Annotated in this window: 51 protein-coding genes (2 of these 51 cut by a window edge); 17 read left to right on the plus strand and 34 right to left on the minus strand. The window is 63.6% G+C overall.

Translation table 11 applies throughout. The features are described from left to right. The 11 genes from treZ to BM019_RS14640 form a co-directional block, all read right to left on the minus strand. On the minus strand, positions 1–1494 hold the 5' portion of the coding sequence (gene treZ, locus BM019_RS14590; RefSeq protein WP_092418688.1) for a malto-oligosyltrehalose trehalohydrolase. It extends 303 nt beyond the left edge of the window; 1494 of the gene's 1797 nt are visible here — the first part of the coding sequence; the start codon lies at positions 1492–1494; its stop codon lies off the left edge, out of view. Between the two features lie 13 nt (positions 1495–1507). Beyond that, positions 1508–3076 (minus strand): glycogen synthase GlgA, encoded by a 1569-nt coding sequence (gene glgA / locus BM019_RS14595; RefSeq protein WP_009043705.1) that lies wholly within the window; start codon positions 3074–3076, stop codon positions 1508–1510. Positions 3077–3562: 486 nt separating this feature from the next. Beyond that, positions 3563–4516 carry a D-2-hydroxyacid dehydrogenase family protein gene (locus tag BM019_RS14600; protein WP_062825774.1) on the minus strand — a complete coding sequence of 318 codons (954 nt, stop codon included), beginning with the start codon at positions 4514–4516 and terminating at the stop codon, positions 3563–3565. A 21-nt stretch (positions 4517–4537) separates the two neighbouring features. Continuing rightward, positions 4538–5563: an alpha/beta fold hydrolase gene (locus tag BM019_RS14605; protein ID WP_092418689.1), complete on the minus strand. Its 1026-nt coding sequence runs from the start codon at positions 5561–5563 to the stop codon at positions 4538–4540. Positions 5564–5697: 134 nt separating this feature from the next. Further along, entirely contained in the window at positions 5698–6135 is a 438-nt protein-coding gene (locus BM019_RS14610) for a YqaA family protein (RefSeq protein ID WP_092418690.1), read from the minus strand. After that, on the minus strand, positions 6132–6581 hold the full coding sequence (locus BM019_RS14615) for a DUF411 domain-containing protein (RefSeq protein ID WP_053261030.1): 450 nt from the start codon (positions 6579–6581) through the stop codon (positions 6132–6134). Before BM019_RS14615 ends, BM019_RS14610 begins: the two co-directional genes overlap by 4 nt. Before the next feature lie 205 nt (positions 6582–6786). Next, entirely contained in the window at positions 6787–7701 is a 915-nt protein-coding gene (gene copD / locus BM019_RS14620) for a copper homeostasis membrane protein CopD (RefSeq protein ID WP_092418691.1), read from the minus strand. Positions 7702–7704: 3 nt separating this feature from the next. Then, positions 7705–8088, minus strand: coding sequence for a copper homeostasis periplasmic binding protein CopC (copC, locus tag BM019_RS14625; RefSeq protein ID WP_092418692.1), 384 nt, complete (start codon positions 8086–8088; stop codon positions 7705–7707). Between the two features lie 57 nt (positions 8089–8145). After that, positions 8146–9075: a copper resistance protein B gene (locus BM019_RS14630; protein WP_092418693.1), complete on the minus strand. Its 930-nt coding sequence runs from the start codon at positions 9073–9075 to the stop codon at positions 8146–8148. Beyond that, entirely contained in the window at positions 9072–10898 is a 1827-nt protein-coding gene (locus BM019_RS14635; protein ID WP_092418694.1) for a copper resistance system multicopper oxidase, read from the minus strand. Before BM019_RS14635 ends, BM019_RS14630 begins: the two co-directional genes overlap by 4 nt. Before the next feature lie 122 nt (positions 10899–11020). Further along, positions 11021–11476, minus strand: a complete 456-nt coding sequence (locus tag BM019_RS14640) for an SRPBCC family protein (protein ID WP_009043714.1) — start codon at positions 11474–11476, stop codon at positions 11021–11023. A gap of 530 nt (positions 11477–12006) precedes the next feature. Here BM019_RS14640 and BM019_RS14645 point away from each other — a divergent pair. Further along, a complete protein-coding gene (locus tag BM019_RS14645; protein WP_009043715.1) occupies positions 12007–12537 on the plus strand; it encodes a hypothetical protein in 531 nt (176 codons plus the stop codon). A 61-nt stretch (positions 12538–12598) separates the two neighbouring features. Here the strand turns inward: BM019_RS14645 and BM019_RS14650 are convergent, their stop codons facing one another. Continuing rightward, positions 12599–13594 carry an aldo/keto reductase gene (locus BM019_RS14650; RefSeq protein ID WP_092418695.1) on the minus strand — a complete coding sequence of 332 codons (996 nt, stop codon included), beginning with the start codon at positions 13592–13594 and terminating at the stop codon, positions 12599–12601. 119 nt (positions 13595–13713) lie between these two features. Between BM019_RS14650 and BM019_RS14655 the strand changes: the two genes are divergently transcribed. Then, a complete protein-coding gene (locus BM019_RS14655; RefSeq protein ID WP_085530949.1) occupies positions 13714–14631 on the plus strand; it encodes a LysR family transcriptional regulator in 918 nt (305 codons plus the stop codon). A 91-nt stretch (positions 14632–14722) separates the two neighbouring features. Here the strand turns inward: BM019_RS14655 and BM019_RS31190 are convergent, their stop codons facing one another. Next, positions 14723–14854: a hypothetical protein gene (locus BM019_RS31190; RefSeq protein WP_007928589.1), complete on the minus strand. Its 132-nt coding sequence runs from the start codon at positions 14852–14854 to the stop codon at positions 14723–14725. Between the two features lie 198 nt (positions 14855–15052). Between BM019_RS31190 and BM019_RS14660 the strand changes: the two genes are divergently transcribed. After that, the gene (locus BM019_RS14660) at positions 15053–15241 is read left to right on the plus strand and encodes a hypothetical protein (protein ID WP_007928588.1); all 189 of its coding nucleotides are present in this window, start codon (positions 15053–15055) and stop codon (positions 15239–15241) included. Between the two features lie 19 nt (positions 15242–15260). Here BM019_RS14660 and BM019_RS14665 read toward each other — a convergent pair whose 3' ends face one another. Next, on the minus strand, positions 15261–15641 hold the full coding sequence (locus BM019_RS14665; RefSeq protein ID WP_007928587.1) for a hypothetical protein: 381 nt from the start codon (positions 15639–15641) through the stop codon (positions 15261–15263). Positions 15642–15947: 306 nt separating this feature from the next. On the opposite strand from BM019_RS14665, the gene BM019_RS14670 reads away from it, so the two are divergent. After that, a complete protein-coding gene (locus tag BM019_RS14670; RefSeq protein WP_092418696.1) occupies positions 15948–18296 on the plus strand; it encodes a bifunctional acylase PvdQ in 2349 nt (782 codons plus the stop codon). Positions 18297–18348: 52 nt separating this feature from the next. Here the strand turns inward: BM019_RS14670 and BM019_RS14675 are convergent, their stop codons facing one another. Next, positions 18349–19350 carry a FecR family protein gene (locus tag BM019_RS14675; protein ID WP_009043720.1) on the minus strand — a complete coding sequence of 334 codons (1002 nt, stop codon included), beginning with the start codon at positions 19348–19350 and terminating at the stop codon, positions 18349–18351. Between the two features lie 390 nt (positions 19351–19740). On the opposite strand from BM019_RS14675, the gene BM019_RS14680 reads away from it, so the two are divergent. Further along, positions 19741–20778 carry an Ldh family oxidoreductase gene (locus BM019_RS14680; protein ID WP_092418697.1) on the plus strand — a complete coding sequence of 346 codons (1038 nt, stop codon included), beginning with the start codon at positions 19741–19743 and terminating at the stop codon, positions 20776–20778. A 96-nt stretch (positions 20779–20874) separates the two neighbouring features. Here BM019_RS14680 and BM019_RS14685 read toward each other — a convergent pair whose 3' ends face one another. Further along, positions 20875–21195, minus strand: coding sequence for an ElaB/YgaM/YqjD family protein (locus tag BM019_RS14685; protein ID WP_009043722.1), 321 nt, complete (start codon positions 21193–21195; stop codon positions 20875–20877). Positions 21196–21350: 155 nt separating this feature from the next. Here BM019_RS14685 and BM019_RS14690 point away from each other — a divergent pair, with 155 nt between their 5' ends. After that, entirely contained in the window at positions 21351–21605 is a 255-nt protein-coding gene (locus BM019_RS14690) for a hypothetical protein (protein WP_007928582.1), read from the plus strand. On the opposite strand, the gene BM019_RS14695 is transcribed toward BM019_RS14690, so the two are convergent. Beyond that, complete coding sequence (locus BM019_RS14695) at positions 21577–22512, minus strand: LysR family transcriptional regulator (protein WP_062825788.1); 936 nt, start codon at positions 22510–22512, stop codon at positions 21577–21579. The two genes, BM019_RS14690 and BM019_RS14695, sit on opposite strands and share 29 nt — an antisense overlap. Before the next feature lie 85 nt (positions 22513–22597). Between BM019_RS14695 and BM019_RS14700 the strand changes: the two genes are divergently transcribed. After that, positions 22598–23518 carry a carbon-nitrogen hydrolase family protein gene (locus BM019_RS14700; RefSeq protein ID WP_053261042.1) on the plus strand — a complete coding sequence of 307 codons (921 nt, stop codon included), beginning with the start codon at positions 22598–22600 and terminating at the stop codon, positions 23516–23518. On the opposite strand, the gene BM019_RS14705 is transcribed toward BM019_RS14700, so the two are convergent. The 7 genes from BM019_RS14705 to BM019_RS14735 all read right to left on the minus strand — a co-directional run bounded on the left by BM019_RS14705 (position 23511) and on the right by BM019_RS14735 (position 32632). Beyond that, a complete protein-coding gene (locus BM019_RS14705; protein ID WP_092418698.1) occupies positions 23511–24056 on the minus strand; it encodes a GNAT family N-acetyltransferase in 546 nt (181 codons plus the stop codon). The two genes, BM019_RS14700 and BM019_RS14705, sit on opposite strands and share 8 nt — an antisense overlap. A gap of 53 nt (positions 24057–24109) precedes the next feature. After that, positions 24110–24367 (minus strand): PAAR domain-containing protein, encoded by a 258-nt coding sequence (locus tag BM019_RS14710; RefSeq protein WP_092418699.1) that lies wholly within the window; start codon positions 24365–24367, stop codon positions 24110–24112. A 98-nt stretch (positions 24368–24465) separates the two neighbouring features. After that, complete coding sequence (locus tag BM019_RS14715; protein ID WP_092418700.1) at positions 24466–25404, minus strand: DUF6708 domain-containing protein; 939 nt, start codon at positions 25402–25404, stop codon at positions 24466–24468. 10 nt (positions 25405–25414) lie between these two features. Continuing rightward, positions 25415–28375, minus strand: a complete 2961-nt coding sequence (locus BM019_RS14720; protein WP_092418701.1) for a T6SS effector BTH_I2691 family protein — start codon at positions 28373–28375, stop codon at positions 25415–25417. After that, complete coding sequence (locus tag BM019_RS14725; RefSeq protein WP_175510653.1) at positions 28368–29330, minus strand: DUF4123 domain-containing protein; 963 nt, start codon at positions 29328–29330, stop codon at positions 28368–28370. Before BM019_RS14725 ends, BM019_RS14720 begins: the two co-directional genes overlap by 8 nt. Next, positions 29327–31447 (minus strand): type VI secretion system Vgr family protein, encoded by a 2121-nt coding sequence (tssI, locus tag BM019_RS14730; RefSeq protein ID WP_092418703.1) that lies wholly within the window; start codon positions 31445–31447, stop codon positions 29327–29329. Before tssI ends, BM019_RS14725 begins: the two co-directional genes overlap by 4 nt. A 288-nt stretch (positions 31448–31735) precedes the next feature. Then, a complete protein-coding gene (locus tag BM019_RS14735) occupies positions 31736–32632 on the minus strand; it encodes a LysR family transcriptional regulator (RefSeq protein ID WP_092418704.1) in 897 nt (298 codons plus the stop codon). Between the two features lie 113 nt (positions 32633–32745). Here BM019_RS14735 and BM019_RS14740 point away from each other — a divergent pair, with 113 nt between their 5' ends. Continuing rightward, the gene (locus tag BM019_RS14740) at positions 32746–34269 is read left to right on the plus strand and encodes an MFS transporter (protein ID WP_092418705.1); all 1524 of its coding nucleotides are present in this window, start codon (positions 32746–32748) and stop codon (positions 34267–34269) included. A gap of 6 nt (positions 34270–34275) precedes the next feature. Here the strand turns inward: BM019_RS14740 and BM019_RS14745 are convergent, their stop codons facing one another. Beyond that, positions 34276–35529, minus strand: coding sequence for a ferredoxin reductase family protein (locus tag BM019_RS14745; RefSeq protein WP_092418706.1), 1254 nt, complete (start codon positions 35527–35529; stop codon positions 34276–34278). 140 nt (positions 35530–35669) lie between these two features. After that, on the minus strand, positions 35670–36557 hold the full coding sequence (locus BM019_RS14750; protein WP_092418707.1) for a LysR family transcriptional regulator: 888 nt from the start codon (positions 36555–36557) through the stop codon (positions 35670–35672). A gap of 225 nt (positions 36558–36782) precedes the next feature. Here BM019_RS14750 and glsB point away from each other — a divergent pair, with 225 nt between their 5' ends. Continuing rightward, the gene (gene glsB, locus BM019_RS14755) at positions 36783–37691 is read left to right on the plus strand and encodes a glutaminase B (protein WP_092418708.1); all 909 of its coding nucleotides are present in this window, start codon (positions 36783–36785) and stop codon (positions 37689–37691) included. A gap of 360 nt (positions 37692–38051) precedes the next feature. Here glsB and BM019_RS14760 read toward each other — a convergent pair whose 3' ends face one another. Both BM019_RS14760 and BM019_RS14765 read right to left on the minus strand, forming a co-directional pair. Further along, a complete protein-coding gene (locus BM019_RS14760) occupies positions 38052–38525 on the minus strand; it encodes an LEA/WHy family protein (protein WP_092418709.1) in 474 nt (157 codons plus the stop codon). Between the two features lie 253 nt (positions 38526–38778). Then, positions 38779–40218: a nucleobase:cation symporter-2 family protein gene (locus tag BM019_RS14765; RefSeq protein ID WP_092418710.1), complete on the minus strand. Its 1440-nt coding sequence runs from the start codon at positions 40216–40218 to the stop codon at positions 38779–38781. Positions 40219–40611: 393 nt separating this feature from the next. On the opposite strand from BM019_RS14765, the gene BM019_RS14770 reads away from it, so the two are divergent. From BM019_RS14770 to chrA, 6 genes are all read left to right on the plus strand, one after another. After that, positions 40612–41328 carry a helix-turn-helix transcriptional regulator gene (locus BM019_RS14770; protein WP_062825795.1) on the plus strand — a complete coding sequence of 239 codons (717 nt, stop codon included), beginning with the start codon at positions 40612–40614 and terminating at the stop codon, positions 41326–41328. 54 nt (positions 41329–41382) lie between these two features. Further along, the gene (locus tag BM019_RS14775) at positions 41383–41724 is read left to right on the plus strand and encodes a nuclear transport factor 2 family protein (protein WP_085530937.1); all 342 of its coding nucleotides are present in this window, start codon (positions 41383–41385) and stop codon (positions 41722–41724) included. Positions 41725–41956: 232 nt separating this feature from the next. Further along, positions 41957–43069 (plus strand): cell division protein ZapE, encoded by a 1113-nt coding sequence (zapE, locus tag BM019_RS14780; protein WP_092418711.1) that lies wholly within the window; start codon positions 41957–41959, stop codon positions 43067–43069. Between the two features lie 32 nt (positions 43070–43101). Next, the gene (locus BM019_RS14785; RefSeq protein WP_062825797.1) at positions 43102–43707 is read left to right on the plus strand and encodes a DinB family protein; all 606 of its coding nucleotides are present in this window, start codon (positions 43102–43104) and stop codon (positions 43705–43707) included. Positions 43708–43801: 94 nt separating this feature from the next. Then, complete coding sequence (locus BM019_RS14790; RefSeq protein WP_009043737.1) at positions 43802–44293, plus strand: GNAT family N-acetyltransferase; 492 nt, start codon at positions 43802–43804, stop codon at positions 44291–44293. Positions 44294–44314: 21 nt separating this feature from the next. Continuing rightward, positions 44315–45517 carry a chromate efflux transporter gene (gene chrA, locus BM019_RS14795; RefSeq protein WP_092418712.1) on the plus strand — a complete coding sequence of 401 codons (1203 nt, stop codon included), beginning with the start codon at positions 44315–44317 and terminating at the stop codon, positions 45515–45517. An 11-nt stretch (positions 45518–45528) separates the two neighbouring features. Here chrA and BM019_RS14800 read toward each other — a convergent pair whose 3' ends face one another. From BM019_RS14800 to BM019_RS30800, 6 genes are all read right to left on the minus strand, one after another. After that, positions 45529–46947, minus strand: a complete 1419-nt coding sequence (locus BM019_RS14800; protein ID WP_009043739.1) for a heavy metal sensor histidine kinase — start codon at positions 46945–46947, stop codon at positions 45529–45531. Next, on the minus strand, positions 46944–47618 hold the full coding sequence (locus tag BM019_RS14805) for a heavy metal response regulator transcription factor (RefSeq protein WP_092418713.1): 675 nt from the start codon (positions 47616–47618) through the stop codon (positions 46944–46946). The genes BM019_RS14800 and BM019_RS14805 overlap by 4 nt, the downstream gene beginning before the upstream one ends. A gap of 487 nt (positions 47619–48105) precedes the next feature. Continuing rightward, entirely contained in the window at positions 48106–48327 is a 222-nt protein-coding gene (locus BM019_RS14810) for a hypothetical protein (protein WP_009043741.1), read from the minus strand. 185 nt (positions 48328–48512) lie between these two features. Further along, positions 48513–50759: a TonB-dependent siderophore receptor gene (locus tag BM019_RS14815; protein ID WP_092418714.1), complete on the minus strand. Its 2247-nt coding sequence runs from the start codon at positions 50757–50759 to the stop codon at positions 48513–48515. Positions 50760–50976: 217 nt separating this feature from the next. Then, on the minus strand, positions 50977–52719 hold the full coding sequence (locus BM019_RS14820; protein WP_092418715.1) for a phosphoethanolamine transferase CptA: 1743 nt from the start codon (positions 52717–52719) through the stop codon (positions 50977–50979). A 284-nt stretch (positions 52720–53003) separates the two neighbouring features. Further along, a complete protein-coding gene (locus BM019_RS30800; RefSeq protein ID WP_007922719.1) occupies positions 53004–53177 on the minus strand; it encodes a DUF6026 family protein in 174 nt (57 codons plus the stop codon). Between the two features lie 244 nt (positions 53178–53421). Between BM019_RS30800 and gnd the strand changes: the two genes are divergently transcribed. Then, positions 53422–54435 carry a phosphogluconate dehydrogenase (NAD(+)-dependent, decarboxylating) gene (gene gnd / locus BM019_RS14825; protein WP_225970778.1) on the plus strand — a complete coding sequence of 338 codons (1014 nt, stop codon included), beginning with the start codon at positions 53422–53424 and terminating at the stop codon, positions 54433–54435. After that, positions 54432–55864, plus strand: partial view of a glucose-6-phosphate dehydrogenase gene (zwf, locus tag BM019_RS14830; RefSeq protein WP_085530929.1) — the 5' portion only. 88 nt of this gene lie beyond the right edge of the window; the window shows 1433 of its 1521 coding nt (coding positions 1–1433); it begins with the start codon at positions 54432–54434; its stop codon lies beyond the right edge, outside the window. Before gnd ends, zwf begins: the two co-directional genes overlap by 4 nt.

Genomic DNA, 55864 nt, shown 5'->3' on the forward strand with positions numbered 1-55864 from the left:
CAACAGCTGGCGATACAGCGCCAGGGTCTGCTCGCCCTGGGCCGGGTCCGCCTGCGGCCTCGACGCGAGGAAGGTGTCCGGCGCATTCGGGTCGGGAATCTGCTCGCGTTTATGCGGATCGGCGAAGGCGCTGAAGGCGGCGAATTCGTCGCGCCGGCCCTCGCGCACCGCGTCCGCCAGTTCGCCGTGGTGGCTGGTGAAAAACAGGAAGGGCTGCGGCGCCGCCAGTTCGTCGCCCATGAACAGCAGCGGGATCATCGGCGACAGCAGCAACAGCACCGTGGCCGCCTGCAATGCCTGTGGCTCGGCCAGGCGCACCAGGCGCTCGCCGAAGGCACGGTTGCCGATCTGGTCGTGGTTCTGCAAAAACAGCACGAAGGCGCTGGGCGGCAAATGGCTGCTGGGTTCGCCGCGAGGGGTGCCGTGGCGGGTGACGTGGCCCTGATAGACGAACCCCTGGCTCAGGCAGCGCGCCAGTTTCTCGGTGGGGCGCTCGGCGAAGTCGGCGTAGTAGGCGTCGGTCTCTCCGGTGAGCAGCACATGCAGGGCGTTGTGGCCGTCGTCGTTCCACTGCGCGTCGAAGTGCTGCTCCAGCAGGCTGGCCTGGTTGTACTCGTTTTCCACGGTCAGCCAGACCTGCCGCGCCGGGTCGATCCGGCGGCGTACCCGCTGCGCCAGTTGTTGCAGGAAGTCGGGGTCGTCGATGGCATGCACGGCGTCCAGGCGCAAGCCGTCGAAGCGGTACTCCAGCAGCCACATCAGGGCATTGTCGATAAAGAAGTCGCGCACGGGCTGGCGGCGAAAGTCGATGGCCGCGCCCCAGGGCGTGTGCCGGTCTTCCCTGAAGAAGGCCTTGGCGTAGTGGTGCAGGTAATTGCCGTCGGGGCCGAAGTGGTTGTAGACCACGTCGAGTATCACCGCCATACCCAGGCCGTGGGCGCTGTCGATGAGTTGCCTGAGGTCGTCGGGCGAACCGTAGGAGGCTTCCGGCGCATAAGGCAGGACGCCGTCGTAGCCCCAATTGCGATCGCCGGGAAACTCCGCCAGGGGCATCAGCTCGATGGCGGTGATGCCCAGCTCGGCCAGGCGTGGCAGATGTTTTTCCACTGCGCGGTAACCGCCGAGCACGCCCACATGCAGCTCGTAGATCACCGCTTCGTGCCACGGCCGGCCTTGCCAGTGTGGGTGCCGCCAGCGATAGGCCCGGGGATCGACCACCAGGCTGGGGCCGTCGATGTCGCCGTCCTGGGCCCGGGACGCCGGGTCGGGGACGCGCAGGTCATCGTTGATCTTAAAGCGGTAGCGGGTGCCGGGCGGGCACTGGCCGATGAGCATGAACCAGCCGTTGGCCTGGGGCTGCATGGGCAGTGACACGCCGTCTTCGAGTTCGACGCTGACGTGTTGTGCGTCCGGCGCCCAGAGGGCAAAGCGGGTGCGCTCGGCATCGAGCGCAGTAGCGCCGTGGGGCCAGGTTTCCAGAGTCCTTGACGGCATCCAGGGTGCCCTCTCAGGGTTTGGCCGATTTTCCCAAGGCCTTGGCCACCAGCTGTTCATAGAGTTCGGCGTAGGGTTCCACCGCCTTGCACCAGTTGAAGGGCGCGGCCATGGCCCGGCAGCGCATGGCGTTGAGCAACTGCGGATAGGCGAACACCTTGAAGGCGCGGCCCAGGGCCTCTTGGTAGCTGGCCACGGTGGATTCGTCGAACAGAAAACCGGTGACGCCGTTCTCGATGGTGTCGGCCAGGCCGCCGGTATTGCGCGCCACCGGCAGCGAACCGAAGCGCTGGGCGTACATCTGGCTCAGGCCGCAGGGCTCGTAGCGCGAAGGCATCAGCAGGAAGTCGCTACCGGCGAACATGCGGCGGGCGTCGGTTTCGTTGAAACCGATGTTCACTCCGATGCGCCCGGGGAAACGCGCGGCCAGGGCGCGCATGGCCTGTTCTTCCTCCGGCTCGCCGCGGCCGATGATGGCGATCTGGCCGCCGGACTTGACGATGTACTCGGCCACGCCTTCGGTAAGGTCCAGGCCTTTCTGGTAGACCAGCCGCGAGACCACCGCGAACAGCGGGCCGCTGCTGGGGTCGAGGTCGAACATCCGCCGCACATGGGCGGCATTGGCGGCCTTGCCTTGCCAGTCGCCGATGGCGAAGGGGGTGGACAGGTGCGGGTCGGTGGCGGCGTCCCAGCTTTCGTCGATGCCGTTGGGGATGCCGCTGAGCTGGCCTTGCTGGGTCTTGCTGGCGAGGAAACCGTCAAGCCCGCAGCCGAAGGCCGGGGTGGTGATTTCCTGGGCATAGGTGGCGCTGACGGTGGTGATGTGGCTGGCGTAGGCCATGCCGGCCTTGAGGAACGACAGCTTGCCGTAGAACTCCATGCCTTCCTGTTGCAGGGCATGTTCGGGGATGCCCAGCTCCGGGCAGGAAGCCAGGCTGACCACGCCCTGGTACGCCAGGTTATGGATGGTGAACAGGGTTGGCGTGCGTTGCCCGCGCCAGTGCATATAGGCCGGCGCCAGCCCGGCGGGCCAGTCATGGGCGTGCACCAGGTCCGGGCACCAGTGGATCTGTGCCAGGTTGGCGGCGATGTCGGCGGCGGCCAGGCCCAGGCGGGCGAAGCGGATATGGTTGTCCGGCCAGTCGCGGCCGTTGTTGGCGCCGTAGGGCGAACCTTCGCGCTCATAGAGTTCGGGGCAGATCAGCACATAGATCACAAGGCCGTCGGGCATGTCCATGCGCCCGATCTTGCAGGCCGGCAGGGCCGCGTGGCCGCCCAGCTCGCCAATGATATGAATCGGGTTTTCGCTGTGCATCACCTGCCGGTAGCCGGGGATCAGCAGGCGTACATCGTGCAGGTGCGCCATGGCGCGGGGCAGGGCGGCCGACACGTCGCCCAGGCCGCCGGTCTTGACCAGGTCGGCGATTTCCGAAGTGACGAACAGGACCTTCTTGCGATTGGGGTTGTGGCGGATCAAGGGCAGTGACGTCTTGCCACCAGGGGCGAGAATCGATGTGGAGACCGTTTCACCGGCCAGCGGCAGAGGATGCTTTCCCTGGGTTTGCAATACGGCACTGGTCATCTGTTTCTCCCGTTTTATTGATCTGTTCCTGGCATCTGCCGGCGGTGTCAAAAGGCCAATCCGCTGGCCGGGCACAAAAACGTTGCGCATGCGAAAGCCGAACGCAGCCTCATGCGTCGACGCAAAGAGGGTGAAGGGGCCGTTGCAAGGATTGCACCAGTCGCGAAGGCCCTACCTTTAACCTGACCCAAGGCGTGAGCCAAAAGTTTCGACTTTATTTCCCTGGGAGTGACTGTCCGGTCACTTTTCGAATTCCAGTCTAGGACAGAAGTTAGAGCGCGGGCGTGACGATTAGGTTTTCTCGGGGCGAAGGTTGCGCTGCCCCGGAATAAAGCCGACGAAAGGCAGTCTCGCGCACCGGGCGGGGGCGAGGCTTTTTCGCCTTGGCGCGAAAACGGTGAGGGGCTGCAAGGGAGCGGTGCGGGGCGAACGCGCCAGCGCTCGATGATGGTGCAGGGCAGTGCTGGCGCAATGCCCTGGCGTGGTTCAGCCCAACTGGCGGATCGGCTGGCCGGCGGCCCAGGCCTGGATGTCTTCGATCATCTGGGCGAAGAACTGCCGGTAGTTCTGTTGGCTGACATAACCGACATGGGGCGTGGCCAGCACGTTGGGCAGGCGGCGCAACGGATGATCGAGGGGCAGCGGCTCCTGCTCGAACACATCCAGCGCCGCGCCGGCCAGGCGCCCGCGTTCGAGGGCGCTGATCAGCGCCGCTTCATCGACGATCGGCCCGCGGGCGGTGTTGACCAGCAGCGCCGAGGGCTTCATCCAGGCCAGTGCCTGGGCGTCCACCAGGCCGCGGCTGCGTTCGCTGAGCACCAGATGCACCGAGAGCACGTCGGCCTGTTCGAACAACTGTTGCTTGTTCACGTAGGTCACGCCGGCCGCCGCGGCCCGTTCGGCGGTGAGGTTCTGGCTCCAGGCGATCACCCGCATGCCGAACACCTGGCCGAACTGCGCCACCCGCTGGCCGATGCTGCCCAGGCCGAGAATGCCCAGGGTCTTGCCGTGCAGGTCGCCGCCCAGCCCCTGTTGCCAGAGGCCGGCGCGCAGCGCGCTGGCTTCGCTGAGCAGGTTGCGGGTCTGGGCCATGATCAGCGCCCAGGTCAGCTCCGGCGCCGCGTGCTTGTAACTGTCGGTGCCGCACACCTGGATGCCCAGGCGGGTCGCGGCGGCGAGGTCGATGGCGGCATTGCGCATGCCTCCGGTGAGCAACAGCTTGAGCCGCGGCAGGCTGCGCAGCAGGGCCGCGTCGAAACGGCTGCGCTCGCGCATCACGCAGATCACCTCGAACGGCGCCAGGCGCTCGCTCATGGCGGCGGTGTCGCTGGGGTAGTCATGGATAAAGCTGACCTGGCCGATGCCCGCCAGCACCGACCAGTCGACGACGTCACGGGCGACGTCCTGCCAATCATCGATTACCGCGATCTGCACACTCATGAAGGCTCCGGGGAAAACGCATCAATGTGACGCCAGCCAGCCCAGCAGGGCCTGGTGGAATTGCGCCGGTTGTTCCATCTGCGGGGCGTGGCCCAGGCCCGGGAACTCGATCAGGGTCGAGTGCGGGATAAGCCCGGCCACTTGCTTGCCCAGCACCTGGTAGTTGCCGATCCGCGCCTTGACCGTCGGCGGCGCGATATCGCTGCCGATCGCCGTGGTGTCGGAGGTGCCGATCAACAGCAGGGTCGGCATCTTCAGGTCCTTGAACTCGTAGTACACCGGCTGGGTGAAGATCATGTCGTAAATCAGCGCCGAGTTCCACGCCACCCGGGTGTGCCCGGGGCCCTTGTTGAGGCCGGCGAGCATGTCCACCCAGCGCTCGAATTCCGGCTGCCAGCGGCCGCCGTAATAAGTGCTGCGCTCATAGTCGCGGATGCCCTCGGCCGACAGCTTGAGCTCGCGGGCGTACCACTGGTCGACGCTGCGGTAGGGCACGCCGAGGGCCTTCCAGTCTTCCAGGCCGATCGGGTTGACCAGCGCCAGTTGCTGCACCTGCTCGGGGTATTGCAGGGCATAACGGGTGGCCAGCATGCCGCCGGTGGAATGGCCCAGCAGGCTGACCTGCCGGACGCCCAGCCGGTCCAGCAGTTGCCGGGTGTTCTGCGCCAGCTGCTGGAAGCTGTATTGATAGTGCTCGGGCTTGCTGGAGGTGCAGAAGCCGATCTGGTCCGCGGCTATGACCCGGTAGCCGGCGTCGCTCAGGGCCTTGATCGAGGTGTCCCAGGTCGCGCCGCAGAAATTCTTGCCGTGCATCAGCAGCACGCTGCGACCGTTGGGCGTGCCCTTGGCCGGAACATCCATATACCCCATCTGCAAGGCCTGGCCCTGGGACTCGAAGGCAAAGTGCTGCAGCGGGTAGGGATAGTCGAAGCCTTGCAGCTCGGGACCGTAGGCCGGGCCTTCGGCGGCAAGGGCGGGCAGGGCGGCGGTCAGCAACAGGCCGGGTAACCAGCAGGTGAGGCTCCAGCGGGTGGGGCTTAGGGACATACATGACCTCCGAGAGAAATGAGCCGATCCTGGCGCGGCGTGATTAGGGCGACATTAATAAGCAGAGGCCATCGCCAGGGCGAAACGTTCCCTTCGTGGTCATGCTTATAAGCCTGGAGGCGTGCCCCGTCAGCTCAGCCCACCCAGCCGAGGGTCATCCAGGCCAGCACGCCATAACGCGCACCCTTGGCCAGGGTGACGATCAGCAGGAAGCGCTTGAGCGGTTCGCCCATGATTCCGGCCACCAGGGTCAGCGGGTCGCCGATGATCGGCAGCCAGCTCAGCAGCAGGGACCAGTGGCCGTAGCGTTGGTAATGGCCGCGGGCCCGTTGCAGATGACGTGGGCCGACGGGGAACCAGCGGCGGTCCTTGTAGTGTTCCAGGCGCTGGCCCAGCCACCAGTTCACCAGGGACCCCAGGACATTGCCGAGGGTGGCGACGGCCAGCAGCAGCCAGACCGGGTGCTGGCCATTGAGCAGCAGGCCCACCAGCACGGCCTCGGATTGCAGCGGCAGCAGGGTGGCGGCGCCGAAGGCCGCCAGGAACAGGCCGAGGCAGGCGGTGAAGATCAATGGGCCGGGTAGTCCGCGACCACCACGTCCTTGCCGTCCCTGGTCAGGCCGATGACCTGGTAGGCATCGGCGGGCATGCCGTCCATTTCCATGCCGGGCGAGCCCATGGGCATGCCGGGGGCGGCGACGCCGAGCAGGTCATCGCGCTTGCTCAGGGCCAGCACCTGGTCCGCCGGTACATGGCCTTCGACGAATTTGCCGTTGATCACCGCGGTGTGGCACGACGCCAGGCGCGGGGCCACGCCCAGGCGCTGCTTGACTTCGCTCATATTGCTTTCGACGTGGTCGTTGACCTTGAAGCCGTTGGCTTGCAGGTGCTCGATCCATTTCTTGCAGCAGCCGCAGTTGGCGTCGCGGTGCACATCGATCGGGATCAGGTCGGCGGCCTGGGCCAGGGAGCCGACGAGCAGGGCAGACAGGGCTGCCAGGCGCAGAGTGTTGTTCATAGGGAGTCTCTTGATCATCAGGGCGCCTCGGGGGCGCGGTGTTGGACCGACAGGGTTGCGTATTTTGCTACTTTTCTCGAGCGCGGCGCAGCGCTTGTGTTTCAACGTTATACCAAGTGCTGGCCATTCGGGTTGTCTGGTCCTGCGCGTTGTCGTTCATTGCGGGCATGCCTCGTTCCTACAGAAGCATGCCCGCGATAGGCGTTCATTCGGGAGCCGGGCTCAGGATGCCAAGCGTGGCCACCAGGCCGACAATCAGCAGGGCCGCCGCCAGTTCCAGGAGCATGCTGCGACGCAAGGCGGGCAGGGCCGCTGCGGGTGAGCCATGGTGCAGCGCCTGTTCCAGCTGCGGGACCAGATGGAAACGGTTCAACGCGGCGAACACCAGCATGCTGGCGAACACCGCCACCTTCAGGCTGAGGAGCAGGCCATAGGTGCTGGCGCTCAACGTTGCCGGGTCCGGGCCGACGATCAGCAGGTAGTTGAGCACGCCGCTGATGGTCAGGACGATCACGATCAGCGTGCCCAGGCTGGCAAACCCCTTCAGGGCATCGAGCAGGTGGCCTGCCTGCGGTTCGTCTTCGCAGGCGTCACGACGCAGCAGCAGGGCGAAAGCCGCCAGGGCTCCCAACCAGGCGCCGGCACCCAGCAAATGCAGGATGTCGCTGCCCAGATGCAGGTAACGCCGGGCACCTTCGCTCATTGCCCCGTGGCCGCCCCAGGCCAGGCTGGCCAGGGCTGCCGCCGCGCACAGAATCAGGCCGTAGAGGGTGAACCTCGGCCAGCCACTGCTGAACAGAAGCAGCCCCCCCGCCAGCAGCAACGCCGCCAGGCGCAGCAGCCAGCTTTGGCCGACAGCGGTTTCCAGCATGAGCGCAGACAGCAGCGCCGGGTCCAGTTCGGCCAGGCTGGTCGCACCACTCATCGACAGCGCCAGCTGCAGCAGTGCGGCGCCCGACAGCAACGCGCCCAGCACCAGGGCGGTCGCCAGGGACCGGCGAAAACGCCAGCGGCTCTGCGCGCCACGCAGCCCGTAAAGGCTGAACAGCGCCAGGCCGAACAGCAGCGTCAGATCGAGGTACAGGGCAAAACGCAGGGCGACGTTGATGAGTTCGCCCATGGCTCAGTTGACTTCGAAGGTCAGGTTGCCGGTGATCGGATGGGTGTCGGCGGACACCGCCCGCCACTCGACTTTGTAGCTGCCCTTCGCGAGCGGGGCGGCGGGGCTGATGATCATGCTTTTCGGATCGCTGCCGCCGGCCACGCTGGCCTTGACCGGCATCGGTGCGTGGCTCATCCCGGGCATGCCGGTCATCAGCAGCCGAGCCCCGGAGAACTTGGTGGTAAGGGGTTCCGAGAATTGCAGTTCGATCTTCGCCGGCGCCGCGCCCTTGGCGCCTTCGGCCGGGGTCGAGGCCAGCAGCTTGGGGTGCGCCTGGACGACGCCGGCGAGGGTCAGGCCGGCACCGAAAGTGACGGCGATGGCGAGATGCTTGAGGTAGGACATGCAAGGCTCCAGGCGGCATTGGCCGCGTGATGTTTTTAGTTATCTATTGAAGGGAAGTCAGAACCACAGGCGCACACCGAGCACCAGGCGGGCTTCGCTGTTGTCTTCGCCTTCTTCTCGGGCGTAGTCCGCGGTCTTGCCGTAGCTGCGGCTCCAGCTCACGCCGACGTAGGGCGCGAACTGGCGGTGCAGCTCATAGCGCAGGCGCAGGCCGGCCTCCAGCGAGGAGAGTCCCGAGCCGATGCCCCGTTGCGGGTCGTTCTTGCCGTACAGGCTGACCTCCGCGTTGGGTTGCAGGATCAGGCGGTTGGTCAGCAGGATGTCGTATTCGGCCTGGAATTCCAGGGCGCTCTGGCCGCCTTCGCCGAGGTAGGCGGTGGCCTGGCTTTCGAAGTTGTACAGGGCCATGCCTTGCAGCCCGAGGGCGGCCCAGGTCTGTGGCGCGCCGGGCTTGAAGTCCTGGCGCACGCCACTGACCAGATCCCACCAGGGGCCGATGGCATGGCCCCAGAGCGCTTCGACCTGGGCGTTTTCGGTCCGGCCGTTAGTGCGCTCGCCCTCGCTGCGCAGCCACAGCCGGTCGATGTCACCGCCAATCCAGCCGTTCATTTCCCAGGCCAGGGCACTGCCGTCATCGGCGTCCTGGTATTCCAGGCGATCGACCAGCCACAGCGAGTTGATCGCCTTGTCGTGCACGCCGTGGCCGGCCACCGGCGGGAAGGCGGCGCGGCGGTCGGCATCGGTGAGTACCGGGATCGGCGTGCGGCTTTGGGTGGGCGCCGCGGATTCCATGGTCTGCAAGGGTTCGCCGTCCATGCCGGTCATCTGGCTGTGGTCCATGCCCGGCATCGGGTTGCCTGGCATGGAGGAGGCCGGCATGGACGAATGATCCATGCTGGAGTGATCCATGCTTTCGGCGGCCTGCAGGGTGCCGGCGCTGAGGCCGAGCAGGGTGGCGAACAGGGTCAAGGCATTTTTCGGCATCATGCGGCGCTCCCGGCTTCGTCCACGCGTACTTCGCGAAACATGCCCATCTCCATGTGGAACAGCAGGTGGCAGTGATAGGCCCAGCGCCCCAGGGCATCGGCGGTCACCCGGTAGCTGCGCTTGCTGCCCGGTGGCATGTCGATCGTGTGCTTGCGCACCAGGAAGCGCCCCTGTTCGTCTTCCAGGTCGCTCCACATGCCGTGCAGGTGGATGGGGTGGGTCATCATGGTGTCGTTGACCAGGGTGATGCGTACCCGCTCGCCATAGGTCAGGCGCAGGGGCTCGGCGTCGCTGAACTTGATGCCGTCGAACGACCAGGCGAATTTTTCCATGTGCCCGGTCAGGTGCAGCTCGAGGGTGCGGCTCGGTTCGCGCCCGTCGGGGTCTTCGAAGGTGCTGCGCAGGTCGGCGTAGGTCAGTACCCGACGGCCGTTGTCGCGCAGGCCGATACCCGGGTCGGCGAGTTTCGGCGTCGGGCTCATGGTCTGCATGTCCACCAGCGGGTTGCCGTCTTCCGAGGCCGGGTGGCTTTGCATGGCGCCACCCATGGCGCCGTGGTCCATGCCCGACATGCCAGCCATGCCGCTGTGGTCCATGCCAGCCATGTTGCCCTGATCCATCCCCTGCATCTGGCTGTGGTCCATGCCCTGCATCTGGCCATGATCCATGCCGGGCATGGCGCCCATGCCAGCCATGCTGCCGTGGTCCATGCCCATGTCGGCCATGCTGATCAGCGGCCGCGGGTCCAGAGGCGGCACGGGCGCGCTCAGCCCCGGACGCTGGCTCAGGGTGCCGCGGGCGTAGCCGCTGCGGTCCATGGCCTGGGCGAACAGGGTGTAGGCTTCCTGCGAGCCGGGCTCGACCAGCACGTCGTAGGTCTCCGCCACGGCGATGCGCAGTTCATCGACGCTGACCGGCTGCACATACTGGCCGTCGGCGGCGACCACGGTCATCTTCAGGCCGGGAATGCGCAGGTCGAAGTAGCTCATGGCCGAGCCGTTGATCAGGCGCAGGCGCAGCTTCTCGCCCGGTTTGAACAGCCCGGTCCAGTTGCCGCCCGGGCTCTGGCCGTTGATCAGGTAGGTGTAGGTATGACCGCTGACGTCCGCCAGGTCGGTGGGGGTCATTTTCATCTGCGCCCACATCTTGCGATCGGCGAGGGTGGCCGCCCAGCCGTCGCGGCTGACGTCCTCGATAAAGTCACCGACCGTGCGCTTGTGGAAGTTGTAGTAGCCGGGCTGCTTTTTCAGGATGTGCATCAGGCGCTCGGGCGCCTCGTCGCTCCAGTCGCTGAGCATCACCACGTAGTCGCGGTCGTACTGGAAGGGTTCCGGCTCGCGGGCCTCGATCACCAGTGGCCCGTAGACCCCGGCCTGTTCCTGCAAGCCCGAGTGGCTGTGGTACCAGTAGGTGCCGTTCTGCCGGACCTTGAAGCGGTATTCGTAGAGGCCGCCGGGGGCGATGCCGTGGAAGCTCAGGCCGGGCACGCCGTCCATGTTGGCCGGCAGGATCAGGCCGTGCCAGTGGATCGAGGTATCCTCCTTGAGGCGGTTGCGCACCCGGATGGTCACGGTGTCGCCCTCGCGCCAGCGCAGCAGCGGGCCGGGCAGGCCGCCGTTGATGGTCATCGCAGTGCGGGATGTGCCGCTGTAGTTGACCTGGGATTCACCGATGAACAGGTCGAACTGCTGGCCGCTGAGGGCGGGCAGCTGACCGTCCTCGCTGCGTGCCCAGAGCGGCTGTTGCCATAGCCCGGTGCCGGCCAGTACGCCACCGGCGGCCAGGCCCTTGATAAAACTGCGTCGTGTGGGTTTCACATGCATGCCCCAAGGCTCCCTCGATCCTGCTGGTCAGGTATGAGGCGACCTTAAGCGGCGCGGCCTGTCAGAAAACTGAGGTGAAGATTACAGATTTGTCAGCCAGCGCCGCGCCACCCGTTGCCGGATCAGTGGGCGATCTTTTCCAGGTTGCGCTTGAGGTTGACCATGGCCAGTTGGGACAAGTGCTCGATACGCGGGCGCAGGCTGAGCAGGTTGAGGTCGGAGCAGTAGTGCAGGGTGCGCTTGAACAGGGTTCCGTCCCCGTATTTGCACAACTGATAGTGGATCGAGCCGTCTGCTGGCGCAGAACTGAAGACGATCTTGAACTCCTTGGGAAATACCGCGACCAGTACCCGGCAGCTCATGTGGATCTGCAGGCCGAGCAGATCGATGGTTTTGCTGAAGCGATGCCCCGCCGGCAACGAGCCAGCGAGGCCGGTGTCGGCGCGCAGGGAAGCGGGATGCCACTCGTGCCAGCGATCCGGCTGAGTCACGTAGTAGTAGACGGTATCGATCGGCGCGTCGATGTAGAGCTCATGGAAGATGAGCTCGTCCAAAAGGTGCTGCTGACGTTGTTCCATGATGCACCTCCTTGCAGTAGGAGCATCAAATATAGTTGCCCGCGCGCCTGCCATGGAGGCGCGTAAATCGACCATTCAGCGGACTTCGCGGTGGCTCATCAAGAGGGTGATGCACGGCTTTTCCCGTTGTAAGGGGGAGGGCACCATGCACAGTTGGGGCGTCGCGCGGCAATGTCGTGGAAGATCCCCGCAAGATAGCGTCATGAATGCTTGGAAGATCATCTGATCGCAACTAACCATTCGGTACATTAATAGCTGTAAGTTGTCGCTTAGTTGTCACGGGTTGGATTGTTAAACAATTGTTTCAGCTAGAAAAACCGTGGCTTCCAGGCATTTGTATCGGAAATGTACAAAAATTGTAAAAAGCCGAAATATTTGTTGGAGAGGTGCTTTGGCGCGCCGATACTCACGGGCATCGTTTTCCCTCAATCAGGCTTTTCAGACGCTTATTAGTTGAACTTGCGCAACCCTCTAGTTGGCTGTGCAAGTGGATATAAGGCCATGGAAAAGCCCGTACACAGGAGTCTTTTATGACAATTGGATATGTCGGCGGCTGGACCAGCAAGGCCGGTCTGCTGGTGCAGGACACTGGCACCCGCGGCAAGCCGGTCAGCCAGAGCGTCAAGGTCAAGCAGATGCTCGCCCTGGTCGGCCAGAACCCGCTGGCGCTGAACGTGTTCAAGATGGACGAAATGAAGCTGCACAAGCAGATCAAGGGTTTCGATCCGGAGAATGTCAGCGCCAAGCAGCTGGGCAACATGAGCACCTTCCTCAAGCAGAAGGGGCTGATCAGCGACGTGACGGCGATGACCCTGCTCAACGCCGGCGACAAGTTCGACCGCTTCGGCGTGCAGGCCGATCCGGATGCCAAGTTCAATGCCCTGGAGTACTTCGCGATCCAGCTGGACAACATCCAGACCAACAACCTCAAGGGCAACAAGTACGCCAGCTACCTGATCCCCGAGTACAAGAAAGCCATCTATGTGCTGCAGAACCTGCAAAGCTACGGCAAGGGCAACGGCACCACGGTGACCGACAAGAATCACTCCGCCAAGGCGTGAGGCGACAAACAACGGCCCTCGACCGATCAACCGGTCGAGGGCCTTTTTTGTGGCGGGCTGTTTACCGGTCGAGCAAGGCCATCACTGCGTGCGGGTAACGCTCGCCGGCGGTGGCGTCGGGTGTGAAGATCCGTTCCAGGGCCTGCAGTTCGTCGGCGCCGAGGCGGACCTGCAGCGCGGCGACATTCTCCTCCAGGTACTTGCGTTGCTTGGTGCCCGGAATCGGGATCAGGTAGTCGCCCTGCGCCAGCACCCAGGCCAGGGCCAGTTGCCCGGCGGTGATGCCCTTGGCCGCCGCGAGTTGCTTGACCTGTTCCACCAGCAGCAGGTTCCTGGTGAAGTTCTCACCCTGGAAGCGCGGGCTGAAACGCCGGTAGTCGTCGGCGGCGAAATCCTCCGGGCTCTTCAGGGCGCCAGTGAGAAAGCCTCGCCCCAGCGGGCTGTAGGGCACAAAGGCGATGCCCAGGCGTTGGCAGGCCGCCAGGCAGCCGTTGTCTTCCTGGTCGCGGCTCCACAACGAATATTCGCTTTGCAGGGCGCTGATCGGATGCACCTTGTGGGCCCGCTCCAGCGTTGCCGCCGAGGCTTCGCTGAGCCCCAGGTAGCGGACCTTGCCGGCTCGCACCAGCTCGGCCATGGCGCCGACGGTTTCCTCGATGGCCACGTCCGGGTCGATGCGGTGCTGGTAATACAGGTCCAGGGTGTCCACACCCAGACGCTGCAAGGTGCCGTCGATCGCCTGGCGAATGTAGTCGGGGCGGCCGTTCACTCCGCGCGCCGCCGGGTCGCCGGGGTTGCGGACGATGCCGAACTTGCTGGCCAGGAATACCTGGTCGCGTTTGCCGCGGATCGCCTGGCCGATCAGGATTTCGTTGCTGTGGGGGCCGTACATGTCGGCGGTGTCCAGCAGGTTGATCCCCAGTTCCAGGGCGCGATGCAAGGTGGCGGTGGCTTCCCGGGTATCGGTGCCGGTGGTGTAGAAATCGGTCATGCCCATGCAGCCAAGGCCGATGGCTGACACTTGCGGGCCGTTCTTGCCCAGTTGGCGGGTTTGCATAGGAGAAGCTCCAGTGGATGGGGTGGCGGCCATTGTTCTCCTCGACAAAAACAAGATAAACCGGCTAAAAGCGCTATCACTATTCGTGATTTCTAAATAATCCGTGACAGGCCAAGCCAATGGACCGTTTTAATGCCATGCGTGTGTTCACCCGCATCGTCGACCTCGGCGGTTTCGCCAAGGCCGCCGACAGCCTGCAGATGCCCCGGGCCTCGGTGACAGTGCTGATCAAACAGTTGGAGGCGCATCTGGGCGTGCAGCTGCTGTTGCGCACCACCCGCCAGGTCACGCCGACCCTGGACGGCGCCGCCTATTACCAGCGCTGCGTGCGGCTGCTGGCGGACCTCGAGGAAACCGAAGCGGTGTTTTCCGTGGCGCGCCACAACCCGCGCGGCACCTTGCGCATCGACATGCCGGCGGGGATCGGGCGGCTGGTGGTGATCCCGGCGTTGCCGGCGTTCTCCGAGCGCTACCCGTTGATCGACCTGGAAATCGGCCTCAACGACCGGCCGGTGGACCTGATCCGCGAAGGGGTGGACTGCGTATTGCGCGGCGGCCTGTGCCTCGACGACTCGCTGGTGGCCCGGCCGTTGCTGGCGCTGGAGCAGGTGACGTGCGCCAGTCCCGCCTACCTGCGCCAGCGCGGTGTGCCGCAGAGCCTGGACGAGCTGGCCGGGCATCAGATGATCGAGTATTTCTCCAGCGTCAGCGGCAAGCGTTATGGCCTGGAGTTCGAGGTGCAGGGCCAGGTGCTGTTGCCGGAGTTGCCCAAGCAGGTGTCGGTCAACAGCGCCGATGGCTACCTGGCCGCCTGCGAGGCCGGCTATGGGTTGGTGCAGACGCCTTACTATCACGTCGCCCAGCAGCTGGCCGAAGGTCGCCTGAGCGAAGTGCTCCGGCACATCCCGCCACCCAGGATGCCGTTGAGCGCGCTGTACCCGCCGCACCGGCACCTGTCGACACGGGTCCGGGTGTTCGTCGACTGGCTGGTGGAGTTGTTCGCCCAGCCGGGGATTCACAACACCCGGCTGGCGTAGCTCGACAGTAAAGACAGACGCCCGCGGCGAGGCGGGCGTCGGGCAATTTCGTGGTGGGTTACAAGGGGGAAATACTGGCGCTCTGGATGACTTAGCGGTGGTAGTAGTAGCCGGGGCCGCCGTCGTAATGGCGGTGATGCCAGCCGTCGTGAGGGAAGATGATGCAGCCGGACAGGGCCAGCATCGCCAGCAGGGGAATCAGCCGGGTGATTCGACGGAACATCGTGCAGTCCTCAAAGGGCTCTCGGGGTTTTAACCGCCGCAATGCAGCGAAAACTCTTCGGCGGCTGTAACATGAGACCCCGTTCGCCCGCGCCCATCCCCGATTCTCGGTAGGCGTTTGGCATCTGTTTCGATACAGAATCGATACATTTACACGCGGCATTTTCAGGCCGCACCTTTACAGGTTCAGGAACCCGCAATGACCCAGAAGCAACGCTTGATCTATTCGATTGTGATTTCCCTGGTGGTACTGGGAATCATGCTTGGCCTTTCTTACCTGCAGAACGCCGGGATGATCACCGAGAAAATGTTCCAGTACATCGCCATTGGCGTGGCGGTGACCGTGGTCGTGATCAATGGCGTGATGCGGCGCAAGGTCAAGCCTTGAGAGACACCCCCCGACGGCCTCAGTCGCGGCCGTCGAGTATGGCTTCAGCCTGTTGATGCAGGCTGAAGCTCTTGTCCGCATTGAGGGTGATCACGCCTTCGCTGCACAGCCGCTTCAACACCTCGCGCACGCTGAGGAACGACAGCGGGATATCCAGCTCCAGCAAATGACTGTGAATGCCTCGCACCCCCAGGGCACGCTGGCTTTCGGCTGCCTGCAGCAAGGCATCGATGACTTTCAGGCGAATCAGGCTGGTGCGCAGGCCGAAGCTCTTGAGCAGGTGCCTGATGCGTTCGTTGCGGTTGCGCTCGGCTTGCTTGCCGAAGACACCGGCGCCGGCGTTCAGGGAGGACGCGGGTTGTGCGGTGTGGCCATCCGTTGGCAGTTGCGGGTCGTACATGCAAAAACTCCTTTTCAGAGCCTGATCAGGAAAATGACGGGTGCTCTCACATAACTAGACGAACGAGCCGCGCAAATCATGAGGAATCAGTTGTAGAAAATTTGTGAGGGCTTTGTCGTCGCCAGGTTGGCCGGGCGATCGGCGTCTGGCGCGAGGGCGCTAAATTTTCCGTGGCGGTTTCGTCTGTAAGGGCAGGCGGGCTTTGGCTGATGCCGGGTCGCGCCGTCCTTTCCAGGCTGGAATCCGTGTCCTTGTGCCGCATCTCGCGCCAGCTCGGGTTCTGCGTTTTTTCGATCAGGAGTCGGCGTGATTATTTCCAGGCAGTTGCCCAGGTTTTGCCTTGCGGGTTTGTTTCTCGGGTTGAGCCTTGCGGCTCAGGGACGCGAGGTCCAGGGCGGCGAGGCAAGCGCCGATATTCGCCGCACCGGTTTTGGCGTCCCGCATATTCGCGCCGCCGATGAGCGCGGACTGGGTTACGGCATCGGCTATGCCTACGCCCAGGACAACCTGTGCCTATTGGCCAACGAAGTGCTGACGGTCAATGGCGAGCGTTCGAAGTATTTCGGCCCGCAGCAGCAGACCGTCGAACAGCGGGAAAACCTCACCAGCGATTTGTTCTTCAACTGGCTGAACACGCCCCAGGCGGTGTTCGGCTTCTGGCAGGCGCAGACGCCGCAGGTGCGGCAACTGATCGAAGGGTATGTCGCCGGCTATAACCGCTCCCTGGCCGAGCGCCGGGCCCAGGGCCTGCCCGAGCAGTGCCAGGGTGACTGGGTACGGCCGTTGACCGCCCTGGACCTGGTCAAGCTGACTCGCCGGCTGTTGGTGGAGGGCGGCGTCGGCCAGTTCGCCGAAGCCCTGGTGGGCGCGACCCCGCCATCCGCCACGGCGCAGCTGAAGCCATCGGCCCAGGCCTTCGCCCAGGCGGATGCCCGCGGCCAGCGGTTCGCCCTGGACCGCGGCAGCAACGCGGTGGCCGTGGGGCGCGAGCGCTCGCTCAATGGTCGCGGCATGTTGCTGGCCAACCCGCATTTTCCATGGGTGGGCGGCATGCGCTTCTATCAGATGCACCTGACCATTCCCGGCAAGCTGGACGTCATGGGGGCCGCCTTGCCCGGCTTGCCGATGATCAATATCGGCTTCAGCCAGCACCTGGCCTGGACCCACACGGTGGACACCTCCAAGCATTTCACCCTGTACCGCCTGCAACTGGACCCCAAGGACTCGACCCGCTACCTGCTCGACGGCAAGTCCCTGCCGCTGGAGAAACAAACGGTCAGCGTCAAGGTGCAGGGCGAGGACGGCCAGCTCACGACCGTCAGCCACAGTGTCTACAGCTCGCAATTCGGCCCGCTGGTGCAGTGGCCCGGCAAGCTGGACTGGGACAACCGTTTCGCCTACAGCCTGCGCGATGCCAACCTGGAAAACGACCGAGTGCTGCAGCAGTGGTACGCGATGAACCAGGCCCGCAGCCTCAAGGAGTTGCAGGCGTCGGTGCATCGGCTGCAGGGCATTCCCTGGGTCAATACCCTGGCCGTGGATGACCAGGGCCAGACGCTGTACATGAATCAGTCGGTGGTGCCCAACGTCAGCGCGGAAAAACTCGCTCACTGCAGCGACCCGCGGATCGGCACCCAGCTGATCATTCTCGACGGTTCCCGTGCGGCCTGTGCCTGGGACATCGACCCGGCCGCCGCGCAAAAGGGCATCTATCCGGCCAGCCAGCTGCCGCAACTATTGCGCAGCGATTACGTGCAGAACTCCAACGACTCGGCGTGGATGGTCAACCCGGCCGCGCCGTTGCAAGGTTTCTCGCCGCTGATCAGCCAGCAGGACCTGCCGCTGGGGCAGCGCGCGCGTTTTGCCCTGAATCGCCTGATCGGCACGGGCAAGGGCGAGCCGCTGAGCGCCGCCGACCTCAAGCACATGGTGATGGACGACCAGGTGTACCAGGCCGGGCAGGTGATGCCGGACCTGCTGCAGTTCTGTGCCGCCGACCTGGGCAGCGATGCCCAGGCCCTGGCGCCGCTGTGTGCCAGCCTCAAGGCCTGGGACCGCAGCGCCAACCTGCAAAGCGGGTTGGGCCTGGTGCATTTCCAGAACGTCATGGAACAGCTGGAGGCGATCGACGATCGCTGGCGCGTGGCCTTCGACGCGCGGGACCCGCAGCACACGCCGCGCGGCCTGGCGATCGACCGGCCGCCGGTGGCCAAGGCGCTGCGCGCGGCGATGCTGGCCTCGGTGCAACAGGTGGCCGAGTCGGGCCTGAAGGCTGACAGCCGTTGGGGCGATATCCAGGTGGTCAGCAGCGGCGGCCGGCAGACGCCGATTCATGGCGGCCCGGCCAGCCTGGGCGTGTACAACGCGATCCAGAGCGTCCCCGCGGCCGACGGCAAGCGTGAGGTGGTCAGCGGTACCAGCTACCTGCAAGTGGTGACCTTCGACGAGCAGGGGCCGCATGCCCAGGGCCTGCTGGCGTTTTCCCTGTCCAGCGACCCGGCGTCGCCGCACTCGCGGGACCAGACCGAGGCGTTCTCGAAGAAGCAGTGGAGTGTGTTGCCGTTCACCGAGCAGCAGATCCAGGCGGACCCGCAGTATCGGTTGCAGGTGATTCACGAAGTGGACGATCGGTTGCGCAAGGTCGCGACCCAGTAAGCGCGTTCAATCTGCCGTCAAGCGCAGGCCGCACCCGCGAGGGTAGCGGCCTTCAGCTTTTTGGCGCGGTGCCTGGCAGCGAGTTGATGACCGGATTGCCGTCCTGGTTGCGGGTCAGGTACACCGGCAATACCTTGGGCAGCGTGGTCACCAGGCTCTTGACCGCGGTGACGTCGTAGATGCCGCCGACCCGAATGTTGCCCGTGGCGCTGTCGGCCAGCATCACCGGCTTGCTGAGGTAGCGGTTGATCAGCGGCAGGGCCTCGCCGAGCGCCAGGTTGTCCAGCACCAGCTTGCCCTGGCGCCAGGCCAGCGAGCTGTCGTTGGCAGCGGTCTGGCTGATCAGTGGCTGGTAATCGCCTTGGCGATAACGCGCCTGCATGCCCGGATCGAGAGGCACGCCTGCGTCGGGGTGGCTGTTGTCGCTGTTCACCAGCACCGAACCTTCGAGCAGGGTGACCCGCACCTGATCCTCGTACATCCAGACATTGAACTCGGTACCGGTGACCCGGACCTGGCCGCTGGCCGCCTTGACCACGAACGGATGGGCGCTGTCGTGGCTGACCTTGAAGAAGGCTTCGCCTTTTTTCAGGGTGACCCGGCGCTGGTCCTTGTAGTTGCTGTAGGTCAGCTCGGTGCCCAGGTTGAGTTCGACCTGGCTGCCGTCGGCCAGGGTTACCTGGCGCATGCTGCCGTCGGCCTGAAAGTGCTCGTAGGAGGAGGGCAGCCAGCCCAGGCTCCAGCCGCTGTAGGCGGCCAGGGGCAGGGCCAGGGCGCTGATCGCCGCGGCCATGCCGTAGGCGCGCCAGGGTTTGCGCGGCGCCGGCAAGGGCAGGACGGTGGTGGCTGGCGGACGTGGCAGATGGTCGGCGACCTCCCAGATTTCCTGCATCGCTTCGTATTCGAAGGCATGCAGCGGGTGGGCATCGCGCCATTGCTCGAAGGCCTGGCGTTCGGCGGCCGTACAGTCCGCGGCATGCAGACGCATGCACCACTGCGCGGCGGCATCGGTGATGGCGTCGTATTCGGCTTCTGTGAGGTGCTGTTCGCTCATTGGCTCTTCCTGGTTTCGCGCATTCTACCCTTCGCAGCCAGGCTTGTAGAACCGCCGTCATGGCTAATGCATATCAAAGTGCGGGTTATTTTTGGAGCAAAGCCTCTGAAACACAGGACTTTTGTCAGCAGTATCCACAGCGGGAGTGAAAAAATGATCAAAAATACCTTGGCCGCTGTCATCGCCACTGCCACCTTGCCGAGCTCCGGCGCGCGATCCTCGGCTGACAGCGTGTTGGTGGCGGCTCTGTCTCTTCCTGGCATCGCCTGTGCAAGGCCATGCCCGAGGTTGACAGGGCGCGCGCAAAGCGTTGTTTAATCGTCGGACGCACTCACCTGGGTGCCTTCTCATGCGCTGTAGCCCATTCCAATAATTAATCCGGAGCTCCAGATGTCTGTATCGCCCCCGGCTGTTGCAACACCGCAGGAACACCTGTCGCTCGAGGCACTGGTGAAACTGCTGGAAACGATCTTCCTGCGCCATGGCACCAGCGCCGAAGTGGCGCGTTGCCTGGCGCACAACTGTGCCGCTGCCGAGCGCGACGGCGCCCACAGCCATGGCGTGTTCCGTATTCCCGGTTATGTCTCGACCCTCGACAGCGGCTGGGTCAACGGCAAGGCTGTGCCGGTGGTCGAAGACGTGGCCCCGGCCTTTGTCCGGGTCGATGCCGGCAACGGTTTCGCCCAACCGGCGCTGGCGGCGGCGCGCGCGTTGCTGGTGGAGAAAGCGCGCCACGCCGGGATCGCCATTCTGGCCATCCGCAACTCCCATCACTTCGCCGCGCTGTGGCCGGACGTCGAGCCGTTCGCCGAGGAAGGGCTGGTCGCCCTGAGCGTGGTCAACAGCATGACCTGCGTGGTGCCCCACGGCGCCGATCGGCCGTTGTTCGGCACCAACCCGATCGCCTTTGCCGCGCCCCAGGCCGGGGGTAACCCCATTGTCTTCGACCTGGCCACCAGCGCCATTGCCCATGGCGACGTGCAGATCGCCGCGCGCAAGGGCGAACGCCTGCCACCGGGCATGGGCGTGGACGGCCTCGGCCAGCCCACCGACGATCCGAAAGCCATTCTCGAAGGCGGCGCGCTGTTGCCGTTCGGCGGGCACAAGGGTTCGGCGCTGTCGATGATGGTCGAGCTGCTGGCGGCGGCGCTGACCGGTGGCCATTTCTCGTTCGAGTTCGACTGGTCCAACCACCCGGGCGCGAAGACGCCCTGGACCGGCCAGTTGCTGATCGTCATCGATCCGAGCAAGGGCGCCGGGCAGAATTTCGCCGAGCGCAGCCAGGAGCTGATCCGGCAGATGCATGGCGTGGGGCTCAAGCGCCTGCCGGGGGATCGCCGGCATCGCCAGCGGGAAAAGTCCCGGCAACAGGGGATTGCCCTGGACGCCGCAGAGCTCAAGCACTTGCGGGAGCTGGCGGGGCTTTAACGCGCGGTTTCAAAACGCAAGGACCAGGCGAGCATGCTGCAAGCCTGGTCCTTTTTTTAGCGGTCGCGGGTGGCGCTGGCCGTTACAGAAAACCGGTTACGAACGACGCCCCAGCAACAGGCCCACCACCAGGCCGACGCCGGCGGAGATGGCCACGGTCTGCCACGGATGGCCGCCGATGTACTGCTCGGTAGCGTCCACCACTGGCTTGCTGCGCTCGCGCACGCTGGACACCGAGTCCAGTGCCTGCTTGAGCTTCAACCCGACCTGCTGGCGCAGGTTCTCGCCTTCCTCACCCACCAGCGATGCGCTGCTTTTCAGGAGCTTTTCCGATTCTTCGATCAACGCTTGAAGCTCGCTGAATTCCTGGTCCTTGATTTGTTCGTCAGCCGCTTGCGCAGCAGTTTTACGAGCCATTGAGTTACTCCTTGCGGGTCAGTGATGCGATGAACAATGGAGTCGCGGGGCCGGCGAAAAGTTGCAGATATTTTCTCCACCCGCTCCATGCCAGCGGGAAAACCCCAGCCGTCACAGTGTAAGATGTCGGCTATTTTACGCAGCAGGAAATTCCCATGAGCTTCAATCTGGCCAACAAGACTCTCGCCGAACGTGCAGAGATCGAAGATGAAAAGTCCCGTCTGTTCGAGCTGTGGCAGAGCAACCTGGGCAAGGCCAAGGGCGAAGCCGCACGGTTGTTCGGCGAGCGCGGCAAGCGCAAGGGCAAATGGGCCGAATGGGTGCGTGCCGAGCTCGACGGCATGTCGCCGCCGGAATACGCCAACATGGTGCGCAGTGAAGTCAATCGCCTGATGGCGGCGAACAAGTAAGCTCGAAACTGGCGACGATCGCCTCGCGCACTTTCAGCACCACCGGATCGATCTGCGCGCTGGTGCGCCAGCCCAGCTCGATCGGGTAGCGCGGCAGGTCCAGCGGGCAGGGCAGCAGCGCCAGCCCGGTCAGTTCGGCGATGCTCCGCGCGGCGTGGGCCGGAATGGTCGCCACCGCCTGGCTGCCCTTGAGCAGATGGGGCAGCGCGGCGAAATGCGTGGTCGAGGCGCAGACCTGGCGACTCAGCCCCAGGGCCGCCAGGCCCTCGTCGGTAATCCCGATAAAGCCTTGCGACGACACCAGCACATGCTCGCGGGCGACGAACTCGTCGAGGTCGATGGCCTGCTGTCCCGGGGCCAGGCTCGCCGGGTCCGCCAGGCACAGATAACTGCCTTCCCCCAATACCTGACGGCTGAGCATGCGTTCGGCGAAACCGCCGGCGCTGATGGCCAGGTCGATGCTGCGCTGCAACAGCGCTTCGCCGACGATCTGGCTGTGGCTCTGGCGAAAGATCAGCCGCAGCTTCGGCGCCCGCCGGGCGACTTCCTCGATCAGGCGCCGACCGTAGGCAATCTCGAAATCGTCCGACAGCCCGATCGCCACCGAGCGGCCCTGATAATGGCTGGCATGGGGATCGACCATGGCCAGGCTCTGCCGGCATTTGTTCAGGGCCTCGCTGACCACCGGCTTGAGCTGGTTGGCCCGCAGGGTCGGCGCCAGGCCGCGCCCGGTACGCACGAACAACTGATCGCCGTACAGCTCGCGCAGGCGCCGCAGCGCCGCGCTCATGGCCGACTGGGTGACGCCCAGGCGCAAGGCGGCGCGGCTGGCGCTGGATTCGTCATGCAGGGCTTCGAAGGCCTTGAGCAGGTTGAGATCGACCTGGGCAATATTCATCTGGTTCATATCATTCAGTATCAGGAGGGGCTTTCTGCATGATCGACGAGGGCCGGACAATGGGCAACACTTCATCGCCACAGGAGTTTCCCCGATGTCCAAGTCCGTTGTCGCCGCGTTGCAGATCGGCTCCCTGCCAGGGGGCAAGGCCGATACCCTGGAGCAGATCCTGTCCTTTGAGGCCGCCATCATCGAGGCCGGCGCGCAGCTGGTGGTGATGCCCGAAGCTTTGCTCGGCGGCTACCCCAAGGGCGAGGGCTTCGGCACCCAGCTCGGCTATCGCCTGCCGGAAGGCCGTGAAGCCTTTGCCCGTTATTTCGCCAATGCGGTCGATGTGCCGGGCGCGGAGACCGAGGCCCTGGCCGGCCTGGCGGCGCGCACCGGGGCCAACCTGGTGCTGGGGGTGATCGAGCGCGCTGGCAGTACCCTGTATTGCACGGCGCTGTATTTCGATCCGCAGCACGGCCTGGTGGGCAAGCACCGCAAGCTGATGCCCACTGGCACCGAGCGACTGATCTGGGGCAAGGGCGACGGTTCGACCCTGCCGGTATTCGACACCCAGGTCGGCCGGGTCGGCGCGGTGATCTGCTGGGAAAACATGATGCCGCTGCTGCGCACCGCGATGTACGCCAAGGGCGTGCAGGTCTGGTGCGCGCCGACCGTGGACGAGCGCGAGATGTGGCAGGTCAGCATGCGCCACATCGCCCATGAAGGCCGCTGCTTCGTGGTCAGCGCCTGCCAGGTGCAGGCGTCACCCCAGGCACTGGGGCTGGAGATCGCCAACTGGCCGGCCGAGCGCCCGCTGATTGCCGGCGGCAGCGTGATTGTCGGGCCGATGGGCGAGGTCCTGGCGGGGCCGCTGGTGGGACGCGCCGGCCTGCTGACGGCGCAGATCGATACTGACGAGCTGGTGCGGGCGCGCTACGACTACGACGTGGTCGGCCACTATGCGCGTCCGGATGTGTTCGAGCTGACGGTGGACGAGCGGGCCAAGGCCGGCGTGCGTTTCATCTGAGGCGACGCCACTCTTCGTGGGTGATTTCCCAGATATCACGGGGCAATCGCCCGCAGACGAAGTCGTCTTCGTCACTGCGGATCAGGCGCATGCCGGCGCGTTCGGAAATCCGCCGCGAGGCCAGGTTCGGCGCGGCCTTGGGCACCCGCATGACCTCACGCCCCAGCACCTCGAACCAGTACTCGGTGACCGCCGCGCTGGCCTCGCTCATATAGCCCTGGCCTTGCCACGCCGGAGCCAGCCAGAAGCCGCGGTTATTGTCGGCCTGGTCCATCAGGCTGACATTGCCGATCAATTGTTCCGGCGCGCTTTTCAGGCGGACCGACCAGTGCCATTCCTCGCCGCGCTCGATGGCCGGCAGCGCCAGATCGCGCAGATACGTCAGGGCACCATCGGCAGGATAGGGCCAGGGCACCCGGGCGTTGAGATAACGCACCACTTCCCAGTGCGCAAACTGCTGCTGGACGGCCTCGGCATCGGCCAGTTCCAGCGGACGCAGGATCAGGCGTTCGGTGTGCAGGGTAGGGGACAGCGCCATATGAAAGCCTTTCTCCTTGCGGGCAATGAGTTCCGGGGTAATCCATCCATTGTCTAGTCGAGCATCCAGCTACCGTCGCCCTCGGTGAGCGTGCCTCCGTGACTGGTCGTGTCTCCCAGCCTGGCAACCGCTTTCCCCTCGATGTCCTCTGTCGGTGAACCAGTTTGTATGACGGCACCGCAACTGATGCCATCACCCACCCGGGCGATCGCTTTGCCATTGATAGAGGCACTTGTCGCCCCACTGACAACCGTTCCCGCTCCGTGTATCGGGCAATCATGGCTATGACCAACAAGTACAACGGGTTTCATGCAAGTTCCCTCTTTGAATCAACCTGGGTTGTCGTCAATGAACGATGCTTTCGATAATGTCTGGCAAGGTTTTGCTACTCCAGCTTGTCAGCAACACGCTAGGGTCCAATGGTCTTGGCCGTCATTTCCAGGTGCGCTGATGTGACAGATTCTCCTTCGAGCGCTTGTTGCGGTGGGGCCGCCGGACGTACGCGCAACAGGCGACAGGTCATCCACCAGCAAAGAGCAACGAAGAAGTTGTAAGGGAAGAACACTAACCAAAGAGGCATCAGCCACCATTTCTTGCCCTGCTTTTCCCCAGGCTCTCCTGTGCGCCAAGGCACATAGTGACGAAATGCCTGACGGGGGGTCAGGCAGATAGAGTTATGAGGCACATACCACCAGTGGGGTTCTTGAGGAACGGGCAGCTTATCCGGGCCATGGGCCATGAATTGGCGGATGTACTCCCAGACTTGCGCAACGAAGATCGGTCGAGGATCACTGGGTTCATTGCTGTCGACACAGATGCTATAGGTCGGCGCCCAGGATTCTGCGATTTGCCTGGCTTGCGGACTGTCTGGGTCAGTGCCGAACGCATTGAGGATCAATGAAGTAGTGGTACTGAACGATCGACCGGAAAACTCGGTTCGACCACAGATGCCTGCTTTAACATTGTTCCAATCACCGACAAGCAGGGTCTTGCCTTTCAGGTAATAGACTTTTTGCGTGTGGCGATTGAAATAGAAGTTCGATTGACTTCTGATCAGGTGGATCCGGTAAAACAGAAACAACGAAATTCCCAACGGCAAGAGCAGGGGAATGAGCAGAACCCACACTTCATCAGTCGGCGTGTCATTGATCACGGCGCAAAACATCCATAACCACAGAAGCAACGTGATGACTATCGTGGCGGAAAACAGCTTGGCCATGAACGCCGAGTCTGCGGGCATCGGATTGCGCAGGCACAACACGCTTTTTCCCATGGAGATGTATTGGTCGCCGATAGACGGTACAGCTTCTGCCTTGTCTTTTGGGGTCCAGGTCCAGCTGATGGTCATTTGGTGCTCCTTAGTCGATCAGCTCAAACGCAGCAGTAGTGACGGCAGTTTCGTCCCAGCCCTGGTTGGGCTTGTAGGTGACCTCTAGGGATATCCTGTCGCTATCGGTGGCGCCTATTTTGTGATTGAAGTGCAGGATCAATCCCGCTTTAACGTGTCGGCATTGAGTCGTTGCGTCAGTTATGGGCAGGGGCGCACGGCTGGCAAGCTTGCCTTGCCAGGTGCTCTGGTCCTGCACGAAGCCTGGGAAAAGCACGGCAAACTCGGCCTTGTCGGCCTCGAAATAGTTGTCATGCCAGGCGCTGTCTATTCCGTTCCAGCCCAATGACTTCGCCTGGCTGGCGTCGAGCAGTACAGGACCGAAATAGCCTTGGTACCAACCCTTTATTTCATCACTGAGGGAGGCATAACCAGGAAGGCGCTTTTGGCTGTCGAGCTTTATTCCTTGACGTACTTGCCCATCGTTCTTGCGATTGCCAAAGACGCTCCGGGCGGCCCATAGCTCCATGGGCGTATGGTTTTCCTTGTTGGCCCTGGACATCAACCACATGGCTCCTATGACTATGGCGCCGCCGATCAATATCACCGCAGCAGCAATCCAGCCAGCGACAGGAATGGTCGCAGAGGCGCCGGCAGCGGTCCCCACCCCAGCCATCGCGCTTCCCAAGGCAATGCCTCCCTCGAGCATTGCCGCGCTCCCGATGGCCAGGGCGATGCCTCCCCCCCAGGTGTAAGCAGCTGCTGTGGAGTTTCCTGCGTTGAGTTTTTCGTACCCTGAATAGCCATCAGTGATCACGCCCAGGATAATCCCCGGCCACCCCAGTGCCCGTCCAAACAGTTTGCTCGAAAGGGTGCTCGTGACTCCAGTTCCGAAGGCTGCCCCGGGAAGGCTTTGACTAAAACGTGCTGCCGATGCCGCGTAAATGCTACGCAGGCTCACTCCAGTGGCAGCCATTGCCGAAATGGTGCCAAGAACGGCAGATACAAAATTGAGTACATCTGACGTGGCGGGTTCTTTCTTGAGCTTCTCCAGAGCGAGGGTCAGGTTGATCATGTTGAAATACAACATGCCTGCGTTGAGTACGCCCCCGCCACTGGTGACTCCCAGCGACTTGAGGGTCGGCCGGACTCTGATGGTCTGGGTTTGTTTGATGGTCACGGTCCGGCTGCCGGTGGTGACAACCTCGGTACTGTGCTGTATTTCCGCCATGCCTCTGTCGAGGTAGTTCCTCACCTCGATGGAAAGAGCGTCAAGCTTTACCTTCGTGTCGGTGATTCGATAACGGGCGGATAACAACCCCATGACTTTCTGAGCGTTGGCTTCCTGTGCCGCCGCCTGGACTTGTTGACGTAGCGTTTGGCTTCGATCCCAGCGGGTCTTTCCGTGCAGCTTTTTCATCACCACCGTGGTGACGTCCTGGGCAATGAGGTCAGTGGAATTTACTGCAGCCGGGAATTTGCCATAAAGCTCTTCTATGACCTGGTCTTTTGCTCCCAGCAGCCCGCCTACCGCATCCGCTTTTTCCTTGAATGGGTTGTAGGCGGCAAGTGCAATATAGATGGGGCTGCCATCATTGCTGACCCAGCGTTCCAGGCGCTTGAACCTGGGGTCCTGATCATGACGCCCCGGCAACGGCGAGCCCATTCCGTTCATCAAAATAGCAATGGATTGTTCGAGTCCCTGGGCGGATATCTTGTTGTCGCGGTCGTGCAGAGCCAAAGCGGCAGCAATGCTGTGAGCGGTTATCTTATGTTCGGTTTCGGCGGTCGCCAGCCAGCCGTCATGGTTGGTGCACGCGACGTCGAAATGAGTCAGTAATGTTTTCAGCTCCTGGTCGGCTTTTTGCCGCAAGGCGAGGAATTCATTGTATTTAGCGGCATCGATCCGTTTAGCCAGGCGTTCACCACCGGGTGAAAGGTTCTTGTCGGTCAGTGCCTGGTAGGCCAGTTCGTCATTGCCGGGAACCCGATGCCCCCTGGGCTGGGCTCGATGCCAGTCGGACCGCTGTTTGACGATGCGCTCCACGTCCTTCGCGGGGGTGGTCGACAGCAGTTTCAAGGTTTCCTCAAGAATGGTCGCGGTCAGGTTTTTACGATGGAAGTCCGCGCTGCCAATGGCCAGTTTCTCTACATCGAGTCGCATGCAGGCGGGAAATTCCTGTTGGTCATCGACAGTCCTTTTGGCCTGCACGTCGAGGATCTGGTGTTTTCGAGCCGCAGCAATCAACGCCAGGTCGATACTGATGCCCTGTGGGTCGAAAAGAGCGACTACGGCCGGGACTCTCGGTTGCGTAATCGGGTAGTTCTTGCCCTCGGCGATAATGGTGCCCAGAGGTAAGTCATCGCCGATGGAGTGGCAGCTCCAGCCCAGAGGCAGGCGTTTGTCCCTCGGCTTGTAATCCTCAACCCACTTGCCCAGGCCTTCCGCAGGCAGGACATGTTTTTGCCTGGAAGGGCTTTTTTCACCGCTGGTCAGTTCCTTCATGTCCAGTTTCTGCATATGAATCGCGCGCGCGCTTTTATCACTGCAGATCCTTGTGGTGATGCGATTGGTCCATAAATGGGTGCTGTAGGCAATCCAGACCTCGCTCGCAGTATCCGGACAGGTGTCTGCCCAGACCCATGACATGCTACGTCCGGCACGAAACGCATCCCGTTTGTGGTAGTTCTCCAGGCCGGTGTAGTTGAGTTCTTTGTAATGGCCCTGACCGTCGTGTTCATGCACGACCATTTTCTCGCCTTTGGGCCCGCTCATGAAGACATAGACATAGCCCGGACGCAGCGCTCGCAGTGTGTAACTAGCCTCGCGCAAGGCTGGGAAACCGTTCTCAAGCTCGTAACCGCTGCCGCTGTAGCGGTACTGCGCGGACTTGTCATCCCCTGGTAAGACGGCATAGCGGATTGGCACAAGAGGAATGCGGGAGCTGCAACCGGGAGCACTGGCAGCGCTGCCAACCGTGGAATCATTCATTCTGGAACTCCTTTTCACTGATGAGGGCCGTCAGATTGCGCAACCGGCTGACGGGCGATTCAACAGGGTCCTCAAGTAATGCCTTGGCCTGCTCGGAACCCATTGGCTCTGGGTATCGGGCATGCAAAAGGACAAAGTCGCGCACGTCCGTGTCGCGCTCGATATTGACGCTGGCCGCTTCTCGAACTTTCTGGCGGACACTCTCGCAGATCTGTTCAAGGCTGAATGCGTTGTACTGCGATAGCGCCTGAACTTCTTCGGCCAGGCTGATGATGAAGTAATCCTGGGTATTGGCGTCGAAGGCGGCCATCTCCAGAGGGTGCAGGTGTAGCCTTTGTTGCGGGTCCGCGGCTGACGCTGCTTCTGGATGGTCGAGCCGAAACCAGCTGACGCGACGATGCCAGTGGGTGCGCCAGAGTAGTTGCTGGATCGGGCCTAGCCACTGGCTACGGTTCGGCTGAGCGAGCGCCGATAACCAGGGCTCCAGTATCGTGGGCTGAAAGTTGAAGGTTGCTTGGCTGTGATCGGGGAGGGTGATCTGCACGAGACTGCCCAGATGCCGGGCAAGGGTGTCGAGGTCAACCTGGGTACCGATGATGATCACGCCATCGGCCTCGGACCAATCGGTAATCGCCTGTTCCAGCAAGGCGGGTTTGTCTGTGGTATCGACCAGGAGCGGGCCACGCTCTTCGATGTCCGCCAACGGGCTGTTGGCCCATAACCACCGCCGTGGGGCGAAAGATTCGAGCGCGCGAACCAACTCGATTACCGACGGCGCCACTGCCGAGGCTACCCCGGCATCCGGCGGCGAAGGTCGATAAGCCCAGTCCTCCAGTCGTTGGGTCGTGAGCAGCAGATACACCCGCGACGTCGATGGCAGCGCCACGTGTGGATCGATGTCGCCCAATTGCACAGGGGTATCGGCAGGTAGAGCGGTACCATCATCCCTGTTCATTTCGCGCTTCCTTTCAAACACGTGCAGTCTTCCAGGAGGCAGGTGCCGTCCGGGCGCTTGCCGCATAACCGGTCCAGAGGCTTGCCGGAGGCCGGAGTGCCGACCACGGCGAAAGGATTGTTGTTTCCGGATGAGGAGTGGTTGACCGCTCCTTTGAAGCGAATGGCGATGCCATCGAGCGTGATACCGGACTCATCGATGGTAATGCTTCCCCCTGGCCCCTTGATGACAACGCTGCTGCTGGACTTGAGTTCGTAGCGCTGCGTTCGCCGCTCGATGCTTTGTCCTGCCTCGATACGATGGTGCCCCTGAACAGCCTCTTCACGGTGTCCGCCAATTTCAATCCAGTGGTTGGCTATTGTCTTGTCGCGCCGGTTGTTACCGACTTCCTCCGTCCGGTCCTTGCCTGTGTGAACAGTGTGGTTGCGGCCAATGGTGAGGAAATCATCCTGCCCGATGTTATGGCGTCGATCGCGGCCAATGGTGACCTGTTCGTCATTGCCTACGGTTTCGCGGCGGTCATGGCCGATCGCGATGGTTTCGTCGTTTTCAACCTGCTCGCTACGGTCATGGCCGACGTAGGTCGTCTCGTCATGATTGACGTGGATGTTCTGATCTTTTTGCGCGTGGACATAGATTTCTTCCTGGTCCTTTTCGTCCTCGAAACGCAGCTCGTTGAAGCCTTCGCCTTTGTGGGTCTTGCTCTTGATCGTCATCCGCGTCTTGTGACGCGGCAGTTCGTAAGGAGGAGGGTTGGTCGCCCGATAAGTTCGTCCTGTAATGATCGGTTGGTCGCAGTCGCCATCAAGGTAATCGACAATGACTTCCTGCCCGATCCGAGGAATGGCGATATGGCCCCAGTCAACCCCGGCCCAGTTATGGGCCACGCGTATCCAGCAGGAACTGAATTCGTTGTGTTCGCCTTCCCGGTCCCATGGAAACTGGACCTTTACCCGACCCCATTCGTCGCAGTAGATCTCCTCACTCTCGGGGCCTACCACTGTGGCTATCTGCGGTCCTTCGATGCTGGGTTTAGGCATCGGCTCGGGACGCCACTCTGTATCTTCCGAGATGATCTCGGCGACGTAGTCGTAGCTCACCCCAACCTCCGCGGCCTCATCTTCCTGGCTAGCGTTCTGCACGCCCTTGTGGGTGATGCGAACAGGCCTCCACCAACGGTTGAAGTCGGGTCTGGGGTGCCCTGTGAGTTGGAAACCGACACCGGGTATCAGACGCGGATCGTCACCTTCGACAAGAGCAACCCGAGCATCCCGGCGATGACCGCGTAACCGGTTCTGAGTGAATGGCTTGCCAGCGCTGCTGGTTTTATAGCGGCCCGGATAGTCATAGCGCTCGTAGGTCTGTGCCTGATGCTCCAGTTCTTCGCCTGCAACGTTGTGGTGCTGGGAATAGGAAGGGCGCTTGAATGTGTAATCGCGTTGGGTTTGCTGGGCGGTACGGACATTCTCTGTGTAGCTGAACGCATAAAGCACGGGCTGGGGGGCATCGCCGGCAGGTGCGTCGTTGTAGAGAACAGGATCGCCTTCGATACGAGGGTGGATATAGAGTCGGTCGCCGTGGTGCAGCGTGTGACTGTCGGCGGTAAAGGAAAAGGAGTAGTAAAACCCTTCTTCTGCGGCCAGCCGGTCCAGCAGGTAAAGATCGGAGTCTCCTGCCTGTACACAGTACTCGCGAACTAGGTTTTCATTCGTCAGGTGCTGTTCATAGTGCAGGATGCCATGTTCTCGAAGTACGTTTTTCAGAATCGCGGGAACACTTTTCTGCTGGAAAATACGCCAGTTGGAACACAAAGCAAGTCGGCAAAGTTGTGGTTCGACTACCGCGCGATAGCGCGTCCGGTGAAATCCTGTCGTACCTTGTGTGAAGGCTGATACAAGACCGTGTACGTAGCGCACGGCCTGGCTGCCATGCCAGATCGTCAGTAATGCAGGACAATCGAGTACCTGTGCAAAATCTATCGCTGTGCTGTAGCTGGAAAGCTCCAGTTCCAATCGAAAAGGCTCGGAAAGAGCTTCCTCCAATGTGAACGCTACAACGTCGAATTCTATGTGGCTGGAGAGCACTGCCAACGTGAATCTCAGATCCCTTTGTCGCATACGCCATTCCTTTGGCAACAGAGCGAACCGCTAAAGCAAGAAAAACGGTCAGGCTCAAACTATTAAAGCGGCTATCGAAAAATATGGCTTCTAACTACAGATAACAGCAAATGGAACAGCTGACTGTAATGGTGAAAGCGCTATTTCCGGTACAAGTTTTTTGAAGGCGGATGATAAAACCATGAAAGTCGAAAAAACCTGAGGGCATCGCAACAAGATGTTTCTGGCTATGTCGTGGAGCGGCTTCATGTTCGAGGCACATTCCTTGTGTGGACCCGGTATGGTTTTTCAACGTCCGCCCAACACCAGGCGTTCGCTGAGAAAGTCGACGAACACTCGCAGTTTCGGTAGCAGATGTCGACTGCCGGGCCAGAGTACCGAGAACTTGCCGCTGTCGATCTGATAGTCGTCCAGCACCGGCATCAGCGAGCCGTCGGCCAGGGCGTTACGCACCACGAAGTCCGGAACGAAGGCGATGCCCAGGCCCTGGGTGGCGGCGTGGATCAGCGATTCCAGGTTGTTGCTGGTCAGGGCGCTGCGCAGCAGCAGCGGTGGGGCGTCGGCGGGCAGGCGCAGTTTCCATTCCTGCAATAGCACAGTGCCGGGAAACTTGTAGCGCAGGCAGGCATGTCGCTCCAGGTCCCGGGGGCACTCGGGCAGGCCATGGCGGGCGAAGTAGTGGGGGGCACTGACCAGGACGAAACGGAACGGCCCCAGGGTGCGCGATTTGAGCTGGGAGTCCGCTAGCTCGCCGCTACGGACCACCGCGTCGACGCCTTCGGCGATCACGTCGATCAGCCGGTCGTTGAAGTCCAGGTCCAGTTCGATCTCCGGGTAGCGTTCGGCGAACTCCGGCAGGATCGGCAACAGCATGCGATAGCCGATGGCGGGCAGGCTGACCCGCAGCTTGCCGCGGGGCTTGTCGCTGATACGCGCCAGCTCGGCTTCGGCGTCTTCCACCTCGCCGACGATGCGCTGGCAGCGCTCGAAGAACAGCGTGCCTTCGTCGGTCAGGCTGATGCGTCGGGTGCTGCGATTGAGCAGGCGCACGCCGAGCCGTTCTTCCAGGCGCGCCAGGCTTTTGCCCACCGCCGAAGCGGAGATGCCCAGGCGCTCCGCCGCGCCGACAAAACTGCCGGCCTGCACCGTGCGCACAAAGGCCAGCATGCCACTGAGGTTGTCCATGGGGATCTCGATTAGAGCGTTAATGTCCGTAAAGAACGGACTTTAGCCCTGTTTGTGGGCGATTGCGGCGAATCTACCATTGATCGCATCCTAACGTTCCCCCTGAGGTGCCGATGAATTCGCCAACCGATGTGCCTGCTGCCTTCGATCACACTGTCGCCGGCGGTTCTTCCTACGCGGTGCTGGCCGCGGTGTGCCTGGCGGCGCTGATCCTGCCGCTGACCTTCGTTGGCGTGGCTGTGGCGACCCCGGCCATCGGCCGCGAGCTGGGCGGCGGCCCCCTGGCCCTGAGCTGGATCACCAATGCCTTCATGCTGAGTTTCGGCAGCGCGCTAATGGCTGCCGGCACCCTGGCCGACGAGTACGGACGCAAGCGCGTGTTCAGCCTCGGTGTCGGCCTGTTCGCCCTGACGTCGCTGGCCCTGGCTTTCGCGCCTTCGGTGCTGTGGCTCGACCTGTTGCGGGCGGTGCAGGGGCTGGCCGGCGCGGCGGCGCTGGCGGGCGGCTCGGCGGCTTTGGCCCAGGCGTTCGAGGGCCCGGCGCGGACCCGCGCCTTTAGCCTGCTGGGCACCACCTTCGGCGTCGGCCTGGCATTCGGGCCGATCCTCGCCGGGGTGCTGATCGAAGCCTACGGCTGGCGCTCGATCTTCGTCTCCGGGACCTTGATCGGCGGCCTGTCGCTGCTGTTCGGCGTGCCGCGCATGCCTGAGTCCCGCGACCCGGACGCGGCGGGGGTCGACTGGCCCGGCACCTTGAGTTTCACCGCGGCGCTGGTGGCGCTGACCTGGGGCATTTTGCAGGCGCCGCAAAGCGGCTGGGGCAGCCCGCTGGTCTGGGGGCTGCTGCTGGTGGCGCTGCTGGCGTTGCTGCTGTTTATCGTGGTGGAGCTGCGGGTCAAGCGGCCGATGCTCGACCTGTCGCTGTTTCGTTACCCGCGCTTTGTCGGCGTGCAGCTGCTGCCGATCGCCACCTGCTATTGCTTCGTGGTGTTGCTGATCCTGCTGCCGATCCGCTTTATCGGTGTGGAAGGCTACAGCGAGATCGATGCCGGCTTGATGATGATCGCCCTGTCCGCGCCGATGGTGGTGGTGCCGTTGCTGGCCGCGTGGCTGACCCGCTGGTTCGGTGCCGGGACCCTGTCCAGCGTCGGCCTGGTGATTGCCGCGCTCGGGCTCTATCTGCTCAGCCGGATTGCCCCGGGGCAGGCGCCGGCGGCCAATGTCTTGCCCATGCTGTTGATCGGCTTCGGTGCCGGTTTGCCCTGGGGCTTGATGGACGGACTGTCGGTCAGTGTGGTGCCCAAGGAACGGGCGGGGATGGCCACCGGCATCTTCAGCACCACCCGGGTGGCGGGCGAGGGCATTGCCCTGGCCCTGGTGGTGGCCCTGCTGGCCGGCTTGCTGCAACTGTCCATGGCCGCGGCGCTGCCGGAACATCCGCAGCTGTCGCTGGCCGCGCAGCAACTGGCCAGCGGCAACCTGCAGGCCAGCGCGGCCTTGTTGCCCGAGCTGGGCCGGGAGCTGCTGCTCGGGCTCTATGCCAAGGCCTTCACGTGGCTGTTGTATGCGCTGATCGCCATCACCCTGGTCGCGGCGCTGGTGGTGCGGCTGATGCTGCATGAGCCGCGCCGGACTTGAGAGCGTTCAACGAAACTCGAAGAACTCGTAGTGCAGGTTGCGCTCGGGAATCGCGTATTCGCGCATCAACGCCTTGACCCGCGCGAGCAAACCCTTGGGCCCGCAGAAACTGATCTGGATCTGTTGCGGATCGGTTTCGCTGGCCAGCCGTTGCAGGGTTTCGCCCAGGCGGTCGGCGCCGTCGGTGTGGCCGATGAAAGCCACCCCGCGCTGCTCGGCCAGGCCCTGCAGGGTTTCGAGGCTGGGGAAGGCCCGTGACGGGTTGCAGCAGTACACCAGGGTCGCCTGGTCGAAGCGCCCGGCGGCGGCATCCTGCAGCCACGAGATAAAGGGTGAGATGCCCACGCCACCGCCGATCCAGATTTCCCGGCCGGCATCGAGCCGGCGCTTGAAGCGGCCATAGGGCGCATAGAGGTCGGCGAGCATGCCGACCTTGACCTGCTGGCGCAGCTTCTGGGTGTAGTCGCCCAGGGCGCGGATCACGAACTCGATGCGCCCGTCGCTGGCGTGGGCGCTGGCGATGGTGAAGGGGTGCGGTTCGCGCAGGCCTTTTTCGCGCATGGCGAGAAAGGCGAACTGCCCGGCCTTGAAGGCGAAACCGCGATGCAGCGGAGTCAGCTCCAGGTGCAGGGAATTTTTCTCCAGGGTCACCGCGCTGACCCGGTATTCGCCGGCCTTGGCCAGCAACGGATAGAGCAGCAGCTTGTACAGGGCGCCAAGCAGGCCCAGTCCGCAAAGCGCGGTGAGCCAGATACCCGAGGGGTTATCCAGGGCAATCGGCGACTTGAAGCTCAGCCAGTGCAGGATGACGATCGCGAACAGCGGCCCGGACAGCTTGTGCCACCAGCGCCACTGGCCGTAGGGAATGTTGCGGTTCAGCGCCAGCAGCACGATCAGGCCGAGGGCGACGTAGCTCAGTTGGCGCACCATGCGCGTCCAGTACTTGGACAGCTCGATGATTGGCACGCTTTGCCAGGTATCCAGGTTGGCCTTGAACACCAGGTGATAGCTGGCGAAAACCAGCGCCCAGATGCCCAGCCACTTGTGGCTTTCATAGACCCGGTCGAGGCCGCCGAACAGCCGCTCGACCCAGCGCCAGCGGCTGGCCAGCAGGCAGGACAGGGCCATATAGGCCAGCGCCGTGGCGCCGAGGACCAGGCTCAGGGTGGCGGAGGTCAGCCAAGTATCGCTGGGGATTTCCAGCAGCACGGTGAGGGTGGTGATCAGCAGGACGCCGACCACCGAGTACCAGGTTCTCAAGGGGGACACCTCCAGAAAGATGGCGCCAGTGTCGGCGCATAGGATGGGTCGCGGGCTGCGGGCGGGTCAGGGCGCAGCCGGGTGAGGGCGTATTTTACTGGCGAAGCGGCAGTCCTGGGCTGATCTGCATCAGCGCCTGCTCAGCGCGGGTCGGGCAAGGGGTTTTCCACCAGCCAGGCCTGGGCGAAATCCAGGTAGGCGCGGACGATGTTCGAGGGCGGGCGCTGGTTCGGATACAGCAGGTGCAGCTGTTGTTCCGGCATCGGCAGGCGCGGCAGCAGGGCTTGCAGACGACCGTCGCGCACCGCTTCGGCGGCGAGAAAGGCCGGCAGCTCGGTGACCACCTTGGCGGTCAGCGCCAGCTGGCGCAGGTGCAGGTAATCGTTGGCGGCGAACAGCGGGTCGGGGCTGTAGTACTGGTCGCCCAGTTGCCACTGTTCCCGGGCATCGGCCTGGCGCGACCAGACGGCACAGGGGAATCCGCGAAGGTCGGCGGGGGTTTGCGGGGTGCCGAGGCGCTCCAGCAGCAGCGGGCTGGCGACCAGCATATGCCGGTAGCTGCCGAGCAGGCGCGCCGGGCGCTCCTCGTCGAACAGCGGCCCGGCGCGCAAGGCGACGTCGATGCCGTCTTGCGCCAGGTCGCTTTCCCGCTCACTGGTGTAGATCGCGACCTGGATCTCGGGATAGCGTCGCTGGAACTCGGCCAGCAGCTTCCACCAGCTCTCGAATGCCGCAGGCACCGACACACTCAGGCGGCCTTGCAAGTGCATTCGATCATTTCTGACAGCCTGTTCGCCCTCGGCCAGGGCTTCGATACCGCGGCTGGCGTGTTCATAGAGCTGGCTGCCGGCGGCGGTCAGCCGGGTGCCGCGGGTGGAGCGTTCCAGCAGTTGCACGTTGAGGCTGCGTTCCAGTTCACGAATGCCCCGGCGGATGGTGGCCAGCGGTAGTTGCAGCAGGTTGGCGGCGGACGAAATGCTGCCGCATTGGACCACGCTGACAAACATCCTGGCGGCGTTGAGATCCATGAGCGCTCCCTGTCGAATGTAGGGGAAAGCCTATCAGCTGCGGCTCTGCCCGATCAAAAATGCGCGGTCCGCGGGCGATTTTCATCGACGGTTTTTCTCCCGCGCGGTGGGTGTTGGGAGGGGGTGTGCCAGGGATGGCCACGACAACTGTGTTCTCGACCCGGCGGCGTGCGTCTAGCAGCGGTAGCTTCGCGGCGGTGCGAGGCACGAAGTGCGAGTCTGAACATGCAAGCGTTGTTGAACGAGATCCTCGACGAGGTCCGTCCCTTGATTGGCCAGGGCAAAGTGGCCAGCTACATTCCGGCGCTGGCCGACGTGCCGGCCAACCAGCTGGGGATTGCCGTGTATGGCAACGATGGCCAGGTGTTCAGCGCCGGCGAGGCCGATACGCCGTTCTCGGTGCAAAGCATTTCCAAGGTGTTCAGCCTGGTGCAGGCCATCGGCCATTCCGGCGAGGCGATCTGGCAGCGCCTGGGGCATGAGCCTTCCGGACAGCCTTTCAATTCCCTGGTGCAGCTGGAGTTCGAGCGTGGCCGTCCGCGCAACCCGTTCATCAACGCCGGGGCGCTGGTGATCTGCGATATCAACCAGTCGCGTTTCGCCGCGCCGGCGCTGTCCATGCGCGATTTCGTGCGGCGCCTGTCCGGCAATATGCAGGTGCTGGTGGACGGCCGCGTCGCCGATTCGGAATACCAGCACCGCGCGCGCAATGCGGCGATGGCCTACCTGATGCAGTCCTTCGGCAACTTCCACAACGACGTCGAGGCGGTGCTGCGCAGCTACTTCAGCCACTGCGCGCTGCGCATGAGTTGCATCGACCTGGCGCGGGCCTTCTGCTTCCTGGCCAACGACGGCTTCTGCAAGCACAGCGGCGAGCAGATCCTCACGGCGCGCCAGACCCAGCAGGTCAACTCGATCATGGCCACCAGCGGCCTGTACGACGAAGCCGGCAATTTCGCCTACCGCGTCGGCCTGCCGGGCAAGAGCGGCGTGGGCGGCGGCATCGTCGCGGTGGTGCCGGGGCAGTTCACGGTATGCGTGTGGTCGCCGGAATTGAACGCGGCGGGCAATTCCCTGGTGGGCATGGCAGCGTTGGAATTGCTGAGCCAGCGCATCGGCTGGTCGGTGTTCTAGCGGAGGGGAGTTGGCGACGGCTGCGCCGCCGGTCGCAGGCTGCGCCAGCGGCTACAGGGACGCGGTGTCTGTGTAGCCGCTGCCGAGCTTGCGAGGCTGCGCTCGGTTTGGGCGGCATTCCGACGTAGCGACCGCAAAGCCTGAGTCCGCGGTCTGTCTGGATAAACGCGTTGGCAGGCTTAGCGACGGCTGCGCCGCCGATCGCAGGCTGCGCCAGCGGCTACAGGGGCGCGGTGTCTGTGTAGCCGCTGCCGAGCCTGCGAGGCTGCGCTCGGTTTGGGCGGCATTGCGACGTAGCAACCGCAAAGCCTGAGTCCGCGATTTGCCTGGATAAGCTATTTGCGAGCGCTGCGCGTGCGATTACCAGGTGAAGTTGGCGGTCTTGGGCAGGCTCAGCTGGCCTTTTTCGACGAAACGCATCGTGCCGAACGGGCCGCCGGCGAGCTTGCCGCGCAGCACGTAGGGCAGGTCGTCAAGGCTTTGCGTCTGGCTCAGGCCCAGAGTCTGGCGCAGCACGGCGAAGGCCGAGACGCTGACTGGCACCACCAGCACGCCTTCGGAGAAACGCCCGATGCTGCCGCTCTGGTCGCTGACCCCGGAGGCCAGCGGCCGGCCGTTGACTTCCAGGTCCAGGGCCACGCCGTTGTAGTTGATCGCGGTTTCGTTGGGGTTCTGCAGGCGCAGCTTGACCGCGAAGCGCACTTCCAGGTCCTGGCTGGGCAAGGGCTCGATACCGACCACATTGATATTCAGCGGATCGTGCTGGGGAAACAGGGCGCAGGCGCTCAGGCTGAGCAACAGCAAGGAAAGGGTGAGGCTGAGGAATCTGCGCATTGGAAGCTCTCTGCGGGAAAGGAGGCAGTAGCGAATCTAGCGCGACCAGGTCTGCACCACAAACCGGGGATGTTTCAAGGGCGCCATCTTCTGTAGGAGCCAGGCTTGCCGGCGATTGGGCCGGCAGGGCTGGCATTGGACTTGAGGCCGAGCGTTTGGCGGTGCGGCTAATGACGCCATCGCGAGCAAGCTTCGCTCCTACAGAAGCAGCGGCTCCTGCGAGCGTCCCGGCTGCTCCTGCACAAGAACGGGGTCAGGCGTTGGCCTTGGCGCTCACATCCGGGTCCTGCATGACCTTGAGGGTCGCCGCTTCCGGGTCGAACTCGTCTTCTTCCAGCTCGATGAACTCTTCCGGCAGGAAGATGTTCAGCAGGATCGCGCACATCGCGCCCACGGTGATCGGCGATTCGAAGATGTTGTGCAACGCCTTGGGCAGTTCGCGCAGGACTTCCGGCACCGCCGCCACGCCCAGGCCCATGCCCAGGGAGATCGCCACGATCAGCACGTTGCGTCGATGCAGCCCGGCTTCGGCGAGGATCTTGATCCCGGCCACGGCCACGGTGCCGAACATGATCAGGGTGGCGCCGCCCAGCACCGGCTTGGGCATCAGTTGCAGCACCGCGCCGATCACCGGGAACAACCCCAGCAGCACCAGCAGGCCGGCGATGAAGTACGCCACGTAGCGGCTGGCCACGCCGGTCAGCTGAATCACCCCGTTGTTCTGGGCGAAGGTGACCATCGGCAGGCTGTTGAACACCGCCGCCACCATCGAGTTGAATCCGTCGGCCAGCAGGCCGGACTTGATGCGCTTGATATACAGCGGGCCCTTGACCGGCTGCAGGGAAATCATCGAGTTGGCGGTCAGGTCGCCGGCCGCTTCCAGGGGCGAGATCAGGAAGATCACCGCCAGTGGAATGAAGGCGATCAGGTCGAAGGAGAAACCGTACTTGAACGGCACCGGCACGCTGACCATCGGCACGTCCGGCATCGCCGCCATATCGACCCGGCCCAGCAGCCAGGCGACCACGAAGCCCAGGGTCAGGCCGATGACGATCGAGCCCAGGCGCAGCATCGGATGACTGAAGCGGTTGAGCACGACAATGGTCAGCAGCACCAGGGCGGCCAGGCCCAGGTTGCTGGCGGCGCCCAGGTCCGGCGCGCCGAAGCCGCCGGCCATGTCGGTGACCGCCACCTTGATCAGCGACAGGCCCATCAGAGTGATGATGGTGCCGGTCACCACCGGGGTGATCAGCTTGCGCAGCTTGCCGATGAACTGGCTGAGGAACATCTCGATAAAGGCCGCGCAGAAGCAGATGCCGAAGATGGTCGAGAGGATGTCCTCATTGCTACCGCCACGGCCCTTGACCATCAGCCCGGCGCTGAGCAGCACGCTGATAAAGGAAAAGCTGGTGCCCTGCACGCACAGCAGCCCGGAGCCGATCGGCCCCAGGCGCCGGGCCTGGACGAAGGTACCCAGACCCGAGACGAACAGCGCCATGCTGATCAGGTAGGGCGTTTCGTTCTGCAGGCCCAGCACGCCGCCGAAGATCAGGGTCGGCGAGATGATGCCGACAAAACTCGCCAGTACATGTTGCAGCGCGGCGAAGATCGCCGCGCTGAAATGCGGGCGGTCCTCCAGGCCATAGATCAGGTCGGACTTGTAGCGCGGCGTGGAGCGATCAGGTGCGGTCATGGGAAAAAGCCTGCCAATGACGTGTCGATAGGGCATGAAACACGTGGAGAAAAGGGGCGCGACGCGGGCTGTCGGAGGACGTAAGGCAAAATCTGCGGACCCGGTCAGAAAAATGGAGGCGCAGGATGCCAGAAAGGTGCCCGGGCCAGAAGGGCCAGCCGCACAATCCCCCAGACACACCGGTCCCTGTAGCCGCTGCCGCAGGCTGCGATCGGCAACGCAGTTGCCGCAAAACCTGAGCCTGCGGTACATCAGGCAGAATGCGTTGTCCGGATTGCGGCGGCTTCGCGACCGATCGCAGCCTGCGGCAGCGGCTACGGGGTTTACTACTGACAGATCCTGACAGGGGGCTCTGCTAAGCTGCGCCGATCTTTCCCTGTCGAGCCTGATGCCATGTCGCGCACCACGCGTTTGTTGACCCTGTTGCAAGTGCTGCGCGGCAAGCGCTGCCCGGTGACCGCCGCGGCGCTGGCGGCCGAGCTTGCGGTGTCCGAGCGCACCCTGTACCGCGACATCGCCGAGCTGACGGCCCTGGGCGCGCCGATCCACGGCGAGGCCGGGATTGGCTATGTGCTGCGCAGCGGCCTGTTCCTGCCGCCGCTGATGCTCAACGCCGACGAGACCGAGGCCATCGTCCTTGGCCTGCGCTATGTCGACCAGCGTGGCGACGAAGTCCTCGGCAAGGCCGCCGCCGATGCCCTGGCGAAGATCGCCGCGGTGCTGGCGCCGGCGGCCCAGGAAGCCTTGCACAACCCGACGGTGCTGCCCGGCCCACCGGCGTATCGCTACCCGGAAAACGTGGTGCCGCTGAACGTGTTTCGCCAGGCGATCCGCGAGCAGGCCAAGCTGCACATCGATTACGCCGACGTGAACAAGACGCCGAGCCAGCGCCTGATCTGGCCGCTGGCCCTGGGCTTTATGAACGAGGCGCGGGTGATCGTCGCCTGGTGTGAGCTGCGCGACGATTTCCGCACCTTTCGCACCGACCGCATCGCCGCCGCGAGCGAACAGGGCCAGCGTTATCCGGGACGGCGCAGCGACCTGTTGCGCACCTGGCGCCAGCGCATGCAACTGGACGATGCCGGGCGTTTCACTCCTGACAAGAATTGACGCGACGGCGTTTTAGCATGGCTCCAGCAACGATAAACAAGGAGCCGCAGCACCATGTCCAGCACAGCCATTTCTCTCGCACCGGCCATCGCCGCCTACCTCGCGGCCACCAATGGCCGGGACAGTTCGGCGGTCGCCAGTTTCTTCGCCGAAGACGCCCAGGTGTTCGATGAGGGCCAGCACCAGGCCGGCACCCGGGCCATCGCCCAATGGATGGAAGACACCGCCCGCCGTTACCAGCCAAGGCTCGAGGTGCTCAAGGTCCAGCAGCGCACTGGCAAGGTGCTGGTGGACAACCTGATTTCCGGCAGCTTTCCCGGCAGCCCGTTGGAATTGCGCTACGTGTTCCGCCTCGACGAGCAGGGCAAGATCGCCCGGCTGGATATCTCGCTGTAGCCGCGCAATGTAGCCGCTGGCGAAGCCTGCGATCGGCCACGCAGTTGCCGCAAAACCTGGGCGCGAGGTGTATCAGGTAGAACGCGCGGCCCGGATTGCGGCAACTGCGTGGCCGATCGCAGCCTCGCGCTGCTCGGCAGCGGCTACACAGGCGCCGTGTTTCCTGTAGCCGCAGCGGTCGCCAGGTGAGGCATGGCATACTGCGCGGCCCCTTTGCGGATGCGTGGACCCCATGCCTTTCGATTCCCCCCTCAGCGCCTATCAGTACGCCCTTCAGGAGCGCGGTTTTGTCGCCGACGAGGCCCAGGAGCGGGCGATGCTGGCCCTGCAGCAGTGCCATGTCGCCCTGCATGAAGGGCGACGCTCGATCACCGGGGTCTATCTGTGGGGCCCCGTGGGGCGGGGCAAGACCTGGCTGATGGACCAGTTCTATCAAAGCCTCGAGGTGCCGGCGCGGCGTCAGCACTTCCACCATTTCATGGGCTGGGTCCATCAGCGCTCGTTCCAGCTGACCGGCACCGCCGACCCGTTGCAGGCCCTGGCCCGCGAGCTGAGCGAAGAGGTGCGGGTGCTGTGTTTCGACGAACTGTTCGTCAACGACATCGGCGACGCGATCATTCTCGGGCGCCTGTTCCAGGTGATGTTCGAGCAGGGCGTGGTGATGGTCTGCACCTCCAACCAGCCGCCGCAACAGCTGTATGCCGACGGCTTCAACCGCGAGCGTTTCCTGCCGGCGATTGCCGCGATCGAGGCGCATATGCAGGTGGTGGCGGTGGACGGCGCCCAGGACCATCGCTTGCACCCGGGGGCGGCCACCCAGCGTTATTGGGTCACCCCGGCCGGCCAGCCCAGCGCCCTGGGCCCGGTGTTCGAACAGCTGGCGACGGGGCAGGCGGTGTCCAGAGCGGTATTGTCGGTGGGCTACCGCGAGGTCCGGGTGATCAAGGCCAGCGAGCGGGTGCTCTGGTGCCGTTTCGCCGACCTGTGCGAGCAGCCGTTCGCCGCCATGGATTTCATGGCCCTGTGCGACCGCTTCAGCGCGATCCTGCTCAGCGACGTGCCCGAGCTCAGCGCGCAACAGCGCCCGGGGCGGATTGCCCGGGGCACCGAGGACGGCGCCGAGCGAGTGGTGGCGGGCGATCGCGAGCTGCCGCAGCTGTCGGTGCACGATGACAGCGTGCGGCGTTTCATCGCCCTGGTGGACGAGTGTTATGACCGCAAGGTGCCGCTCTACCTCGAAGCGCGGGTGCCGATGGAGGCGTTGTACACCGAGGGCTACCTGGAGTTTCCATTCCGCCGTACCCTCAGTCGTCTGAAGGAGATGCAGCTGCAGCGTTTCGGCTGAGCACGCCTGATCATTACAAGGGAGACCTGACCGTGAACCAGCCCCTGTCCCATCATCTGCTGACCATGGCTTACCAGAACGCCTGGGCCAATCACCGCCTGGGCAAGGCCTGGGAAATACTGGACCCGAGCGAGCTGGCGGCGCCGCGGGTGAGCTTCTTCCCCAGCCTGAAAGCCACCCTCAACCACATCCTTACCTGCGACTGGTTCTACGTCGACGCGCTGGAGCGAGAGCTGCGCGGCGAGGCGCCACGGGCCGACTGCTATGTGTTTTTCGAGGTCGAGGAGCCCTTCGACCAGGCCGCCGACCTGCGCCGCGAGCAGGCGCTGGTGGACCGCCGGCTGATCGCCTATTGCGAACAGCAACGGGATGTGGACCTTGCGCGCATCGTCACCATAGCCCGGGAAAAACCCCAGCGCGATACCCGGTTGCGCCTGCTTTCGCACCTGTTCGAGCACCAGTTGCATCACCGTGGCCAGGTGCACGCCATGCTCAGCGGTACCCGGGTGGCGCCGCCGCAGCTGGACGAGTTCTTCTGCGCGGGCGAGGCGGCACTGCGCGCCGAGGATTTTGCCGAGCTGGGCTGGAGCGAAGCGCAGATCTGGGGCGCGGAGGCGGTCGAGGAAAAAGAACGGTAGCGCTTGACGCGCTAGCCGTTCGTTTGGTCATGTGCCGATGTTTACAATCGCTCTCCCGGGGACCCGCCCGGATCAATAACTGTTGAGGACAGACATGGACGTTGCAGACGTATTGGTACTCCAGGCCAGCTACACCAACCCGGTACACGCCGAGGCGATCGCCCTGGTGCTCAACCACTATGCCCAGGACCCGATGGGCGGCGGCCAGCCATTGGACGCCGATCTGTTGCGGCAATTGCCCGGCGAACTGGCCAAGCGCCCCCACGCGTTCAGCGTGCTGGCCTTTGTCGGTGGCGAACCGGCCGGCCTGGTGAATTGCTTCGAGGGCTTTTCCACCTTTGCCGGCCGGCCGCTGGTCAATGTGCACGATGTGTCGGTGATCGATAAATTCCGCGGCCTGGGCCTGAGCCAGAAGATGCTGCACAAGGTCGAGGAGATCGCCCGCCAGCGCGGCTGCTGCAAGATCACCCTGGAAGTGCTGGAGGGCAACGCGGTGGCCCAGGCGTCCTACCGCAAGTTCGGCTTCGACGACGCCAGGCTCGACCCGAGCCATGGCCGAATGCTGTTCTGGAACAAAACCCTGTAAGCCCCTGGAGCCCGCCGCCCGATGAACTCATCTCCCCTGGATGCCCCCGTGACCCGCCGTGACAGTGCCTGGACGGTGTTCCTGGTGTTCCTGCGGCTGGGCCTGAGTTCCTTCGGCGGGCCGGTGGCGCACCTGGGGTATTTCCGCACCGAGTTCGTCCAGCGCCGCGCCTGGCTGAGTGAGGCGGCCTATGCCGAACTGATCGCCCTGTGCCAGTTCCTCCCAGGGCCGGCCAGCAGCCAGGTGGGCTTTGCCCTGGGCTGGTCGCGGGCGGGGCTGGCCGGCGCGCTGGGCGCCTGGCTGGGTTTCACCTTGCCTTCGGCGCTGATCCTGATTGCCCTGGCCATGGGCCTGAGCGGTAGCGGCACAGGGTTGCCCGGCGGGTTGGTGCATGGCCTGAAGATCGTCGCGGTGGCGGTGGTAGCCCAGGCCCTGTGGGGCATGGCCCGAGCCTTGTGCCGCGGGCCGCTGCGCATGCTGATCACGCTTGTCTCGGCGATCAGTGTGCTGCTCTGGCCGACCACCCTTGGCCAGGTCTGCGTGATGTTGCTGGCGGGGATGATCGGCGCAGGCCTGCTCCAGCCGACTTTCGACAACCGCGAGGACGGGCTGGCGATCGCGGTCGGCAAGCGCACGGGCTATCTGGCCCTGGTGCTCTTTGCCCTGTTACTGGCGGGCTTGCCACTGCTGGCCGGGCTCTGGCCCAGCCTGTCGCTGCTGCTGGCCGATGGTTTTTATCGCGCCGGTGCCCTGGTGTTCGGCGGCGGCCATGTGGTGCTGCCGTTGCTGCAGAGCGAGGTGGTCGCACCGGGCCTGCTGAGCAACGATCTGTTTCTCGCCGGTTATGCCGCCGCCCAGGCGGTGCCGGGGCCTTTGTTCTCTTTTTCGGCTTTTCTCGGCGCCGCCATCGACGGCTGGCGCGGCGCGCTGCTGTGCCTGACGATGATTTTCCTGCCGGCCATGCTGCTGATCGTTGGTGTCCTGCCGTTCTGGCAGAACCTGCGCCACCTGGGCCGGGTCCAGGCCGCGCTGGCCGGCGTCAATGCGGCGGTGGTCGGCCTGCTGGCGGCGGCGCTGTACGACCCGCTGTGGACCAGCAGCATCCTCAAGCCGCTGGACCTGGGGTTGGCCCTGCTGGCCCTGGCCGCGCTGATGCGCTGGAAGCTGCCGCCCTGGCTGGTGGTGCTCGCCGGTGGCGCCGTCGGCCTGCTGCTGGAGGCCTGACGCCAGCGTAGTCAGGTGCGCGGCGGATGATTGAGCCGGGCAAACACCAGGCGGAACAGGGTGAAACTGCCCGGCACGCTGCTGACCTCGGTCCGGCCCTGATGCAGGTTCATGATCGAGCGCACGATCGCCAAGCCCAATCCCGTACCGCCTTCGGCGCGCGAGCGGCTGCTGTCGACCCGATAGAAGCGCTCGAACAGGTGCGCCAGGTGCTGCTCCGGGATACCGGCGCCGGGGTTGCCCACCGACAGCGACACGCTCGATTCATGCTCTTCCACCAGGATCGAAATACTCGACGCCCGCGGGCTGTGGCGGATGGCGTTGGACAGCAGGTTGGAGATCGCCCGCTGGATCATCAGACGGTCGCCATACACCAGGCCATCGCCGGACAGGCTGATGCCCAGGTGCTTTTCCTCGGCGCTCAGGGCGAACAGTTCCGTGACCCGCCGCGCTTCCTCGCCCAGGGATATTGCTTCGAACGCCACCTGGGAGGCCGGGTGGCTGACCTGGGCGAGGAACAGCATGTCGCTGACGATCCGGGTCAGGCGCTCCAGCTCTTCGGTGCTCGACTCCAGCACCGCCTTGTACTCGTGGGGCGGGCGCTCCCGGGACAGGGTGACCTGGGCCTTGCCCATCAGGTTGGTGATGGGCGAGCGCAGCTCGTGGGCCAGGTCGTCGGAGAATTGCGAGAGCTGCTGCACGCCGCCGTCGAGCCGGTGCAGCATGAAATTGATGCTGTGGGCCAGCTCGGCCAGCTCCCTTGGCAGGTTGTCCGGCGACAGCCGATGGGTCAGGTCCTGGGTGGTGACCTTGGCGGCCACCCGGCTGAATTGCTGCAACGGCGCCAGGCCACGCTGCACCACCCACCAGGCGCCGATGCCGATCAGCATCAGCAGCAGGGGCAGGGCGATCACCGTGGAGCGCAGGTAGGCGCTGAGCAGCGCCTGGTCGTTGGCCCGGTCCAGGGACAGCACCACCCGCACCTGTTCGCCATTGCGCAGGCTGACCAGGCTGGAGGTGCTGAGCAGCCGGTTGCCGGCGCTGTCGAGCCAGTCGAGGAATACCGGGCTTTCCGGCCGGGTCAGGGCTTCGGGCAGCGGGCCCAGGTTGCGGTTGCCGATGTTCAACAGCGGTTCGGCCTGGGGATCGGCGGCGAAAATGCTCAGGTGCAGGTTGTCGTGGCCCATCACCAGGTCCAGCAGCGAATGCGGGCGGGCGGCGATATCGCCGGTCTTCAGGTCGCTGGTCAGGGTGTGGCGGATCTGTTCGAGTTTGCTGTCCAGGCTTTCCCGCGCCAGGCTGCCCAGTTCGTGGCTGAGGGCCAGGTAGGCCAGGGTCGCGAGCAGCAGCACCAGGCCGGCACCCATCAGGCTGACGGTCAGGCCCAGGCGCATGGACAGGCTGCTGGCGGTGCGTTGCGCGGCTTTCATTGGCGCACTTCCAGGACATAACCGACGCCACGGATGGTGTGGATCAACTTGATCTCGCTGGCATCGTCGATCTTCGCCCGCAGGCGGCTGATGGAGACCTCCACCACGTTGGTGTCGCAGTCGAAGTTCATGTCCCAGACCAGGGAGATGATCTGGGTGCGGGTCAGCACCTCGCCCGATTGGCGCATCAGCACCTGCAACAGGGTGAACTCCTTGGTGGTCAGGTCAATGCGCCGCGAGCCGCGATAGGCCCGGTGCCGGCGTGAGTCGAGCTCCAGGTCGGCGACCCGCAGGGTGTCGCTCGCCGGCAGGTTCTCGCTGCGCCGCAGCAGGGTGCGCACCCGCGCCAGCAACTCGGGAAACTCGAACGGCTTGACCAGGTAATCGTCGGCCCCCAGGTCCAGCCCCTTGACCTTGTCGGCCAGGCGCCCGCGCGCCGAGAGCATCATCACCCGGGCGTTGCTGTCCTTGCGCATGTCTTCCAGCACCTGCCAGCCGTCCTTTTCCGGCAGATTGACGTCCAGAATCACCAGTTCGTAGTTTTGCTGTTCGATCAGGTAAAGCCCGTCGACACCGGTGGCGGCGCGGTCGACTACATAACCGCTTTCGGTCAGGCCCTGATGCAGATAATCGGCAGTTTTACGCTCGTCTTCGACAACCAGAATGCGCATGGAAAAGTGACCTCTTGATCATTAATACGATTTCAATGGCGCTGGATATGAAGTTGTTGTTGGACCAGCCATAAAACCCGCGAAGTTGCTGCTGATAAATAGCCTCAGCCGTTTGGGTCGGGGGAATGCTCAAGCCTGAAGTGGCTTTAGGGTCAAGATTTAAAGTGCCTGATATCAATGGCTTGTGCCTGTTTTCGACAGCCGGTTAGCTGGCTGTTCCAACAGCAAGCCAAGTGAAGTGATTCAAACCGATCATGTGTTATTTACTGTTTCAATATATGTCGAAGTTTGGCGGAAACTTATATTAATACAGCCGGTAATGACGATTGCTTAGATGGCGTAATTGTCATTTTGACGTCAGAAAGTTGATAGCCCATGGTCATGTCGCAGATATCGAAGGCAATAAAAAAGGCGCCCGAAAGGGCGCCGGAAGATCCTCTCTGGCAAAGGAGCATGATCGCCAGAGAGGAGTAGAGCTCGGGGCGTTTCAGGCGTCCGGTTGCGCGCTGGCGCGGGTCGGGTCCTCGGCGGGTGCCTGGGGTTTTTTCCCGTTCTCGGAGGACGTCTGTTCGCTATCGGTGCGGGGTATCTGCTGGCTGATGGGGAAGTTGTCCCAGTAGTGCTTCATGCGTTCAGCGCCGCCTTCGGCGAACGCTGCACCCGAGCTGGCAATCATCAGACCGGCGAGCAGGAGTGTGGAGGCTTTCATATGCGATGTCCCATTGACGGTGATCGGTATCCGTTGCGTCCCTGTAACGAAGCAGTGAGGGAAGTCTGGCGCGATCTTATTAACTAGGGGTTAACAGGACGCTGAAGGCGGGATGACAATGCTGTCATCCCGGATGAGAGGCGCTGACGGCCCACAGATATGAGCCGTGTAGGAAGAAGGGCGGGTTACAGCTTCCAGTCCAGGCTCAGGGTCAGGGTGCGCGGTTCGCCCCAGTAGACGCCGTTATAGAAGCCGACCCGTTCGTAGTACTTCTTGTCGAACAGGTTGGTGACGTTGAGCGAGGCCGACAGGTGCGGGTCGAACTCGTAGCGCGACATCAGCCCGGCCACGCTGTAGGCCTGCTGATGGATGCGGGTGTTTTCGGTGACGATGCGCCCGTTGCCGTCGCGCCCCACCGGCCGCCGGCTGCTGCCGTAGATCTCGCTTTGCCAGTTCAGGCTGCCGCCGACGGTCAGCGCCCGCCACTGGCCCGGCAGGCGATAGGCCGTCGACAGGCGCAGCATGTTCATCGGCTCGCCGCCGTTGGCGCGCTGTTTTTCGCCATCCAGAGCGTGGGTGTAGGTGTAGCCGGCGGTGAGGTTCCAGCCCGCGAGGATTTCGCCCGAGACCTCGGCCTCGAACCCCTGCACCTTGCCGCCTTTGCCACCCGACTTGTAGAACTCCTCGCCAGTGACCGGGTCCGGCGGCACCGAGCTGTCCAGTTCGGCGACGTTGTCCTGCTTGCTCCAGAACACTGCGGTGGCCAGGTTCAGGCGCTCCTCCAGCAGGCTGCCCTTGAGCCCCAGCTCGTAGTTGCTGCCGACCACCGGCTCCAGGTATTTGCGGCTGGCGTCGCGCTCGGTCTGGGGCTTGAAGATGTCGGTGTAGCTGACATACACCGTGTATTGCGGGGTGAGGTCGTACAGCAGGCCGGCGTAGGGCGTCCACATGTCGTTGTGCTGCTGGCGGGTGTCTTCGAGGCTGGTCAGCTGGTTGTTGGCATCGTAGCGGCGAGAACGACTGTGGGCGCTCCAACTGCCGTAACGGCTGCCGAGCACCGCATGCAGGTCGTCGCTCAGGCTCAGGCGGGTGGCGAGGTAGCCGGCCTTTTGCCGGGTGCTGTCGCCGGAACCGGGCAGGTTGGTCACGGTGTCGGGAAACTTGGCGATGCCGCCCATGTATTTCCAGTCGGCGATGCTGGCGTAACCCGGTGGTGTCGGGCCGCCGACGGTGTAGGGTGACGACTCGCGGCGCTCGGCCTCGCCGTAGCCCAGCATCAGCTCATGTTCGCGGCCCAGCAGGCTGTAGGGGCCGGCCAGGTTGAAGTCGTACACGCGCATTTTCTGCGTGCCGATCATATGGCTGGCCCAGGCGGTCATGCCCGAGCGGTCGGCCTCCGGGAAACCGGCACCGCCGTAATAGACCTTGCCGTCGCTGTCGCTGTCGCGGTGGGTGTAGGCGGCTTTCAGGTGCCAGTCGTGGCCCAGGCGCTGGTCGAGGGTGGCGAAGGCGGTCTTGTCCCTGAGCGGCCAGGAGCTCCAGTGCGCCGCCATGTTGGTGGAGCGCGGCAGGTTGGCCTTGCCGCCCGCGGCGTTCCAGTAGGGCACGGTGCCCCAGGAGGTGCCCTGGACCTGCTTGTCCTGGTAGTCGTAGCCCACCGCCAGGGTGGTGCTGTCGGTCAGGTCGGCCTCGAGAATGCCGTAGCCGACTTCCCGCTGCAGCTGGTAGTGGTCGCGAAACGACTGGCTGTCGCGATAGGCCAGCACCGTGCGCCCGCGCAGGCGTCCGTCGAACCCCAGCGGGCCGCCGACGTCGACGTAGCTGTAGTAGTTGTCGTAGCTGCCGCCGCTGACACCGGCCTTGGCCGCCCACTCGTGGGTCGGTCGCTTGCGCACCATGTTGACGGTGGCCGAAGGGTCGCCGGCACCGGTGGTCAGGCCGGTGGCGCCGCGGACCACCTCGATGCGGTCGTAGATGATGGTGTCCGAATCGGACTTCATGCGGTTGAAGGTGTTGAGCATGCCATCGATCTGGAAGTTGTTGATGGAGTAGCCGCGGGAGGAATAGCTCACCCGGTCGGAGTCCAGGTGCTGGACCACCACCCCGGTGGTTTGCCCCAGCACCTCGGACAAGGTGTCGAGTTTGAAATCGTCCATCTGCTGGCGGGTCACCACTGACACCGATTGCGGGGTTTCCTTGATCGACAGGTTCAGGCGCGTGGCGGTGCTCATGCTGCCGGTGGTGTAGGACCCGGTATTTTCCGTAGTGGCGCCCAGGCCCTGGGCGGTGACGCTGGTGGCATCGAGCTCCAGGGTCCTGGCGCCGCGGTCGGGGTCCCGGGCGGGTTCGCTTTCGGCCAGCAGCTCGGGGCTCAGAACCGCGCCGCACAGGCCGAATGTCAAAGTCATGGAACGGGTGAATGGCGCGAGCATCGCTGCCGTCTCCTTGTCGTCGAGGGAAAAAATCCGTTTGCACTGAGACGAAAAGGCGGAAGGGTATTTAGCTTAAACGAGAATAATTATTATCTTCTGGATGCAAAAATGCCCCGTGAAGGGGCATTGAGGGCCGGTATTACGGGGCTGCGTGAGCCCCGTAGGAAAAGGCTTATTCTGGCATCGCTTATTTCTGCACGACTTATTTCTGTACGACTTATTTCTGTACTACCGCGGTGGGTGGCGGTGCCTTGGGCTTCATCAGGCTGAAGTCGATCAGGGCTTTCTCGTTGCGTTCATAAGGGTTGCCGATCAGCAACGGGCGCGGCTTGAAGCTGTCGCTGACCAGGCTCTTGCTGCGGTCCAGTTCGTCGGAACTCAGCCCGGCCATGTCGGCCCAGGTGTGGATCAGGTGCGAGCTGCTGTAGGGGCGGCCGAGGTCGCCGGCGAAGTTCCAGTCATGGTCCTGCTTCCACTTCGGCGAAGCCCAGGCGATGAACGGAATGGTGTACATCGGCGCGGTCGGCTTGCCTTCGTTGCGGCCCAGGGTGTTGTGGCCGGCGGAGTCGAACACGTCTTCGCCGTGGTCCGACAGGTACAGCAGGAAGCCGTTGGGGTCGGTCTTGGCGTAGTCCTTGATCAGGCTCGAAACCACGAAGTCGTTGTACAGCACGGCGTTGTCGTAGCTGTTGTAGGTCGGCACCTGGTCGTCACGCACGCCGGCCGGCACGCCAGTGCGGTCGGTGAACTTGTCGTAGCTCGGCGGGTAGCGGTACTGGTAGCTCATGTGGGTGCCCAGCAAGTGGACCACGATGAACTTGCGCGGCGCGCCGTCGGCCAGCGCCTTGGAGAACGGCTCCAGCACGTCGCCGTCGTACTGGCGGGCGTTCTGGTTGCGGTTGTTGTTCAGGTAGACCTGCTCGTCCGCCTGCTCGGAGAAGGTGGTGAGCATGGTGTTGCGTTTGGTCATGGTCTGCTGGTTGGTGATCCAGTAGGTCTTGTAGCCGGCCTGCTTCATCACGCTGACCAGGGACGGGGTCTTGAGATACAGGTCCGGGTTTTCTTCGTCGGCGAAGGTCAGTACCTGCTGCAAGGCTTCGATGGTGTAGGGGCGCGGGGTGATGACGTTATCGAAGATCGCCAGCTGGTCCTTGAGCTTGTCCAGCTCCGGCGTGGTCTGGCGCGGGTAGCCGTAGAGGCTCATGCGCTGGCGGTTGGTCGACTCGCCGATCACCAGGACCAGGGTCGAAGGCTGGTTGGCCATGCTGTCCTTGAGGTTGTGCAGCGGCGGGATCTTGCTCACGTTGTCGAGCATGCCCTGCATGTTTTCCAGCTGCTCGCGGTAGCGCCGGTAGGCCACCACCATCTGCCACGGCACCGCGGGCTCGATGCGCGTCTCGAATTTCTCCAGGCCGCCGGCGAAGCTGCCGGTGCGCACGGTCTGCTTGATCAGCGGGTAGCCGATGATGGCGATCAGGATGGCCATGGCCGCCACCAGCGCGCGACCGCGCGGCAGGTAGACCGGGCGCAGGCGGGTCCAGAGGAAGAGGGCGAAGGCGGTATGGGCGAGGAACGCCAGCACCATCCACCAGGCGAAGTACTGGGTCAGGTACTCGCCGGCTTCGGAAGGGTTCGACTCGAACATGATGAAGATGACGCTCTGGGAGAACTCCTGCTGGTAGATGAAGAAGTAACCCAGGCTGGCCATGGAACAGGCCCAGAGCACGATGCCGATGACGGCGGCCATCGCGCGGGTGCGGGCCGGGAACAGCAGCATCGGCGCCAGCCAGATCGCGCTCATGATGAAGGCCTGGCGGAAACCGGCGAACCCGGAGGTGTCGGTCAGCTGGATCAGTAACTGGGTGATGCCGGAGAAGTACCAGAAGAACAGGAAGAGCCAACCCAGGCCCGCCCAATCAAACCCTTTCGCGGACGTCTTGTCGCGTTTAAACACTGCCATCGAACGCTCCAGCTGCATTGAACATGACATTCGCCGGAAAGCTTCGACTACCTCGGCGAACGCGCGCCGCGCCCGTGGGGGCGGCAATATTGCGCCGGAGTATCCATAAGAAGGTGTGAAAACTTTGTGAGTTGGTACCTGCGTGTCAGATAATGCCGTCGCCAGGAGGCGGGTAGGGTAAAAAGCGAGGGGCAAAAAGAAGCCGGCGATCCATCGAGGACTCGGCCGGCTTCATTAATAACCTGTTGCAAGGACCGGCCACGGCGGGCGGGTTCCTCGGATTCTCAGGCGTGTAGCTGGGTGACGGCAGCCACCTGACCCTGGTTCTGCAATGCCAGGCGCAGTTGCGCCAGCTCTTGCTTCAACTGGTCGCGCTCGTTCTTCAGTTCGCGCAACTCGTCACGACGGATAGTGACGTAGAGGGTTTGTGCAGGTCGTGCCGGTAGTACTGTGCCCATTGCTCACCTCGCAAATGGCGTGCATCAACTGTGGTCCGGCCGCTCGAATTTCGGGGCCTGAAACACTATCGGCGGCAATTTTGATTTCTTTTGCCGGCAAAGGGAACTTTTTTATTTTCAGTGGTCGTTGTGCCTTCGAAGCGATTCGCGTCGTTATCCACTCACCGCTTGGGAAACACTGCTTTGGAAACTTAGTCCGGATGCTCTGGACTAACCCTCACGAGCCTCGTTGGGCTATAACCTTTTGACACAATTTAGTAGTAAGGAGCATCAGCACATGCAACTGGGGATTATCGGACTGGGCCGCATGGGCGGAAACATTGCGCGGCGCCTGATGCTCAATGGGCATGAAACCGTGGTCTATGACCGCAACAGCGCTTTTGTCAGCACCCTGAGTGGCGAAGGCGCCAAGGGCGTCGCCGACCTGCCGGCCCTGGTCGCCGGCCTGGAAAAGCCACGCGCGGTCTGGGTCATGCTGCCGGCTGGCGCGCCCACCGAAGACACCATCGAAACCCTCAGCCAGTTGCTCGAACCGGGCGACGTGATCATCGATGGCGGCAACACCTACTATAAGGACGACATCCGTCGCGCCCAGGCGCTGGCGGAAAAAGGCCTGAACTACATCGACGTCGGCACCTCCGGCGGCGTCTGGGGCCTGGAGCGCGGCTACTGCATGATGATTGGCGGCGACGCCGAGGTGGTGCGCCGCCTGGACCCGCTGTTCGACGCGCTGGCACCGGGCATGGGCGACATCCCGCGGACCAAGGACCGGGTGGCTGAAGACGATCGCGCCGAGCGCGGTTACATCCACGCCGGCCCCGCCGGTGCCGGGCACTTCGTCAAGATGATCCACAACGGCATCGAGTACGGCATGATGCAGGCCTTCGCCGAAGGCTTCGACATCCTCAAGACCAAAGCCTCGCCAAGCCTGCCGCAAGACCAGCGCTTCGACCTCAACGTCGCCGATATCGCCGAAGTCTGGCGCCGTGGCAGCGTGGTCTCGTCCTGGTTGCTGGACCTGACCGCCGACGCCCTGGCCACCGATCCGCAACTCGACGGTTTCTCCGGCGAAGTGGCCGACAGCGGCGAAGGTCGCTGGACCATCGAAGCCGCCATCGAGCAGGCGGTGCCGGTCCCGGTGCTGTCGAGTTCGTTGTTCGCCCGTTTCCGTTCCCGCCAGCAGAGCACCTATGGTGACAAGATGCTGTCGGCCATGCGCTTCGGCTTCGGCGGCCACGTGGAGACTCCGAAAAAATGACCTCCTCGCGAAAGAAGTCCAAGGCTCAACCCGCTCCACCCACCACACTGTTTCTGTTCGGCGCCCATGGCGACCTGGTCAAGCGCCTGCTGATGCCGGCGCTGTACAACCTCAACCGTGACGGCTTGCTGGATGAGGGGTTGAAGATTGTCGGCGTCGATCACAACGCGATCAGCGATGTGGATTTCGCCAAGAAGCTCGAGGACTTCATTCGCACCGAGGCTGCCGGCAAGGTCGGCAACGGCGCGCAAGCGCTGGACCCGGCGCTCTGGGCCAAGCTGGCCAATGGCATCAGCTATGTCCAGGGCGACTTCCTGGACGACAGCACCTACGACGCGCTGGCGGCGAAAATCGCCGCCAGCGGCACCGGCAATGCGGTGTTCTACCTGGCCACCGCACCGCGCTTCTTCAGTGAAGTGGTGCAGCGCCTGGGTGCGTCGGGGTTGCTGGTCGAAGGGGACAATGCGTTTCGCCGGGTGGTGGTCGAAAAGCCGTTCGGCTCCGACCTGCAAACGGCGCAAGCGCTGAACGAATGCCTGCTCAAGGTGATGAGCGAGAAGCAGATCTATCGGATCGACCATTACCTGGGCAAGGAGACGGTGCAGAACATTCTGGTCAGCCGTTTCTCCAACAGCCTGTTCGAGGCTTTCTGGAACAACCATTACATCGACCACGTGCAAATCACCGCGGCGGAAACCGTCGGGGTGGAAACCCGTGGCAGCTTTTATGAAAACACCGGCGCCCTGCGCGACATGGTGCCCAATCACCTGTTCCAGCTGCTGGCGATGGTCGCCATGGAACCGCCGGCGGCCTTCGGCGCCGACGCGGTGCGCGGCGAAAAGGCCAAGGTGGTGGGGGCGATTCGTCCCTGGAGCACTGAAGAGGCCCTGGCCAACTCGGTGCGTGGCCAGTACGTGGCGGGCAAAGCGGGCGACAAGCCGGTGGCCGGCTACCGCGAAGAGGCCAACGTGGCCCCGGACAGCAATACCGAAACCTACGTCGCCCTCAAGGTGATGATCGACAACTGGCGCTGGGTCGGCGTGCCGTTCTACCTGCGCACCGGCAAGCGCATGAGCGTGCGCGACACCGAGATCGCCATCTGCTTCAAGCCTGCGCCGTACGCGCAGTTCCGCGATACCGAGGTCGACCACTTGCAGCCGACCTACCTGCGCATCCAGATCCAGCCCAATGAAGGCATGTGGTTCGACCTGCTGGCGAAAAAGCCCGGGCCGACCCTGGAGATGGCCAATATCGAGTTGGGGTTCGCCTACAAGAACTTCTTCGAGATGCAGCCTTCCACCGGCTACGAGACGCTGATCTACGATTGCCTGACCGGCGACCAGACCCTGTTCCAGCGCGCCGACAATATCGAGAACGGCTGGCGCGCGGTACAGCCGTTCCTCGATGCCTGGAAGGAGAAGGCCAAGGT

Source organism: Pseudomonas sp. NFPP07, from assembly GCF_900115645.1.
GTDB classification, from domain to species: domain Bacteria; phylum Pseudomonadota; class Gammaproteobacteria; order Pseudomonadales; family Pseudomonadaceae; genus Aquipseudomonas; species Aquipseudomonas chlororaphis.

What these genes read in the sequence shown, in the direction of transcription:
- BM019_RS14770 (WP_062825795.1), top strand. Translation starts at nt 40,612, where the DNA reads ATGTCGCGCACCACGCGTTTGTTGACCCTGTTGCAAGTGCTGCGCGGC.
- BM019_RS14675 (WP_009043720.1), bottom strand. Translation starts at nt 19,350, where the DNA reads ATGAGCGAACAGCACCTCACAGAAGCCGAATACGACGCCATCACCGAT.
- BM019_RS14810 (WP_009043741.1), bottom strand. Translation starts at nt 48,327, where the DNA reads ATGAAAGCCTCCACACTCCTGCTCGCCGGTCTGATGATTGCCAGCTCG.
- BM019_RS14615 (WP_053261030.1), bottom strand. Translation starts at nt 6,581, where the DNA reads ATGAACAACACTCTGCGCCTGGCAGCCCTGTCTGCCCTGCTCGTCGGC.
- copC (WP_092418692.1), bottom strand. Translation starts at nt 8,088, where the DNA reads ATGTCCTACCTCAAGCATCTCGCCATCGCCGTCACTTTCGGTGCCGGC.
- BM019_RS14700 (WP_053261042.1), top strand. Translation starts at nt 22,598, where the DNA reads ATGTCCAAGTCCGTTGTCGCCGCGTTGCAGATCGGCTCCCTGCCAGGG.
- BM019_RS30800 (WP_007922719.1), bottom strand. Translation starts at nt 53,177, where the DNA reads ATGGGCACAGTACTACCGGCACGACCTGCACAAACCCTCTACGTCACT.
- BM019_RS14695 (WP_062825788.1), bottom strand. Translation starts at nt 22,512, where the DNA reads ATGAACCAGATGAATATTGCCCAGGTCGATCTCAACCTGCTCAAGGCC.
- BM019_RS14630 (WP_092418693.1), bottom strand. Translation starts at nt 9,075, where the DNA reads ATGATGCCGAAAAATGCCTTGACCCTGTTCGCCACCCTGCTCGGCCTC.
- glsB (WP_092418708.1), top strand. Translation starts at nt 36,783, where the DNA reads ATGCAAGCGTTGTTGAACGAGATCCTCGACGAGGTCCGTCCCTTGATT.
- BM019_RS14665 (WP_007928587.1), bottom strand. Translation starts at nt 15,641, where the DNA reads ATGTACGACCCGCAACTGCCAACGGATGGCCACACCGCACAACCCGCG.
- BM019_RS14750 (WP_092418707.1), bottom strand. Translation starts at nt 36,557, where the DNA reads ATGGATCTCAACGCCGCCAGGATGTTTGTCAGCGTGGTCCAATGCGGC.
- BM019_RS14800 (WP_009043739.1), bottom strand. Translation starts at nt 46,947, where the DNA reads ATGAAAGCCGCGCAACGCACCGCCAGCAGCCTGTCCATGCGCCTGGGC.
- BM019_RS14815 (WP_092418714.1), bottom strand. Translation starts at nt 50,759, where the DNA reads ATGCTCGCGCCATTCACCCGTTCCATGACTTTGACATTCGGCCTGTGC.
- BM019_RS14735 (WP_092418704.1), bottom strand. Translation starts at nt 32,632, where the DNA reads ATGGACAACCTCAGTGGCATGCTGGCCTTTGTGCGCACGGTGCAGGCC.
- BM019_RS14680 (WP_092418697.1), top strand. Translation starts at nt 19,741, where the DNA reads ATGTCTGTATCGCCCCCGGCTGTTGCAACACCGCAGGAACACCTGTCG.
- BM019_RS14725 (WP_175510653.1), bottom strand. Translation starts at nt 29,330, where the DNA reads ATGAACAGGGATGATGGTACCGCTCTACCTGCCGATACCCCTGTGCAA.
- BM019_RS14635 (WP_092418694.1), bottom strand. Translation starts at nt 10,898, where the DNA reads ATGCATGTGAAACCCACACGACGCAGTTTTATCAAGGGCCTGGCCGCC.
- BM019_RS14715 (WP_092418700.1), bottom strand. Translation starts at nt 25,404, where the DNA reads ATGACCATCAGCTGGACCTGGACCCCAAAAGACAAGGCAGAAGCTGTA.
- BM019_RS14765 (WP_092418710.1), bottom strand. Translation starts at nt 40,218, where the DNA reads ATGACCGCACCTGATCGCTCCACGCCGCGCTACAAGTCCGACCTGATC.
- BM019_RS14710 (WP_092418699.1), bottom strand. Translation starts at nt 24,367, where the DNA reads ATGAAACCCGTTGTACTTGTTGGTCATAGCCATGATTGCCCGATACAC.
- BM019_RS14790 (WP_009043737.1), top strand. Translation starts at nt 43,802, where the DNA reads ATGGACGTTGCAGACGTATTGGTACTCCAGGCCAGCTACACCAACCCG.
- BM019_RS14640 (WP_009043714.1), bottom strand. Translation starts at nt 11,476, where the DNA reads ATGGAACAACGTCAGCAGCACCTTTTGGACGAGCTCATCTTCCATGAG.
- zapE (WP_092418711.1), top strand. Translation starts at nt 41,957, where the DNA reads ATGCCTTTCGATTCCCCCCTCAGCGCCTATCAGTACGCCCTTCAGGAG.
- BM019_RS14605 (WP_092418689.1), bottom strand. Translation starts at nt 5,563, where the DNA reads ATGTCCCTAAGCCCCACCCGCTGGAGCCTCACCTGCTGGTTACCCGGC.
- BM019_RS14775 (WP_085530937.1), top strand. Translation starts at nt 41,383, where the DNA reads ATGTCCAGCACAGCCATTTCTCTCGCACCGGCCATCGCCGCCTACCTC.
- BM019_RS14685 (WP_009043722.1), bottom strand. Translation starts at nt 21,195, where the DNA reads ATGGCTCGTAAAACTGCTGCGCAAGCGGCTGACGAACAAATCAAGGAC.
- BM019_RS14820 (WP_092418715.1), bottom strand. Translation starts at nt 52,719, where the DNA reads ATGGCAGTGTTTAAACGCGACAAGACGTCCGCGAAAGGGTTTGATTGG.
- BM019_RS14645 (WP_009043715.1), top strand. Translation starts at nt 12,007, where the DNA reads ATGACAATTGGATATGTCGGCGGCTGGACCAGCAAGGCCGGTCTGCTG.
- copD (WP_092418691.1), bottom strand. Translation starts at nt 7,701, where the DNA reads ATGGGCGAACTCATCAACGTCGCCCTGCGTTTTGCCCTGTACCTCGAT.
- BM019_RS14655 (WP_085530949.1), top strand. Translation starts at nt 13,714, where the DNA reads ATGGACCGTTTTAATGCCATGCGTGTGTTCACCCGCATCGTCGACCTC.
- BM019_RS14760 (WP_092418709.1), bottom strand. Translation starts at nt 38,525, where the DNA reads ATGCGCAGATTCCTCAGCCTCACCCTTTCCTTGCTGTTGCTCAGCCTG.
- chrA (WP_092418712.1), top strand. Translation starts at nt 44,315, where the DNA reads ATGAACTCATCTCCCCTGGATGCCCCCGTGACCCGCCGTGACAGTGCC.
- BM019_RS14720 (WP_092418701.1), bottom strand. Translation starts at nt 28,375, where the DNA reads ATGAATGATTCCACGGTTGGCAGCGCTGCCAGTGCTCCCGGTTGCAGC.
- glgA (WP_009043705.1), bottom strand. Translation starts at nt 3,076, where the DNA reads ATGACCAGTGCCGTATTGCAAACCCAGGGAAAGCATCCTCTGCCGCTG.
- BM019_RS14705 (WP_092418698.1), bottom strand. Translation starts at nt 24,056, where the DNA reads ATGGCGCTGTCCCCTACCCTGCACACCGAACGCCTGATCCTGCGTCCG.
- BM019_RS14805 (WP_092418713.1), bottom strand. Translation starts at nt 47,618, where the DNA reads ATGCGCATTCTGGTTGTCGAAGACGAGCGTAAAACTGCCGATTATCTG.
- BM019_RS14740 (WP_092418705.1), top strand. Translation starts at nt 32,746, where the DNA reads ATGAATTCGCCAACCGATGTGCCTGCTGCCTTCGATCACACTGTCGCC.
- BM019_RS14690 (WP_007928582.1), top strand. Translation starts at nt 21,351, where the DNA reads ATGAGCTTCAATCTGGCCAACAAGACTCTCGCCGAACGTGCAGAGATC.
- BM019_RS14660 (WP_007928588.1), top strand. Translation starts at nt 15,053, where the DNA reads ATGACCCAGAAGCAACGCTTGATCTATTCGATTGTGATTTCCCTGGTG.
- tssI (WP_092418703.1), bottom strand. Translation starts at nt 31,447, where the DNA reads ATGCGACAAAGGGATCTGAGATTCACGTTGGCAGTGCTCTCCAGCCAC.
- BM019_RS14600 (WP_062825774.1), bottom strand. Translation starts at nt 4,516, where the DNA reads ATGAGTGTGCAGATCGCGGTAATCGATGATTGGCAGGACGTCGCCCGT.
- BM019_RS14650 (WP_092418695.1), bottom strand. Translation starts at nt 13,594, where the DNA reads ATGCAAACCCGCCAACTGGGCAAGAACGGCCCGCAAGTGTCAGCCATC.
- BM019_RS31190 (WP_007928589.1), bottom strand. Translation starts at nt 14,854, where the DNA reads ATGTTCCGTCGAATCACCCGGCTGATTCCCCTGCTGGCGATGCTGGCC.